The 56,731-nt window shown below is 53.3% G+C and carries 49 protein-coding genes and 1 rRNA gene; 36 read left to right on the plus strand and 14 right to left on the minus strand.

Annotated features, from left to right (window positions below):
• Positions 1 to 31 precede the first annotated feature (31 nt).
• Positions 32 to 147 (plus strand): 5S ribosomal RNA (rrf, locus tag ELY38_RS15045).
• 161 nt (positions 148 to 308) lie between these two features.
• On the opposite strand, the gene guaD is transcribed toward rrf, so the two are convergent.
• The 4 genes from guaD to xdhA are packed head-to-tail and all read right to left on the minus strand — an operon-like array spanning position 309 to position 6,354.
• The gene (guaD, locus tag ELY38_RS15050; protein WP_127063057.1) at positions 309 to 1,628 is read right to left on the minus strand and encodes a guanine deaminase; all 1,320 of its coding nucleotides are present in this window, start codon (positions 1,626 to 1,628) and stop codon (positions 309 to 311) included.
• A gap of 1 nt (position 1,629) precedes the next feature.
• Positions 1,630 to 2,496, minus strand: a complete 867-nt coding sequence (gene xdhC / locus ELY38_RS15055) for a xanthine dehydrogenase accessory protein XdhC (RefSeq protein ID WP_127063058.1) — start codon at positions 2,494 to 2,496, stop codon at positions 1,630 to 1,632.
• Positions 2,493 to 4,916, minus strand: coding sequence for a xanthine dehydrogenase molybdopterin binding subunit (gene xdhB, locus ELY38_RS15060; protein ID WP_127063059.1), 2,424 nt, complete (start codon positions 4,914 to 4,916; stop codon positions 2,493 to 2,495). Before xdhB ends, xdhC begins: the two co-directional genes overlap by 4 nt.
• Positions 4,900 to 6,354, minus strand: a complete 1,455-nt coding sequence (gene xdhA, locus ELY38_RS15065; RefSeq protein WP_127063060.1) for a xanthine dehydrogenase small subunit — start codon at positions 6,352 to 6,354, stop codon at positions 4,900 to 4,902. The genes xdhB and xdhA overlap by 17 nt, the downstream gene beginning before the upstream one ends.
• 194 nt (positions 6,355 to 6,548) lie before the next feature.
• Here xdhA and ELY38_RS15070 point away from each other — a divergent pair, with 194 nt between their 5' ends.
• Positions 6,549 to 7,217 carry a TetR family transcriptional regulator C-terminal domain-containing protein gene (locus ELY38_RS15070; RefSeq protein ID WP_127063061.1) on the plus strand — a complete coding sequence of 223 codons (669 nt, stop codon included), beginning with the start codon at positions 6,549 to 6,551 and terminating at the stop codon, positions 7,215 to 7,217.
• Positions 7,214 to 9,646, plus strand: a complete 2,433-nt coding sequence (gene hrpB / locus ELY38_RS15075) for an ATP-dependent helicase HrpB (RefSeq protein WP_127063062.1) — start codon at positions 7,214 to 7,216, stop codon at positions 9,644 to 9,646. The genes ELY38_RS15070 and hrpB overlap by 4 nt, the downstream gene beginning before the upstream one ends.
• Here the strand turns inward: hrpB and ELY38_RS15080 are convergent.
• Positions 9,643 to 9,858, minus strand: coding sequence for a hypothetical protein (locus ELY38_RS15080; protein WP_127063063.1), 216 nt, complete (start codon positions 9,856 to 9,858; stop codon positions 9,643 to 9,645). The two genes, hrpB and ELY38_RS15080, sit on opposite strands and share 4 nt — an antisense overlap.
• A 339-nt stretch (positions 9,859 to 10,197) precedes the next feature.
• On the opposite strand from ELY38_RS15080, the gene ELY38_RS15085 reads away from it, so the two are divergent.
• The 18 genes from ELY38_RS15085 to ELY38_RS15170 all read left to right on the plus strand — a co-directional run bounded on the left by ELY38_RS15085 (position 10,198) and on the right by ELY38_RS15170 (position 30,024).
• Positions 10,198 to 11,250, plus strand: coding sequence for a COX15/CtaA family protein (locus ELY38_RS15085; protein WP_127063064.1), 1,053 nt, complete (start codon positions 10,198 to 10,200; stop codon positions 11,248 to 11,250).
• Between the two features lie 119 nt (positions 11,251 to 11,369).
• A complete protein-coding gene (locus ELY38_RS15090; protein WP_127063065.1) occupies positions 11,370 to 11,837 on the plus strand; it encodes a DUF2489 domain-containing protein in 468 nt (155 codons plus the stop codon).
• 293 nt (positions 11,838 to 12,130) lie between these two features.
• Positions 12,131 to 13,003 (plus strand): OmpA family protein, encoded by an 873-nt coding sequence (locus tag ELY38_RS15095; RefSeq protein WP_127063066.1) that lies wholly within the window; start codon positions 12,131 to 12,133, stop codon positions 13,001 to 13,003.
• Between the two features lie 214 nt (positions 13,004 to 13,217).
• Positions 13,218 to 15,140 carry a threonine--tRNA ligase gene (gene thrS, locus ELY38_RS15100; RefSeq protein WP_127063067.1) on the plus strand — a complete coding sequence of 641 codons (1,923 nt, stop codon included), beginning with the start codon at positions 13,218 to 13,220 and terminating at the stop codon, positions 15,138 to 15,140.
• 60 nt (positions 15,141 to 15,200) lie between these two features.
• Positions 15,201 to 15,692 (plus strand): translation initiation factor IF-3, encoded by a 492-nt coding sequence (gene infC, locus ELY38_RS15105; protein WP_127063068.1) that lies wholly within the window; start codon positions 15,201 to 15,203, stop codon positions 15,690 to 15,692.
• 81 nt (positions 15,693 to 15,773) lie between these two features.
• Entirely contained in the window at positions 15,774 to 15,968 is a 195-nt protein-coding gene (rpmI, locus tag ELY38_RS15110) for a 50S ribosomal protein L35 (protein WP_009724291.1), read from the plus strand.
• Positions 15,969 to 16,023: 55 nt separating this feature from the next.
• Positions 16,024 to 16,377 carry a 50S ribosomal protein L20 gene (rplT, locus tag ELY38_RS15115; protein ID WP_009097607.1) on the plus strand — a complete coding sequence of 118 codons (354 nt, stop codon included), beginning with the start codon at positions 16,024 to 16,026 and terminating at the stop codon, positions 16,375 to 16,377.
• Positions 16,378 to 16,533: 156 nt separating this feature from the next.
• Positions 16,534 to 17,553: a phenylalanine--tRNA ligase subunit alpha gene (gene pheS, locus ELY38_RS15120; protein WP_127063069.1), complete on the plus strand. Its 1,020-nt coding sequence runs from the start codon at positions 16,534 to 16,536 to the stop codon at positions 17,551 to 17,553.
• A 26-nt stretch (positions 17,554 to 17,579) separates the two neighbouring features.
• Positions 17,580 to 19,961 carry a phenylalanine--tRNA ligase subunit beta gene (gene pheT, locus ELY38_RS15125; RefSeq protein ID WP_127063070.1) on the plus strand — a complete coding sequence of 794 codons (2,382 nt, stop codon included), beginning with the start codon at positions 17,580 to 17,582 and terminating at the stop codon, positions 19,959 to 19,961.
• A gap of 49 nt (positions 19,962 to 20,010) precedes the next feature.
• On the plus strand, positions 20,011 to 20,325 hold the full coding sequence (locus tag ELY38_RS15130; protein WP_281274352.1) for an integration host factor subunit alpha: 315 nt from the start codon (positions 20,011 to 20,013) through the stop codon (positions 20,323 to 20,325).
• 245 nt (positions 20,326 to 20,570) lie between these two features.
• On the plus strand, positions 20,571 to 21,032 hold the full coding sequence (locus ELY38_RS15135) for a flavodoxin (RefSeq protein WP_127063071.1): 462 nt from the start codon (positions 20,571 to 20,573) through the stop codon (positions 21,030 to 21,032).
• 3 nt (positions 21,033 to 21,035) lie between these two features.
• Positions 21,036 to 21,404 (plus strand): hypothetical protein, encoded by a 369-nt coding sequence (locus ELY38_RS15140; protein WP_127063072.1) that lies wholly within the window; start codon positions 21,036 to 21,038, stop codon positions 21,402 to 21,404.
• A gap of 201 nt (positions 21,405 to 21,605) precedes the next feature.
• Positions 21,606 to 22,958 (plus strand): trigger factor, encoded by a 1,353-nt coding sequence (tig, locus tag ELY38_RS15145; protein WP_127063073.1) that lies wholly within the window; start codon positions 21,606 to 21,608, stop codon positions 22,956 to 22,958.
• A gap of 68 nt (positions 22,959 to 23,026) precedes the next feature.
• A complete protein-coding gene (clpP, locus tag ELY38_RS15150; RefSeq protein ID WP_106373911.1) occupies positions 23,027 to 23,644 on the plus strand; it encodes an ATP-dependent Clp endopeptidase proteolytic subunit ClpP in 618 nt (205 codons plus the stop codon).
• Between the two features lie 74 nt (positions 23,645 to 23,718).
• Positions 23,719 to 24,999, plus strand: a complete 1,281-nt coding sequence (gene clpX / locus ELY38_RS15155) for an ATP-dependent Clp protease ATP-binding subunit ClpX (protein WP_127063074.1) — start codon at positions 23,719 to 23,721, stop codon at positions 24,997 to 24,999.
• Between the two features lie 191 nt (positions 25,000 to 25,190).
• Positions 25,191 to 27,593 (plus strand): endopeptidase La, encoded by a 2,403-nt coding sequence (lon, locus tag ELY38_RS15160; protein ID WP_127063075.1) that lies wholly within the window; start codon positions 25,191 to 25,193, stop codon positions 27,591 to 27,593.
• Between the two features lie 190 nt (positions 27,594 to 27,783).
• Entirely contained in the window at positions 27,784 to 28,056 is a 273-nt protein-coding gene (locus ELY38_RS15165) for an HU family DNA-binding protein (RefSeq protein ID WP_087111465.1), read from the plus strand.
• A 150-nt stretch (positions 28,057 to 28,206) separates the two neighbouring features.
• Entirely contained in the window at positions 28,207 to 30,024 is a 1,818-nt protein-coding gene (locus ELY38_RS15170) for a SurA N-terminal domain-containing protein (protein ID WP_127063076.1), read from the plus strand.
• A 123-nt stretch (positions 30,025 to 30,147) separates the two neighbouring features.
• On the opposite strand, the gene ELY38_RS15175 is transcribed toward ELY38_RS15170, so the two are convergent.
• Both ELY38_RS15175 and ELY38_RS15180 read right to left on the minus strand, forming a co-directional pair.
• Positions 30,148 to 30,921 carry a UDP-2,3-diacylglucosamine diphosphatase gene (locus ELY38_RS15175; RefSeq protein ID WP_127063077.1) on the minus strand — a complete coding sequence of 258 codons (774 nt, stop codon included), beginning with the start codon at positions 30,919 to 30,921 and terminating at the stop codon, positions 30,148 to 30,150.
• 13 nt (positions 30,922 to 30,934) lie between these two features.
• Entirely contained in the window at positions 30,935 to 31,435 is a 501-nt protein-coding gene (locus ELY38_RS15180) for a peptidylprolyl isomerase (protein WP_127063078.1), read from the minus strand.
• Between the two features lie 153 nt (positions 31,436 to 31,588).
• Here ELY38_RS15180 and ELY38_RS15185 point away from each other — a divergent pair, with 153 nt between their 5' ends.
• The 10 genes from ELY38_RS15185 to ELY38_RS15230 all read left to right on the plus strand — a co-directional run bounded on the left by ELY38_RS15185 (position 31,589) and on the right by ELY38_RS15230 (position 44,194).
• A complete protein-coding gene (locus tag ELY38_RS15185; protein WP_127063079.1) occupies positions 31,589 to 33,268 on the plus strand; it encodes a glutamine--tRNA ligase/YqeY domain fusion protein in 1,680 nt (559 codons plus the stop codon).
• An 11-nt stretch (positions 33,269 to 33,279) separates the two neighbouring features.
• On the plus strand, positions 33,280 to 34,683 hold the full coding sequence (cysS, locus tag ELY38_RS15190) for a cysteine--tRNA ligase (RefSeq protein WP_127063080.1): 1,404 nt from the start codon (positions 33,280 to 33,282) through the stop codon (positions 34,681 to 34,683).
• A 105-nt stretch (positions 34,684 to 34,788) separates the two neighbouring features.
• On the plus strand, positions 34,789 to 35,700 hold the full coding sequence (gene osmF / locus ELY38_RS15195; protein ID WP_127063081.1) for a glycine betaine ABC transporter substrate-binding protein OsmF: 912 nt from the start codon (positions 34,789 to 34,791) through the stop codon (positions 35,698 to 35,700).
• A 3-nt stretch (positions 35,701 to 35,703) separates the two neighbouring features.
• Entirely contained in the window at positions 35,704 to 36,900 is a 1,197-nt protein-coding gene (locus ELY38_RS15200; RefSeq protein ID WP_127063082.1) for an ABC transporter permease, read from the plus strand.
• Positions 36,897 to 37,862: an ABC transporter ATP-binding protein gene (locus ELY38_RS15205; RefSeq protein ID WP_127063083.1), complete on the plus strand. Its 966-nt coding sequence runs from the start codon at positions 36,897 to 36,899 to the stop codon at positions 37,860 to 37,862. The genes ELY38_RS15200 and ELY38_RS15205 overlap by 4 nt, the downstream gene beginning before the upstream one ends.
• A complete protein-coding gene (locus tag ELY38_RS15210; RefSeq protein WP_246009160.1) occupies positions 37,852 to 38,625 on the plus strand; it encodes an ABC transporter permease in 774 nt (257 codons plus the stop codon). The genes ELY38_RS15205 and ELY38_RS15210 overlap by 11 nt, the downstream gene beginning before the upstream one ends.
• Positions 38,626 to 38,874: 249 nt before the next feature.
• Complete coding sequence (locus ELY38_RS15215) at positions 38,875 to 40,077, plus strand: thiamine pyrophosphate-dependent dehydrogenase E1 component subunit alpha (RefSeq protein WP_127063085.1); 1,203 nt, start codon at positions 38,875 to 38,877, stop codon at positions 40,075 to 40,077.
• 1 nt (position 40,078) lies between these two features.
• Complete coding sequence (locus ELY38_RS15220) at positions 40,079 to 41,056, plus strand: alpha-ketoacid dehydrogenase subunit beta (RefSeq protein ID WP_127063086.1); 978 nt, start codon at positions 40,079 to 40,081, stop codon at positions 41,054 to 41,056.
• Between the two features lie 16 nt (positions 41,057 to 41,072).
• Entirely contained in the window at positions 41,073 to 42,329 is a 1,257-nt protein-coding gene (locus ELY38_RS15225; RefSeq protein WP_127063087.1) for a 2-oxo acid dehydrogenase subunit E2, read from the plus strand.
• Between the two features lie 5 nt (positions 42,330 to 42,334).
• On the plus strand, positions 42,335 to 44,194 hold the full coding sequence (locus tag ELY38_RS15230) for a protein kinase domain-containing protein (protein WP_127063088.1): 1,860 nt from the start codon (positions 42,335 to 42,337) through the stop codon (positions 44,192 to 44,194).
• Here the strand turns inward: ELY38_RS15230 and ELY38_RS15235 are convergent.
• The 7 genes from ELY38_RS15235 to ELY38_RS15265 all read right to left on the minus strand — a co-directional run bounded on the left by ELY38_RS15235 (position 44,181) and on the right by ELY38_RS15265 (position 51,496).
• Positions 44,181 to 44,828, minus strand: coding sequence for an ABC-type transport auxiliary lipoprotein family protein (locus tag ELY38_RS15235; RefSeq protein ID WP_127063089.1), 648 nt, complete (start codon positions 44,826 to 44,828; stop codon positions 44,181 to 44,183). The genes ELY38_RS15230 and ELY38_RS15235 overlap by 14 nt on opposite strands.
• Entirely contained in the window at positions 44,825 to 45,766 is a 942-nt protein-coding gene (locus ELY38_RS15240) for an MlaD family protein (protein WP_127063090.1), read from the minus strand. Before ELY38_RS15240 ends, ELY38_RS15235 begins: the two co-directional genes overlap by 4 nt.
• A gap of 7 nt (positions 45,767 to 45,773) precedes the next feature.
• Complete coding sequence (locus tag ELY38_RS15245) at positions 45,774 to 46,610, minus strand: ABC transporter ATP-binding protein (protein ID WP_185859000.1); 837 nt, start codon at positions 46,608 to 46,610, stop codon at positions 45,774 to 45,776.
• Entirely contained in the window at positions 46,607 to 47,719 is a 1,113-nt protein-coding gene (locus tag ELY38_RS15250) for an MlaE family ABC transporter permease (RefSeq protein WP_127063092.1), read from the minus strand. The genes ELY38_RS15245 and ELY38_RS15250 overlap by 4 nt, the downstream gene beginning before the upstream one ends.
• An 80-nt stretch (positions 47,720 to 47,799) precedes the next feature.
• The gene (locus ELY38_RS15255) at positions 47,800 to 48,621 is read right to left on the minus strand and encodes an IclR family transcriptional regulator (RefSeq protein WP_127063093.1); all 822 of its coding nucleotides are present in this window, start codon (positions 48,619 to 48,621) and stop codon (positions 47,800 to 47,802) included.
• Positions 48,622 to 48,706: 85 nt separating this feature from the next.
• On the minus strand, positions 48,707 to 49,915 hold the full coding sequence (locus tag ELY38_RS15260) for a 3-oxoadipyl-CoA thiolase (RefSeq protein WP_127063094.1): 1,209 nt from the start codon (positions 49,913 to 49,915) through the stop codon (positions 48,707 to 48,709).
• Between the two features lie 57 nt (positions 49,916 to 49,972).
• Positions 49,973 to 51,496 (minus strand): 3-hydroxyacyl-CoA dehydrogenase, encoded by a 1,524-nt coding sequence (locus ELY38_RS15265; protein ID WP_127063095.1) that lies wholly within the window; start codon positions 51,494 to 51,496, stop codon positions 49,973 to 49,975.
• 236 nt (positions 51,497 to 51,732) lie between these two features.
• Between ELY38_RS15265 and ELY38_RS15270 the strand changes: the two genes are divergently transcribed.
• From ELY38_RS15270 to ELY38_RS15290, 5 genes are all read left to right on the plus strand, one after another.
• On the plus strand, positions 51,733 to 52,884 hold the full coding sequence (locus ELY38_RS15270; protein ID WP_127063096.1) for an acyl-CoA dehydrogenase family protein: 1,152 nt from the start codon (positions 51,733 to 51,735) through the stop codon (positions 52,882 to 52,884).
• The gene (locus ELY38_RS15275) at positions 52,884 to 54,485 is read left to right on the plus strand and encodes a class I adenylate-forming enzyme family protein (protein ID WP_127063097.1); all 1,602 of its coding nucleotides are present in this window, start codon (positions 52,884 to 52,886) and stop codon (positions 54,483 to 54,485) included. Before ELY38_RS15270 ends, ELY38_RS15275 begins: the two co-directional genes overlap by 1 nt.
• The gene (locus ELY38_RS15280) at positions 54,482 to 54,934 is read left to right on the plus strand and encodes a PaaI family thioesterase (RefSeq protein WP_127063098.1); all 453 of its coding nucleotides are present in this window, start codon (positions 54,482 to 54,484) and stop codon (positions 54,932 to 54,934) included. Before ELY38_RS15275 ends, ELY38_RS15280 begins: the two co-directional genes overlap by 4 nt.
• Positions 54,931 to 56,331, plus strand: coding sequence for a hypothetical protein (locus ELY38_RS15285; RefSeq protein ID WP_127063099.1), 1,401 nt, complete (start codon positions 54,931 to 54,933; stop codon positions 56,329 to 56,331). Before ELY38_RS15280 ends, ELY38_RS15285 begins: the two co-directional genes overlap by 4 nt.
• Before the next feature lie 176 nt (positions 56,332 to 56,507).
• Positions 56,508 to 56,731 (plus strand): electron transfer flavoprotein subunit beta/FixA family protein (locus tag ELY38_RS15290; RefSeq protein ID WP_422822340.1); only part of this gene is annotated, 224 nt, incomplete at its 3' end.

Below are 56,731 nucleotides of genomic sequence, written 5' to 3' on the forward strand. Positions count from 1 at the left end.
CACGTCAGCATGATGTACATTGCCCGTTACGCCTGACGACCATAGCGAGCGTGAACCACCTGATCCCTTGCCGAACTCAGTAGTGAAACCGCTTAGCGCCGATGGTAGTGTGGGGTCTCCCCATGCGAGAGTAGGTCATCGTCAGGCACTTATTCAACGAAGAACCCAGCCAACCGGCTGGGTTTTTTGTGTGCGCGAAAGAAAAATGGCTGACAAAAAAGGCGGCTTTCGCCGCCTTGGTTACTGTTAGTTAGTCGTGATGCTTAAATAAGTGCTTCTATACCATCGCGAGCCATGGGGGTGCTCGGTTAAGTGGTATCTCGTTGGTGCTGACACTGCCCAGCGGCCCAGGTTTCATAAATGGCGCGATCATCAGCCAGTATCATTAATGCAAAAAGCCGCTCGCCCAACGTTTTACAATGGCTTATGCGCCGAGATAAGAGCGGTGTGGCGTTAGGGTCTATTACTACGAAGTCAGCTTCAAGAGCAGGCGCTAACTGCCCAATGTGGCTATCCAGTGAAAGTGCTTTTGCATTGCCCATGGTTAAACCATAAAAACCTTGCCAGGCAGTAAGTGGTTGGCCACTTAGTTGGCCTACCTGATAAGCTGCCTTGAGCGTTGCAAAGCCCGATAAATCGGTTCCCGCGCCAATATCGCTAGCCAATGTAAACGCCATGCCTGTTTCATAGGCTGCTTGGCGATCAAAAAGGCCGCTGCCAAGGAAGAGATTAGAGCTGGGACAAAAGGCAATATTCGCGCCTCGATCTGCCAAACGCTTACGCATGTCATTATCAATATGAATACCATGTGCGAAGGTACTACGGGGGCCAACTAAGCCTGCCTCTTCGTAAACCGCTAGGTAATCGCGGCTGCCCGGGAATAATTCTGTCACCCAGTCTAATTCACTGTTATTTTCGGCTAAATGAGTTTGTAACCAAAGCGTTGAGTCATTACGTAGAAGAGCACCCGCAGCATCCATTTGGGCCATAGTGGATGTCGGAGCGAAGCGAGGCGTTACGCTGTAGCCTAATCGGTCCTTGCCATGCCAGTCTTCGATCAGTCTTTCGGTATCGGTAATGCCTGAGCCTTCATCCAGCAGTGCATTAGGCGCATTACGATCCATCAATACCTTGCCGGCCATCATGCGCAAGCGACGTTTTTTACAGGCAGTGAAGAAGGCATCTACGGAGCCAGGGTGGCTAGAGCCAAAGACCTGAGCGGTAGTGGTGCCTGCGCGCAGCATTTCATCCAGAAAGACGTTTGATAGGGTTTCTGCATGAGCATGGCTAGTAAAGCGGCACTCCTCCGGAAAGGTGTAATCGTTTAACCAGTCAAGCAGCTGACGGCCATACGAGGCCATGATGTCTAGCTGAACATAGTGCACGTGGGCATCAATAAACCCCGGCATAATGAGCTTGTCCCGGTAGTCCAGTACTGCACATCCTTCAGGTAAGGAAGGCGCTAATTCACTGAAGTGGCCAACAGCATGAATATGCTGCCCTTTTAGCCAAAGTAACCCATCGCCATAGTGTTCTACACTGCCAGGTTGGGGTGTATTATCATCTCCTGGGTCGCGTGTGAAATTAATCAACTCGGCACGAATAAGCGTATCGGTAGAAGAATTCATATTAGCTCGTGGTTGTCGTCGGGTCGGTCATCAGTGTTTGTAGTACGCGGGAATCAAGCCCACGATTTTCCTGAGAAGAGGGCGTATTCGTCAGCCAAAGCAGTTCCGTGACTACCGTTAGCGCGATAGCATAGGGTGTTTTATTAGTAAGCTTGGCGCCATGAACGAGTCCAATCGGGCTTCGTACTTGAGCCGTTTGTTGGTCTGAGTAACCCTCACGCTTCAATCGCCCTTCAAAGCTTGCCCATTTGCTTGCAGAGCCAATCAGTCCAATTGATGCCAAATCATCTCGTTTAATAAGCGCTGCGATAAGGGCATAGTCTTCATCATGATTGTGGGTCAATACCAGCACATGGGTGTGGGGAGGCAGGGTTGCTACACTTGACTGTGACTCGTAAGGTGAGTGGCAGGTAAGGCGTGCCTGATGTTTGAAATGTTCGGCAAACACATCGGCTCGGTTGTCATGCCACTTCAAACTCCAAGGAAGCGGTGCGCACAGAGAAATAATTTCACGGCCTATATGACCTGCCCCAAATACCGCGATGTGCGCGCTGCTGCCGGGAAAAGCCTCGAGTAGAACATTTAAATATCCGCCGCAGCACTGTCCGCTGCGCCCGCCCAAAGAGAAAGCTTCTACATGAAAACCATACTGGTGCGCTTGTAAAAGACTGCGAGCAGCTGCAATGGTTTGCCATTCGAAAGTACCCCCGCCAAGGGTATCGAAGCATTCATTTAGGGTTATTACCATCCGGGCGCCGGGGTCGCGAGGCGTTGAACCCAGGCTGGTTACCTGTGTCGCTAGCACATGCGCCTCGCCTTCATTCTGTAGGCGATGCAAGGCGCCATGCCATGTTTCGAATGTGCTCACAATGCTTTCTCTCTTAACGCTTGAGCGGCGAGTAAAACTCGTTCAGATGTCGCAGGCGTATCCAGGCGAGGTGAAAGCTGATACTGCGTTAAGCTTGAAAGCGCATCCCGCAATGCGGACCATACGCTGATACTCAGCATGAAGGGTGGCTCGCCTACTGCCTTTGAGCGATAGAGGCTAGCCATGGAGTTGGGATGTCCTTCAAGTAACGCTACGTTGAAAGTGGCGGGCAGGTCGCCGAACGTGGGAATTTTGTATGTTGCCGGACTGTCACTTACGAGTACGCCTTTATCATTCCATTTTAGCTCTTCGGTGGTTAGCCATCCCATGCCTTGAATGAAACCGCCTTCTACCTGGCCGATATCAATGGCAGGATTAAGTGAATTGCCCACATCATGGAGGATATCAACTCGATCCACCTGATACTCACCACTTAAAGTATCAACGCTGACTTCAGCGACAGCGGCCCCAAACGCATAGTAATAAAAAGGGCGGCCTTGTCCGGTCGCGCGGTTGTAATGAATCAACGGGGTGGCATAAAAGCCTTTTTCAGATAAAGAGATACGGTTCAGGTAGGCTGTTTGAACCAGTTCCCCCCAGGGTATCCGGCGCTCGCTTTCGCCCAGACCAGCGACCAGCATGCCATTTTCCAGGCGCATTTCTTCACGGTCCAGCCCCCAAGCAGAATGCGAGGCAGCAAAATCAAAAAGGCGCTCCCTTAGTTTATGGGCTGCATTTCGGGCAGCCATACCGTTAAGATCAGCACCGCTGGAGGCAGCTGTGGGGGAAGTGTTGGGGACCTTATCAGTTCTTGTTGCAGTAATGCGCACCTGTTCAAGGTCAAGGCCCAGCTCACGGGCCACCACCTGACAGATTTTAGTATGCAAGCCCTGACCCATTTCCGTACCGCCATGATTGATCATCACGCTGCCATCGGTATATACGTGAAGCAGGGCGCCGGCTTGATTTAAATGCTGCGCAGTAAAAGAAATACCAAACTTGACAGGCGTTAGAGCGAGGCCTTTTTTGATCACTGGGCTTGCCATGTTGAACTCGCCGATGGATTGACGACGCGCCCAGTACTCACTATCCATTTCCAGCTTTTCGACAAGACCATGCAGCAGCTTAAGTTGATCAACATGCTGACCATAATGGGTTATGTCATACCCATTACGATAGAAGTTGCGCTTACGGATAACCAGGGGATCGACGCCAATTTTACGGGCAATATCATCCATAGCCGCTTCAATAATCATCATTCCCTGCGGGCCGCCAAAACCCCGAAACGCCGTGTTGGAGGCTGTGTGTGTCTTGGCGCGATAGCCAGTAACGCGAGCCTTGCCCAGCGAGTAAGCGTTATCGGCGTGAAACATGGCACGGTCCACAATTGCATCCGAAAGGTCAGGTGAGTAGCCGCAATCGCCGATCAGCGTGATGTCTCCTGCTTCGATAACGCCGTTGGCATCAATGGCCAACCTGTAATGGCTGTGAAAAGGATGACGCTTTCCGGTGGCGCGCATATCTTCACTGCGTGGCAAACGAAGGCGAGTGGCCTTGCCTGTACGCCGAGTGATAATGGCGGCGATGCACGCCCATGGCGAGGCCTGAGTCTCTTTGCCACCAAATCCGCCCCCCATACGACGAACCTCAACCGTTACGGCGTGAAAAGGGATACCCAGTACTTCAGCGACCAGTTTCTGGGTTTCACTGGGGTGTTGGTTAGAAGTATGAACGATCACGCCTTCATCTTCGGTCGGCAGAACCACACAAGCTTGACCTTCAAGATAAAAGTGTTCTTGCCCACCAATGAAAAGCTCGTTTTCAATTACCTGGCTGGCTTGCTGCAAGGCTTGTTGCCAATCACCACGCTCTTGCACGTGGGTAGGTCTTACAAGCTCTTTACGTTGAGCAGCAGCCACGGGATCAAGGCTGGCGGGCTGCTCGTCAATGGCAATCACAGCAAGCTTTACTGCACGCCTAGCGGCTTGCAGGGTGGTAGCTGCTACTGCAAATAGACACTGTCCGGCATAGCTGATGTCATTTTCGACAAACAGGGGGTCTCCTGGAAACACAGGACCAATATCCGTATGGCCAGGCACATCATGAAAGGTAATGACATCTATCACGCCTGGAGCCTGCTTAACAGCATCGAGTTCCAGGCGGGTCAGCAGGCCATGAGCTACTGGCGATAAGCCTAACGCCACGTGAAGCGTATCTGGTGGCGTTTTTAAATCGTCAATGTAGGCCGCCTTTCCAGTAACGTGCTTTGCAGCGCTTTCATGAAAACTGGCGTGCCCGGCATGGCGCTGCCCTGTGCTTTTCACTGTGTGGCGCGCCAGTGGGCCATCGCCTTGAATATGACCATCCAGCTCCCGGCGGGCGCGACGGCTATCGGTATCCAGCCTAGTGAGCGTACGCATGAAGCATCACCTCCTGATTCGGTGTTGAAAGCGTCAAATAGAGCCGCTCGATCAGGTTAGCCGCTGCCTGCTGACGATAACTCTTACTACCGCGAACGTCATCCATTGGCGAAAAGTCGGTTCTCAAAGCGGCTTGAGCCAGGTGAAAGCTTTCTGGTGTGATCAATTGATTCTCTAGCGCTTTTTCGGCTGCCAGGGCGCGCTTGGGTATGGCAGCCATGCCGCCGAAAGCCATGCGTACATCACGTAATCTGCCATCTTCTACTCGGTAGCTGAAGGCACCCAGTATGACTGAGATGTCGTCCTCCCGACGTTTGGAAAGTTTCCAAATGTGTAGCTTATGAGAGCTGGGTAGACGGGGGATAAAAATTCGGGATAACACCTCGTCAACATCCAGTGCGGTTTTCTTATAATCAACAAAAAAGTTATCCAGTGATAAGTGGCGAGTTGCGTTAGCGTTTGCTATTTCTACCCAGGCGTCTAGCACCAGCAGTGCCGGCGGGGTATCGCCAATGGGGGAGGCGTTAGCGATATTTCCCCCAAGCGTGCCACGGTTACGAATTTGTTGAGAGCCTAAACGGTTTAGCAAATGGGCAAAGGCCGGAAAGTTGGCCTTTAAAAGAGGTTCAAGCTGAGTATAGGTAACGCCAGCACCCACCCACCAGCCGGCCTGGTTGTTAAGCTCTGCGGCTTCAATCGTTAACAACTCTTCTACGCGGCTAACATCAATTAATTGATTTAGCGGCATTAAGCGCTGCGTGGTTTCCAGCCATAAATCTGTTCCGCCAGCCACTAGGCGAGCGTTGGGAAAGCGCGCTCGGGCTTTGGTTAAGTCGGCAAGCGAGGTGGGCTGCTTAAAAAAGCTTTCTGCCTCAACCTGCGGCTGTGCTGAAGATTCAGTACAGTAACTGGAGGAACAGAAATGGTACAAATTGGGGAGGGTGTGGCCATGGTGCTGCATATGTAAAGCCGCATCCCGAATAGGGCGATACCCAGTACAGCGGCACAGATTTCCTCCCAGGGTTGCTTCCAGCTGCTGGTTGGTTAAAGGTGGTGTATCAGCTGCTAGCGATTCGTAGAGAGTAAATAACGACATGACAATGCCCGGGGTGCAAAAACCACACTGGCTTCCATGGCATTCAATCATGGCGGTTTGGGCTGGGTGCAACTGTCCATCCACTGCAAGCCCTTCAACGGTAACCAGTGATTTGCCCTGTAGCTGATGAGCTGGAGTAATACAGGCATTGACGCTCTGATACTTAGGCGTACTGCCTGTGGCGCCAATCGCTACGGTGCATGCACCGCAATCACCTGAGGCGCAGCCTTCTTTTGTCCCGGTGGCCCCCAAATGCTCGCGCAATAGCGTTAAAATACTGGTGTCCGGAGATGCATGGCACTGTTGCGGAGCGCCATTGAAAAGGAACTCAATACTAGCCATACCCGACTCCATTATAATTGTTCTGACCGAACGGTCAGCATTGTTTGAGCTTGAGACAAAAAATCAGGTCATGCAAGTATTTACTAAGCGCGCCGAGGTGGGGCAAACGCGGGTAAAATGCTAAATTTTGGCGCAAAAAGTACGATCTGACACTTTATAGTGGGCCTATATAACGAGTGATCCAGGAAAATTGTATGTCATTGGAAGCTGCGCCAAGCGAAAGCGCCCATCGCGAGCGAATCGAACAGCGTATTTTGAATGCCGCAGAGCAGGTGTTCTCACAGCACGGTTACCGTGGCGCGAGTCTTCAATCTATTGCAGATCAGGCAGTTTTGCCAAAAGCCAACATCCTTTACTACATGGGAAGTAAACAGGAGCTCTATATACGGCTGCTCAATCGTATGATGCGGCGCTGGAATGCGGTGCTTGAAGATATCACTCCGGCTAGCGATCCAGGCAGGGTACTCAGCGAATTTATTCGCACTAAAATGGTGCTTGGGCAACGCTATCCGGAAGGCTCAAAGCTATTTGCTGCTGAAATATTAGCGGGTGCTCCGTTTCTAAATGAGTATCTGGCGGTTGAACTACGTGAATGGGTCGATTCTCGCGCCGCTATCATTCGCCAGTGGTCAGCACAAGGCAAGATGGATGATGTCGATCCCCGCTGGCTGATTTTTTTAATTTGGTCCGCAACTCAACATTACACGGAATACAGTACTCAAGTGACGAGAGTCATTGGCAAGGATGAACTCGATGATAAAGACCTGGCATCCATCACTCAGTTTCTTGAACACGTCATTTTAAAGGGATGCGGAGTCGCTTCTCAGTCAGTACCAAGTCTTGAGAAAACGGCTGATTTATGAGTTTTCTTCCTATTGACGAGCACCTTGAGGCTATTCAGGCGGGGCTTAACGGTCATAATCGTCTGATTCTGATGGCTCAGCCGGGAGCGGGTAAAACAACCCGCGTGCCGCTAGCGCTATTAAAAAGCGATTGGGTGGCTGGCCAAAAGCTTTTGCTGCTTGAGCCTCGCCGGGTAGCTGCCCGTTTGGCTGCAAGTTTTATGGCCGAACAGTTGGGTGAGCCGGTAGGGCATACCGTCGGTTACAGAATGCGTGGCGATAGCTGCGCAGGCAAGCATACCCGGCTAGAAGTCATTACCCAAGGTGTGCTGCTGCGGATGTTGCAGGAGGATCCGCTCCTGGAAGGGGTTGCAGGGATTATTTTCGATGAATTTCACGAACGTAGCCTGGAAGCAGATGTTGGGCTGGCGTTTGCCTTAGATGTGCAAACCAGCGTACGCGATGATTTACGCTTGGTGGTAATGTCGGCAACGCTGGATATTAAGGCATTAGCGCAGGTGCTGGGTAGTAAAACGCCAGTGGTTGTCAGTGAAGGGCGCCAATTTCCCGTTGCTACCTATTACCGGCCGATTTTGCCAAATGAGGCCGATGAGTTGGCAGCACTTCGGGTGATTCAGGAGGCTCTTGGTGAAGAAACTACCCAGGATATATTGGTTATTCTCCCGGGCATCGCCGAGATAGAGCGGCTGATACAAGCCGTATGTAAGGCGCTGCCCGAGGTAGCTCCCAGGGCGTTGCATGGACGCATGACCCTTGCTGAACAGAGGGCAGCGTTAGCGGCGGATACATCACAGCGGCGGATTATTGTTTCAACGGCCATTGCCGAGTCAAGCGTAACGGTGGATGGCGTTAACGTTATTATTGATGCAGGCCTTGAACGTGTGCCAGTTTTTCAACCGCGAACAGGGCTTACGCGACTGACGACCAGACGCGTTAACCGCGCCAGTGCCGATCAACGTCGTGGGCGAGCAGGACGCCAGCGGCCCGGGACCTGTTTTCGCCTGTGGTCTCAAGAACAGCCCTTGATTGCCTATCGCGAGCCCGAAATTCAGCAGGCGGATTTATCGGGTGTGGTACTAGAGCTGGCGCGGTGGGGCGTAGACTCTCCGGATAAGCTACATTGGATAACGCCGCCTCCCCATGGCGCTTGGCAGAGCGCCAAAGCACTGCTTGTACAACTGGGCATACTGGATAATCAGCACAAGCTGACCCGGCTAGGCCATAAGTGTGCTCGCTGGCCCCTTGAACCACGCATGGCGGTGATGCTGGAACGGGCAGAGGAGCTTCAGGCGGTGCCGCTTGCTTGCGCGGTTGCCGCGCTGTTGGAAAGCCGTGAAAATACCGAGCGCTCTTTGCTAAAAGCGCTGTCTCAGCGGCTTGCTACTCCTAGGCAGTTTCCATCTTGGTCGCGAGATGCCAACCGGCTCGCCAGATACGCCGGCGTGACACTAAAACAAGTTGATCTGACGCCACTGGGTAAGCTCTTGGCCTTAGCGTATCCTGATCGAATTGGCCAGCAAATAAGCCCTGGGCGTTTCCAGTTAGCGTCCGGTAAAACAGCCGTTATGTCTTTGAATGACCCGCTGGCCCATCAACCTTTTCTAGTGGCTATCGGTTTGCAGAGCGCCTCAAGCGAAGCCAAAATCTTTGGAGCTGAACCTCTTACCTTGGAAGTGTTAACGCTGTTATATGCGCGTCGTTTGCAGTGGCAGTCCAGAGTCACCTGGTCCGATGAGCTGGGCAAATTAGTCGGTGAGAAGGTTCAGGCGTTCGGGGCGTTAACAATCGCTAGACACCCCATAATCACGCTGCCCCAAGAAGCTGTCATTAAGGCGCTATTGAGCACTATACGCCAGCGGCCAACGTTGTTGATAAGCCATCAGCTACAGCAGTTGCAGGGACGTATGATATTGCTGCGAGAAACGTTAGGCACTCAATGGCCTGACTGGTCGACACCAGCGCTCATGAATTCTCTTGAGGTATGGCTTGAGCCTTACTTGGCCGATATTACGCGGCTGGCTCAGGTAGAAAAACTACCGCTTCACCGTTATCTATTCAATACCCTGCCATGGGAGCAGCAAAATGAGATGGAGCGGCTAGCGCCCCAAACTCAGCTAGTCCCAAGTGGTAAACAGATAGCCCTAGATTATATTCCATGTCTGGAGCAACGGCCTCCTGTGCTGGCATTGAAATTACAAGAGGCGTTTGGGTGGCTTGATACCCCCGCTGTTGCCGAGGGGCGTACTGCTTTGATGGTGCATCTGCTTTCACCTGCGCGTCGGCCCCTTCAAGTCACACAGGATCTACGCAGTTTTTGGCTGAATGGGTACCCACAAGTACGTAAGGAAATGCGTGGCCGTTATCCAAAGCACCCGTGGCCCGAGGATCCCTTGACTGCTGTGGCAACGGCCTTTACAAAAAAGCGCTAGTTCTGTTGTTCTGGAATTTCACCAGGAGTGCGATACCGAACGCCTTCGGCTTGCGGCTCTTCGTAGCGCTTGTTTTCATCCTCAGGGGCAACGCCCAATACAGTTTTCTTGGATCCATCTGGCCACGTATAGGTAGTACAACCCGCAAGCGAGCCCAGCGTAATCAACGCCAGAAATACTATCATTCCTGCCCGGAGGCGGTGCGTCTGCATATATTACTCCCTGCTTGCATGGTCTTTTCGAAAACGGCCAGAATCGTTATTAAGGGACTATAGGGCGCCAACTGGCAAGTTGTAAATCGTCAATCGCCATGGGGAGTTTATTTTAAAAAATAATTGCTCAATTGGCGTAAAAGCGTAACGAATGCTCAATAGTTTCTATACTTACTGCTATGTGAAAAAGGCTTCGTTGTCTAGCGCTCGCAGCCCTTGGCAACAGGCCAGTGATTTCGTTTGGTGCTAATATAATATTTGGAAAACCGCTGGGCGACATGTCCACGTTTTTATAGTGAAACCAAGGATATGGCTAGCGAAAAAATGTAAGGAAACATCATGCAAAAATCGAAAGATCGACGTTTAAAATGGCTTTTACATTTAACGTTGCTAGGAACGCTACTGACTATTGTCGTTATATTGGTGGGCGCGTGGACAAGGTTAGTTGATGCAGGGCTGGGCTGTCCTGATTGGCCCGGTTGCTATGGACGTCTACTCGTACCGGACAGTGAGCATGCTGCTCTACGCCATCCCGATGTGCCTCTGGATGCCTCAAAAGCCTGGGTCGAAATGATCCATCGCTATATTGCTAGCCTGCTTGGGGTGTTGGTCATTAGCACCGTGGTTCTCGGTTGGCCGCTGAGAAAGACTGACCAATACCCTTGGCGTATAAGTGTGTTGCTGCTAGCTACTATTGTAGTGCAGGGTGCCTTCGGTGCTTTCACCGTTACTTTAAAGCTTTGGCCGCAGGTTGTTACGCTGCATTTGCTTGGCGGGATAAGCGTACTGCTGTTATTTTTCTGGCTGCACTTAAGATTAAAGTGTGTTGTCAGGCAAAAAAAGCTTAGCACCAAGCGTTCCTCTATCTGGTGGGGGCTGGCCGCTGGGCTGTTGGTTATACAGCTTGGCCTGGGTGGTTGGGTGACCAGCAATTATGCAGGTATTGCTTGCCAGGGGATTCCTGCCTGTAATGGACAGTGGTGGCCAAACATGGATATCAGCGAAGGATTTCATCTTACCCAAACGGTAGGGCCTAATTACCTTCATGGGCAGTTACACGCTGAGGCGCGTACGGCTATTCATTTCATACATCGCCTGGGAGCAGTCGTACTTGGCTTATCGTTAGTAATTCTCTGGTGTCGATATCGCCATCATCCAGCTTTATTTCGGGCGCTTAATATAGTTATCGCACTTTTCTTTTTACAAGTCGTGCTCGGCGCTGCAAATGTACTGTTATGGCTGCCACTATGGCTTGCACTTATACATACCGCAGGCGCTGTCTTGTTAACGGTCAGTATGCTATGGGCATGGTGGCAGTGGCGGTTACGTCATGAAAATGTTGTTGTAGCCCAGTCTGATAGTTATTTAACACATCACGCTCAGTCTATGTAAGTTGCTTTCTGGGGGTATGGAGCATGAAAGGCAAATAGAGTTTTTGAAGAAATTGACAGTAAAAGGGTAAATGGGTGTACAATTTCTGTTAAGCTATTTTTCATGCTTCGAGGGGCCTTATGAATTCGACTGTCGCACTTATATCTCTTGTAGTGGCTATAGCCATTATTGTTGGTTTGTCGATTTATGCGATCAAACTACGCAAAGAGGTAAAGCGACGTGAAGCGTTTCGTATTGATGAGGATTGCAGAGCTCAACAGAACTGTTTGGAAAACCTGGATTATGTAACAAGTGCATTGATACAGGAGCAGGTTGATATTACGGAAGGTTCCTGGCGCTGCAAGGTGCTGCTTGAAATCATAGATCCAAGTCTTTCAGAGCGGGCTGAATTTCAAGCATTTGCTCAAGTTTATGAACGCACGCGGCATTTAAAGACACATTCCGCACGTGCCGCATTAACGCCACGAGAGCGCATGGCAGAAGATAAACAGCGTCTAGCCGTAGAAAATGAGATGCGAACCGCTGTTCTGGCTGCTGCAGAAGCGGTGATTAAATGGCGTGCGCAAGGCGCTTCTGCGCTACATTAATGATGTGGGGAAGTAGCAAATAATAAGCAAAGTGATACGTTGGTATGTTTTTTTAGTGCCGATTGTGGCAGTTTTGCTATGCTTAGGATGTCGATATTGCCAACAAATTGATATCTCGGCATTGTTGCCTTCAAGCGTCTAAGCGTAAATGAAGGCAAACCGTTCAATGCCAAGCAGGGGAACGCCCGCGAGGTGATATTGAACAGGCGAAAAATGGATGCTCTCGCAATAAGAAGCATTGGATAGGCGTGGTCATATGACCATGTCAGCATTGGATCAAGAAGGAGTCTTGCATGAAAAAAACTACGACTGGCTTACTCATCGGTTCTGCCTTGGTTGTTGGGCTTTCTGGCTGTGCCAGCTCTGCTTCACAATCATCTGGTCAGGCGAGTGCTAGCAACAGCGAACGTAGCTGGTATCAGCACCCGTTCGTCTGTGGTTTGGCAGGCAGCGTTATTGGTGGGAGCATCGGTTACGCTACTAGCGGCTCATCTGATGAAGAAAGCGGTGCGGCAACTGGCGCTGTTGCCGGTGCAGCTATCGGTGGTCTGCTGTGTGCGGATCGTACGCCGGAGCCTGTTGCACCTCAGTGCCCGAGCTATGGCGAAGTGCCTGCTGGTGTTGCAGTAGATGCTCAAGGCTGCCCGCTGGATTCCGATGGGGACGGCGTTCCTGATTACCGCGATCAGTGCCCAGGTACCCCTGCAGGCGTTGAAGTAGATGCAGTTGGCTGCCCGCTGGACTCCGATAATGACGGCGTGCCGGACTACCGTGATCAGTGCCCCAATACACCCGCTGGTACCGAAGTGAACGCGCTGGGTTGCCCGGATAGCGTTGTACTTAATGACGTAAACTTCGAATTTGATTCAGCTGAGCTGACAGCTAATGCCCGTAACATTCTGAACGGCGTTGCTGAGCGTCTGGTCAATAACCCGGACGTGCGTGTTAGCATTGAAGGTCACACCGATTCACGCGGTTCTGCTGAGTACAACAAAGACTTGTCTCAGCGTCGCGCCGAATCTGTTACTACTTACCTTGCCCAGCGTGGCGTAGGTGCGAACCGCATGCGTGCAGTTGGCTTCGGTGAAGAGCGTCCGATCGCCTCTAATGAGACTGATCAAGGCCGTGCGCAGAACCGTCGTGTTGAACTGGACGAGTGGAACTAATTCGTAGTCTCTTCATGGCGTTGATATCAAAACGTTATTGAAAACTTCGAAATAGATGCTGACGGGAGGCTTAGGCCTCCCGTTTTTATTTTCCACGGGGAGCAAGTCTGCTAGGCTACGCGCGTATTTTAATTTTGTTTTACGTATACCACGATCATTGATAGCGAAATGTGATCCTTGGTATGGATCACCACTGCGCTCAAGGAATATCTGAATGCCGATTGTCACACTACCTGACGGTAGCCAAAGAACGTTTGAAGCGCCGCTTTCCATCATGCAACTTGCTGAGTCCATTGGCCCTGGTTTGGCTAAGGCTTGCATAGCAGGGCGAATCGATGGCGTTTTAGTTGATGCAGCAGACCTTATCAAGCAGGACGCAAACGTCGAAATTATTACCGCACGTGATCCAGAGGGAGTGGAGATCATTCGTCACTCCTGCGCGCATTTGATTGGTCATGCGGTCAAGCAATTATATCCCGATGCTAAGATGGCCATTGGTCCGGTTATCGACAACGGCTTCTATTATGATATCGATTTTGGCCGCTCAATCACGCCAGAAGATCTCGAAGCTATCGAAAAGCGCATGCAGGCGCTGATTGAACGTGAGTATGATGTGGTTCGTGAGTACGTTGATCGCGATCAGGCAATGCTGACCTTTCAGCAGCGTGACGAAGCGTACAAGCAGGAAATTATTCGTGATATACCTGAAGGTGCAGAGATTCGTCTCTATCACCATGAAGAGTACACGGACATGTGCCGTGGCCCTCACGTGCCTAATACCCGCCACCTCAAGGCATTCAAGCTAACCAAGCTGGCGGGTGCGTACTGGCGCGCAGATGCATCTAATGCCATGTTAACCCGTATTTACGGAACGGCCTGGGGCGATAAAAAGCAGCTTAAGGCTTATCTAAAGCGCCTGGAAGAAGCAGAAAAACGCGACCACCGTAAGCTTGCTCGCCGCCTGGATCTTTTCCATATGCAGGAAGAGGCGCCGGGAATGGTGTTCTGGCATCCCAATGGCTGGGCGCTGTGGCAGCAGGTTGAGCAGTATATGCGAGGCGTTTATAAAGAGGGAGGCTACCAGGAAATTCGCTGCCCGCAGGTTATGGATGTCTCGCTTTGGAAAAAATCAGGTCATTGGGATAACTACGCAGACGGTATGTTTTTTACCGAGTCTGAAAAGCGCGAGTATGCACTTAAGCCAATGAACTGCCCAGGTCACGTACAGGTGTTCAATTCCGGGCTGCGCAGCTATCGTGAGCTGCCTGTTCGTTTTGGCGAGTTTGGCGGATGCCATCGAAACGAGCCGTCGGGTGCGTTGCATGGTATCATGCGGGTACGAGCCTTTACGCAAGATGATGGCCATGTTTTCTGTACGGAAGCCCAGGTTGAGCCTGAGGTAACCAGCTTTCATCGCCAGGCTCTGAAGGTATATAACGATTTTGGCTTTGAAGATATTGCTATCAAGATTGCTCTTCGCCCTGAAAAGCGGATTGGCAGTGATGAGGTATGGGATCGTGCAGAAGATGCGTTGCGCGGTGCTCTAAAGGCCTGTGACGTTGAGTGGCAGGAACTTCCTGGCGAAGGTGCTTTCTATGGTCCCAAGATTGAATACCATATGAAAGACTGTCTGGGGCGTGAATGGCAGGTTGGCACTATGCAGGTCGACTTCATGATGCCAGAGCGTCTTGGCGCGCAGTATGTAACTGAAGAAGGCGAACGCAAGCCGCCAGTAATGCTGCATCGTGCTATTGTGGGCTCCATGGAGCGCTTCATCGGTATCTTGATTGAACATTATGCGGGTGCTATGCCATTATGGTTGGCACCTCAGCAGGCGGTAGTCATGACGATCACCGATGCACAGCGTGATTATGCGCTTGAATTGGAGCAACGCCTGCAAAAAAGTGGCTTGCGAGCTAAAGCGGACTTGAGGAACGAGAAGATCGGCTTTAAAATCCGTGAGCATACGTTACAGAAAATTCCCTATCTCCTTGTGGTGGGAGATAAGGAAGTCGAAGCTGACTCGGTGGCCGTGCGAACACGCAGCGGCGAAAATCTCGGCACAATGACGATCAACGAACTTATTGAGCGTCTAACTGCGGAGCGAGCAGCCCTGGCGACATCGTCAATTGCCTAAGGAGACGGAGCAATCAAGCGAAGCAACCAGCGCGGGCGTCCAGCAGACAAACGCCCACCAATGAACGAGCGGATTACCGAAGAAGAAGTGCGTCTAATTGATGCTGAAGGTGAGCAGTTGGGTGTTGTGCCCACCACCGAAGCGCTAGAGCGTGCAGAAGCTGCCGGTTTGGACCTCGTGCAAATTTCGAATGCCGATCCCATCGTCTGTAAGATTATGGATTACGGCAAATTCGTTTTTGAGACGAAGAAACAAAAAGCGGCTCAAAAGAAGAAGCAAAAGCAAATCCAGGTGAAGGAAGTTAAATTCCGTCCTGGCACCGATGAAGGCGATTATCAGGTAAAATTGAAAAACCTGACGCGCTTTCTGGAAGGTGGTGACAAGGGTAAGGTCACATTGCGCTTCCGTGGTCGTGAAATGGCGCACCAGGATATCGGCCGTAAGCTGATGGAACGGATCGCGGCAGACCTGGAAGAGATCGGAGCGGTGGAGTCTTTCCCGAAAATGGAAGGCCGCCAGATGATCATGATCCTTGCCCCGAAAAAGAAGTGATCCAACGGCGAAGTTAACGGGCCATCGCGCAAGCGATGGCTGGCCCTGGGTTTTCTAAAAAATATCGAGCGGAGTTTTCTCATGCCGAAAATCAAAAGCAACAGTGGCGCTGCCAAGCGCTTTAAAAAGACCGCAAATGGCTTCAAGCACAAGCAGTCTTTCCGTAGCCACATCCTGACCAAGAAGTCGACCAAGCGTAAGCGTCAGCTGCGTGGAATGAAGCAGATCCATGCTTCTGATAAAGCGCTGATTCAGCGCATGCTGCCGAACCTGTAAGGTCGAATTTTTTTCTGAGTGCCATTGGCCTCAGCCATAAAGTCAGGAGTGTGTTATGACTCGTGTTAAGCGTGGCGTAGTCGCCCGTCGTCGCCATAAAAAAGTATTGAAGCAGGCTAAAGGTTACTACGGTGCCCGTTCGCGTGTTTTCCGCGTAGCTAAACAGGCCGTTATCAAAGCCGGCCAGTATGCTTACCGTGACCGCCGTAACCGCAAGCGTCAGTTCCGTGCGCTGTGGATTCAGCGTATCAATGCGGGTGCGCGCATCAACGGTATGTCTTACAGCCGTTTTGTCGGCGGTCTGAAGAAAGCCGGTATTGAAATTGACCGTAAAGTATTGGCTGATCTGGCAGTACACGAAAAAGCAGCATTTGCTGCTATCGTGGAAAAAGCCAAGGCTGCCCAATAAGGTCATTATGCTGAGCGCTATGCCAGCATAAGATGACCAAGGTCATTTCAGTGTGACCCTGCAGGGGAAGAGCAGCCGCTCTTCCCCTGTTTTTTTGTCACCTTCAACATGCCACACCCTCATGAAGAGGGAATCGCTTAATTCGGAGTGAAACGGATGGACCACCTTCCTACTCTGGTATCTGAAGCTCGTGATGCCATTCAGGCTGCGCATGATGTTCCTGCGCTAGAAGAATTGCGAGTTCGCTACCTGGGCAAAAAGGGCGAAGTGACCGCTTTGCTGAAAGGCCTGGGCAAACTGTCAGCAGAGGAGCGCCCAGCCGCTGGCGAACGAATCAACCAAGCCAAGCAAACGCTTGCCAGTGAAATTGATGCCAGGCGACAGCAGCTTGAAAACGCCGCTCTAAATGAGCGTCTGGCCGCTGAGCGGATCGACGTTACCTTGCCAGGCCGCAGTCGAGCTGAAGGCGGCTTGCATCCGGTAACGCGTACCCTTGAGCGCATTGAAGGCTTATTTACGCGTATTGGCTATGATGTGGCGGTAGGTCCTGAGATTGAAGATGACTACCACAATTTCGAAGCGCTAAATATTCCTGCCCACCACCCGGCGCGGGGCATGGCCGATACGTTCTATTTTGACGCTACTCGCCTGCTCAGAACCCATACATCGCCGGTGCAGGTGCGCACCATGAAAAACAGTGAGCTGCCGCTGCGCATCGTGTGCCCCGGGCGCGTTTATCGCAGTGATTCCGACTTGACCCATACGCCCATGTTTCACCAAGTGGAAGGGCTATTGGTTGACGAAGGAGTCAGCTTTGCCGACTTGAAAGGCACCATTGAAGACTTTCTTCAGGCATTTTTTGAGCGTGACGATCTTTCCGTGCGCTTTCGGCCTTCTTACTTTCCGTTTACCGAGCCATCTGCAGAAGTCGATATTCAGTGCGTAATGTGCAGTGGAAAAGGGTGCCGGGTTTGTTCGCACAGCGGCTGGCTTGAAGTAATGGGTTGCGGCATGGTGCACCCAGAAGTATTCCGCCACTCAGGTATCGATACCGAGCGCTACACCGGGTTTGCCTTCGGCATGGGAGCAGAGCGTTTGGCCATGCTGCGCTACGGGGTCAATGATTTGCGCTTGTTCTTTGAAAACGACCTGCGCTTCTTGCGCCAATTCGCCTAACACCGCTGCCGAATACAGGAACGATCATGAAATTTTCAGAACAGTGGCTGCGCGAATGGGTATCACCGCAGCTTAGCACCCAGGCAATGGCTGATCAGATCACCATGGCCGGATTGGAAGTTGATGCGGTCGAAGCGGTTGCCGCCTCGTTTAGTGGTGTTGTGGTGGCTGAAGTGCTTACCAAAGAAAAACACCCGGATGCCGATAAGTTAAACGTCTGTACTGTTAATGATGGCTCCGATGAGCCGGTGCAGGTGGTTTGCGGCGCGGCGAACGTGGATATTGGCCAGAAGATTCCTTTTGCTCAGGTGGGCGGGGTGCTGCCGGGCGATTTCAAGATTAAGAAAGCCAAACTGCGTGGTGTTGAGTCTCGTGGGATGATCTGTTCGGCGTCAGAGCTTGGGCTTGAGGAAGAGACCTCGCCTGGTATTCTGGTGCTGCCTGAGTCTGCGCCAGTTGGCGTCGATTTTCGTGAGTTCATGCACCTTGATGACATGACCATCGAGGTGGACCTGACGCCTAACCGCGGTGACTGCTTGAGCATCAAGGGCCTTGCGCGTGAAGTAGGCGTGCTTAATCGCCTGGCCGTGATCGAGCCTGCAATCGAGCCTGTCGCAGCAGAAATTGAAGACACCCTTGCGGTGAATATTGAAGCGCCGGAAAAGTGCCCGCGTTATGTAGGTCGTGTCATCAAGGGGGTTGATGTCAAGGCCGAAACACCGCTTTGGATGGTCGAGCGCCTTCGGCGTAGCGGCGTTCGCTCAATTGATCCGGTGGTTGATATTACCAACTACGTTATGCTGGAGTTGGGGCAGCCGCTGCATGCGTTTGATCGCGATAACCTGAGCGGCAACATCATTGTACGCCTTGCTCAGAACGGTGAGCAGTTAACGCTTTTGGATGGCCAGAAAGTGGCTCTACGCCCTGAAACACTGGTAATTGCTGACCAGGCCGGGCCGCTCGCTATGGCGGGTATCATGGGCGGTGAAAATTCAGGGGTAAGCGAATCCACCGAGACGATATTCCTTGAGTCAGCCTTTTTTACACCGCTCGCGATTGCAGGGCAAGCGCGCTCCTACGGCTTGCATACCGATGCATCGCACCGTTTCGAGCGTGGGGTTGACCCAGAGCTTGCAAGCAGCGCTATAGAGCGTGCCACACGCTTGTTGATCGATATTTGCGGTGGCCAGGCTGGCCCGCTCGCCGAGTGCAAAAGCGATGCCCATATGCCCGCGCCAAGTACTATTTTGCTGCGCGAAGCGCGGCTGGAAAGTGCGCTGTCTAAGAAGCTGGCAAGCGATGATGTCACCGACATCCTCGAGCGCCTGGGTCTTGACGTTACCCAGCAGGCGGAAGGCTGGTTGATAGTAGCACCCAGCTGGAGATTTGATGTAGCCATTGAAGAAGATCTGATTGAAGAGATCGCTCGTATTCATGGTTACAACAATTTGCCCGTTCGACGTCCGGCGGCGCGGCTTGCGCTGCGCTCGGCTGATGAGGGTACTCTGACTCAGGCGCAGCTGCGTCGCCAGATGGTTGCCCGTGGGTTCCAGGAAGCGGTCACCTACAGTTTTGTCGCGCCTGAATTACAGGCGGCTCTGCTGCCTGATGCCGTGTCGCCCGTGCTTGCCAACCCTATCTCTGCTGATTTATCGGTAATGAGGGCGAGCCTGTTTCCTGGTTTGGTTCGTGCCATGGAGCATAACCTTAACCGCCAGCAGACTCGCGTTCGGCTGTTTGAAACCGGGCTGGTGTTCAATGGCGAGCTGGATCAGCTTTCACAGGTACCCATGTTGGGCGCCTTGGCGTGTGGTAGCCGAGAAACAGAAGGGTGGAGTAGTTCTAAAGAGCGTATCGACTTTTATGATCTCAAGGGGGATCTTGAAAGTCTCTTGGGGTTGGGTGGAAATCTTGAGGCATGGCGTTTTGAGCCCGCCGAGCATCCGGCGCTGCATCCCAGCCAAAGCGCGGAGATTCTGTTCAATGGGGAGCATGCTGGCTGGATTGGTACGCTACACCCCCAGGTACGTGCAACGCTTGGGCTTAAAGTGGATGCCGTTCTCTTTGAAGTGCGCCTGGATACATTAAGCCAAGGCAAGATCCCCGCCTTTGAAGCGCTGTCACGCTACCCAGAAGTTCGCCGTGACCTGGCGTTTATCGTTAAAGATGAAGTGCCTGTTCAAGCTTTGCTGGATTGTGCCCGCGAAAAAGCCGGTGATTACTTAAAAGACATTAAGCTATTTGATGTCTATGCTGGTAAAGGCGTGGCGGAAGCCCATAAGAGTATCGCGTTAGGCTTGACCTGGCAGCATCCTTCGCGCACGCTAAACGATGAAGAAATCAATCAGTTGGTAGACAACATCGTGACACAAGTGCGTGTCCAGCTTGAGGCTGAGCTACGCGGCTGATAATAATACGCGACACGACGCTTATCACGTTCTTGGCAATGCGTTTGTTATAAGGAGAGTCTTTATGGGTGCGTTGACCAAAGCAGAACTGGCGGAGCATTTGCATACCGAGCTGGCGCTGTCTAAGCGAGAAGCAAAGGCAATGGTCGAAGCTTTTTTTGAAGAGATTCGAGCCTGTTTGCGAGAAAACGAACAGGTCAAGCTGTCTGGTTTTGGCAACTTTGATCTACGTGATAAGCGTGAACGGCCTGGGCGTAACCCGAAAACCGGAGAAGAAATTCCCATTTCGGCTCGCCGCGTGGTGACCTTTCGACCAGGGCAAAAATTGAAGCAGCAGGTTGAGCACTACGTTCAAAACAAGTAGTACTTAATACGCTAACGCTTTAGCTGTACCAATGGAGTGCCTCTGGGCGCTCCATTTTTTATGCTCAATTTAGAAAAAGCCAGCGTAGATGATATGAAGTGCTCAATGTTGATAGTGCAACGTAGCGTGCTCTCGGCCACTGAAATGCGAGGTATAAACAAGTTATGTTAATATCGAGCGAATTCAATGGCCCTTAATCAGCTAACGTGTAGGCGCCGGAACATTTTTAGCAGGGGACAACAGCTATGCCTCAACTGAACATATTAGTAGGTACGATGTACGGTGGCGCACTAGATGTAGCAGAACAGGTAAAGCCACTTTTTGAAAAAGCAGGATTTGAAGTAAATATTGTTGAACAGCCCACGTTAGATGATTTAACCAGCGGCGAGAGCGTTTCTTTATTTGTGCTTTCAACGACCGGTAGCGGAGACTATCCCGGTAATTTTGTGCCTTTTATACGTAGTTTGAGCGATACAAGCCCCTCTCTTACCGAGCTGCGTTACGGGTTGATTGCCTTGGGGGATAGCTCCTACGGAGATACTTTCTGTGGCGCGGGCAGAAAGCTGGATACATTGCTAGAAGATCACGGCGCACGTCGTTTGGGTGAGCGCTTGGAAATTGACGCTATGGAAACCTTCATGGCAGATGATGCGGCGATTCCTTGGGTCGAGGCATGGATCGAAGAGCAACAGTTGAAGGCAGGCTAGCCAATGCAACCTAAGCCTTATTCGGCCGAGCGGGTCAGCGTAGCGCTTGGCCTATGCGTGGTCATGCTGGCCGCCTTGCCGCGCTTTATGGCAGGTGGCCATGGTACACGGCAAACGCTTATTTTGATGGGAGTGGTACTGGTAGCCACGGCTGCGGTGGCCCAGTGGCGTCTGCTTTCGGTTGATGAGCGCAAGCAACTGCCTCGTCTTTGCGTGCGGCTTATGCTCATGTTGATAGCTGGAGCCGCGATTATGGGCATATGGCATGCTCTTTTCACCGCCTGGATTAGTTGGCAGGTATTTATTTCCCATGCAGCTACTTGCGGCCTACTAATTCACGCCGTCAGTTTATGGTGGGGGCCTAAACGCTGAACAGAGGTCGTTTCAAAGTAATGATTTCTGTAATTCAGAACTTAAAAAGTAATAAATTAGTCACTAATTGCCTTGTAATTAATCGCAATGCCCCCATCTTGCGAGCATGGCGCTTGCCACCGTGCGTCAGGGTTCTTAAAATTGCCCCTTTGATCTTATTAAACACAGTCAACATAACGCCCAGCCGCTAGAGGACAATTCATGCAAGTTTCCGTCGAGACGACCTCCCAGATCGAACGCCGTATCACTATTCAGGTACCGGCTGCCGAAATCGACGAGGCTGTCAGCACTCGCTTGAAAGACACTGCGAAAAACGTTCGCCTGAATGGTTTTCGCCAAGGCCGGGTACCGATGGCAGTAGTGCGTCAGCGCTACGGCGACAGCGTTCGCAGTGAAGTAGTCGGTGAAGTAATGCGCGAGCGTTACGTTCGTGCGATCACCGAAGAGAGCCTTAATCCTGCTGGCTACCCCCAGATCGAACCCAAGGTAGACGAGGCGGGCAAGGATCTTGAGTTCGTGGCGATCATGGAGATCTATCCGCAGATTGAGCTTGCATCTATTGAAGGTACTGAGGTTGAGCGCCCGGTCGTTAATGTTAGCGACGCTGACGTTGACGAAATGATCGAAACACTGCGCAAGCAGAACGCCGATTGGCAGGAAACCGATGCGCCAGCTGCTGATGGCGATCAAGTAACAATTGATTTTCAGGGTTTCATTGGCGACGAGTCGTTTGAAGGCGGTAGCGCTGAAGGCCATGCACTGGTTATCGGTTCAAACAGCTTTATTCCAGGTTTTGAAGCGCAGTTGATTGGCGCCAAGGCCGGTGAAGAGAAGACTATTGAAGTCACTTTCCCTGAAGATTACCAAGCCGAGCACTTGGCAGGTAAAGAAGCGAGCTTCAAGGTAACGGTTCATAAGGTCAGCACCCAGCAGCTGCCGGAAGTTGACGCTACTTTCATCGAGCGCTTCGGTGTTGAAGACGGCGATCAGGAAAAATTCCGCGCCGAAATCAAAAAGAACATGACTCGTGAAGCAACCCAGGCGGTTGATAATCGTGTCAAGCAGCAAGTGCTGGATGCGTTGAAAAAAGCCAACGATATTCCTGTGCCCAGTGCTCTGGTTCAGCAAGAAACGGATGCCATGAAGCGCCAGGCGGCACAGCAATTTGGTCTGGGCGAAGATTTCGATGTTAGCCAATTACCGAATGAGCTTTTCGAAGACCAGGCCAAAGGCCGTGTACAAGTAGGCCTGCTGCTTGCTGAAGTTATCAAGGCCAATGAACTTGATGCTGACGACGATGCGATCAAGGCGAAGGTTGAAGAGCTGGCCGAGCAGTATCAGGATCCTTCCGAGGTTGTTGAGTACTACATGAGCAACGACCAGCTGAAAACTCAGGTTAAATCTGCCATTCTTGAAGAGAAAGCGGTAGATAAGCTGCTTGAGCAAACGAACGTTAAAGACGTTGAGATGTCTTATCAGCAAGCATTGGCTGCCGCTCAGCAGCAAGCTGAGCAAGACGAGGGTGCTGAAGAAGGCGAGAAAGAAAGCGCCTAAGTACCCGATAGCGCGGCGCATCGTTTTTCGGTGCGCCTTTCCCTCACCGGACGCAAGGAATCACCTGAATGAGTGAGTTTGATATTCAAAATGCCGGCGGTTTAGTGCCTATGGTGGTTGAGCAAAGCGCCAAAGGGGAAAGAGCCTACGATATTTATTCGCGCTTGCTGAAAGAGCGTGTGATTTTTTTGGTTGGTCCTGTGGAAGATTATATGGCCAATCTCGTGGTAGCCCAGATGCTGTTCCTTGAGTCGGAAAACCCCGATAAGGATATACATCTGTATATCAATTCTCCTGGCGGCTCGGTGACGGCTGGCATGTCGATTTATGACACCATGCAGTTTATCAAGCCTGATGTGTCTACTGTATGTATTGGTCAGGCAGCCAGTATGGGGGCCTTGTTATTGACGGCAGGTGCGGCAGGCAAGCGCTACTGTCTACCTAATTCACGTGTCATGATCCATCAGCCGTTAGGCGGCTACCAAGGCCAGGCGTCTGATATCGAAATTCATACCCGCGAAATTTTAGGTATTCGCGAGAAGCTGAACCAGATTCTGGCCCATCATACTGGTCAAGACCTGGAAACGGTTGCCCGCGATACGGATCGCGACAACTTCATGAGCGCCAATAAGGCTCAAGAGTATGGCTTGATTGACGCAGTGCTGGATAAGCGGCCCACATCCTGATAGCGTGATGAGGTTTTGCTTTTCTAACGAGCTTTTATGGCGGTGTAAGCCGCCGCAGTGACAGAGGTACGCGAATGGCCGACGGCAAAGGCAAGGATGAAGGTGGCAAATTACTCTACTGCTCGTTTTGTGGAAAAAACCAAAACGAAGTGCGTAAGTTAATTGCTGGCCCATCCGTATATATCTGCGATGAGTGTGTCGACTTGTGTAATGACATCATTCGCGAGGAAGTTCTCGAAGCCGATGCCGAGAGCGATGAAGAGCGTTTACCTACGCCTCGCGAAATTCGCCATACACTTGACGATTACGTCATCGGGCAAGACCGCGCCAAGATGGTGCTGTCTGTAGCGGTCTACAACCACTACAAACGTCTGAAAACGGACGTGCGTGAAGGCGATGTTGAACTAGGTAAATCTAATATTCTGCTCATCGGTCCTACTGGTAGCGGTAAAACGCTGCTGGCGGAAACCATGGCGCGTTTATTGAACGTACCTTTTACCATTGCGGATGCAACAACGCTGACTGAAGCAGGTTATGTGGGTGAGGATGTTGAAAACATCATCCAAAAGCTGCTGCAGAAATGTGATTACGATGTAGAAAAGGCCGAGCGTGGCATTGTCTATATCGATGAAATCGATAAGATTTCTCGTAAGTCCGATAACCCATCAATTACGCGTGATGTGTCGGGTGAGGGCGTACAGCAGGCATTGCTCAAGCTGATCGAGGGGACCACTGCTTCTGTGCCGCCTCAGGGTGGCCGAAAGCACCCTCAGCAGGAATTTGTTCAGGTTAATACCGGCAATATCCTGTTTATTGTAGGTGGCGCTTTCGCAGGGCTTGATAAAGTTATTCGTGACCGCGCCGAAAAAGGCGGAATCGGCTTTAATGCAAGCGTAAAAAGCAAAGAATCATCGCGTGGCGTGGGTGAATTGTTAGCCGACGTTGAGCCTGAAGATCTTGTGAAATTCGGTTTGATCCCAGAGTTTGTGGGACGCTTACCGGTTATCGCAACGCTGACCGAGCTTAACGAAGATGCACTGATTCAGATTCTGACAGAGCCGAAAAACTCGCTGATCAAGCAGTATGCCAAGCTCTTTGAAATGGAAGGCGTAACACTTGAGTTCAGAGATGACGCGCTGCGTGCTGTTGCATCAAAGGCAATGGAGCGTAAAACAGGTGCTCGTGGCCTGCGCTCGATACTTGAATCGGTGCTGCTCGACACTATGTATGAGATTCCATCATTGGAAAATGTCAGCAAGGTGGTGATTGATGGTTCAGTCATTGCCGGTGAAAGCGCGCCGCTCTTGATGTATTCCAACCAGGAAGAGGCACGTGTTGATGGGACTGATGGCTAGTGACGGATTGATAGCAACGGCCTAGCTTCAACCGCCTGCGCCAAATCAAGGGGTCGCCTATGCGACCCCTTGTTGTTCATAAGGTGTCACTGCGTAGCATGCCCTACACTGCGTAGTACTTTTCATACAGTGATGTGCTTGGTCAGGTATCTGCATCAAGTGCTCATCCGATTTGTTGAGGAACGTCTGCGATGCAGCAGAACGCCGAACAGACTCAATGTCTACCTTTATTGCCGTTGCGGGATGTCGTGGTTTACCCGCAAATGGTCATTCCGCTGTTTGTTGGACGCGAAAAGTCTATCCAAGCGCTCGAAGCAGCGATGGAGGCGGATAAGCGTGTATTACTAGTGGCTCAACGTGAGGCCTCTCAAGACGAGCCGGATAACGCTGACCTCTACGCTATGGGAACCGTGGCGGATATCATGCAGCTGCTCAAGCTTCCTGACGGCACTGTTAAAGTGCTAATTGAAGGGAGCTTCCGTGCTGATGTGCTTGAAATTGAAGAAAATGAGGCGGGTTATACTCAGGCGTACCTCTCTCCGCGTGAGAGTGAGCCGCTGACTAGTCGTGAGCAGGAGGCGTTAGTGCGCGTACTGCTCAATCAGTTCGAGCAGTACGTTAAGCTATCCAAAAAGGTACCCAATGAGGTACTTAACTCGCTTTCGGGTATCGAAGACCCGAGCCGGCTGGTGGATACCATTTGCGCTCACTTGTCGCTCAAGATTGGCGATAAGCAGGAGCTGCTGGAAATGGATCGAGTACGCGATCGCATCGAGCACCTGATGGCGCTTATCGAGTCTGAGATTGATCTGCTGCAGGTTGAAAAGCGCATCCGTTCGCGTGTTAAAGAGCAGATGGAAAAAACTCAGCGCGAGTACTATTTGAATGAGCAGATGAAAGCCATCCAGAAAGAGATGGGTGAGCTTGATAATGTGCCTAATGAAGCGGAAAAGTACGCACAAGCGATCAAAGAGTCGGGTATGCCTCAGGAGGCATCCGATAAGGCCAACCAAGAGCTTAACAAGCTCAAGATGATGGCGTCCAATTCCGCTGAAGCAACGGTGGTGCGCTCTTATCTTGATTGGCTGATAGCTATTCCCTGGAAAAAACGTACCCGCGTCAAGCACGATCTGGTTAAAGCCCAGGAAGTACTCGATGAAGACCATTACGGTCTGGAAGAAGTCAAAGCCCGGATTCTTGAGTACCTGGCTGTACAAAAGCGCGTACGCAAGATGAAAGGCCCAGTGCTATGCCTGGTGGGGCCGCCTGGAGTGGGTAAAACCTCGCTGGGGCAGTCGATAGCCAAGGCGACCAACCGTAAGTATGTCCGTCTGGCTTTGGGCGGCGTGCGAGATGAGTCTGAAATTCGTGGTCATCGGCGCACCTATATCGGTTCGCTGCCGGGCAAGCTGATGCAGCGCATGAGTCGGGCAGGCGTGAAGAATCCGCTATTCCTGCTCGATGAAGTGGATAAACTAGGCATGGATCATCGGGGCGATCCTGCATCAGCGCTTCTTGAAGTGCTGGATCCTGAGCAGAATAGCAGTTTTAGCGACCATTATCTGGAGCTTGATTACGATCTCTCCGAGACGCTATTTATCTGTACTGCCAACTCGATGAATATTCCTGGCCCGCTTTTGGACCGTATGGAGATTATACGTCTGCCGGGGTATACGGAAGACGAGAAACTGGCAATTGCCAAACGTTACCTGTTGCCTAAGCAGCTGGCTGCAAATGGTTTGAAGGACAATGAGCTGGCGCTTAAAGATGACGCGTTACTTGAGCTCATTCGCTACTACACGCGTGAAGCCGGTGTTCGTGAACTAGAGCGTCAGATAGCCAAAGTAAGTCGCAAAGTGCTGCGTGAGCGTCTTGAGAAAAAGCAGCTTGAGAAGACTCAGACGCTATCGGCTGAACAGATTGAGGCTTATGCCGGTGTTAGGCGTTATAGCTATGGGCTGGCCGAGCAGGACGACCAGGTGGGCCGTGTAACGGGGCTTGCTTGGACATCGGTAGGCGGTGAGCTTCTAAATATTGAGTCGGTGGTTACGCCGGGTAAGGGGCGTATCAACAAGACAGGCTCGCTTGGCGAAGTCATGAAGGAGTCGGTGAGCGCCGCGCAGACGGTGGTTAAGGCGCGTGCTAAAGGTCTGGGTATCGATTCTGCGCGTTTTGAGACCGAAGACCTGCATATTCACGTGCCAGAAGGGGCGACGCCCAAGGATGGCCCGAGCGCGGGTATTGCGATGGTAACGGCCATGGTGTCGGCTTATACCCAGCGTGCAGTGCGCTGTGATGTTGCCATGACGGGTGAAGTCAACCTTCGCGGCGAAGTCTTGCCGATCGGTGGGTTAAAGGAGAAATTGCTGGCAGCCCGCCGTGGTGGTATAAAGACCGTCTTGATTCCTGAAGAAAACCGCCGTGATCTCAAGGAAGTACCGGAAAATATCAAAGGACCTCTAGATATTCGCCCGGTACGCTGGATAGATGATGTATTGGCGGTAGCTCTGGTAAGTGATGAAAGCGATGATGGTGCCGCGCTGAAAGGCACTGATACATCGTTGAACGCTACCACGGTCGCCAATACCCATTAATGTTAAAGCCATCGGTCTTTAATTTTACATAGTGAATTTGCCCAATGCCTTGTGCAACGGGCATTTCACGGTGTGGTTGCTTGACAGAGGTTTCAGGGCATTGCTATAAAACGCAGCTATGCTTTGAGGTTGTACCTTCTGGTGGCCATGCCGTTCAGAGCCATTTTTTGAAACATTTAAGGGGTGAAGTGTGAATAAGTCCGAGCTGATTGAAGCCATTGCTGCGTCTGCCGATATTCCTAAAGCAGCGGCAACCCGCGCATTGGATGCCATGGTGGAGTCTGTCACCGATAGCCTCAAGAAAGGTGAAAGCGTTTCACTGGTAGGTTTTGGTACCTTCGCAATTAAAGAGCGTGCTGCACGTACTGGCCGTAACCCGCAGACGGGCCAACCGATCGAGATCAAAGCTGCAAAAGTACCTGGCTTCAAAGCAGGCAAGGCATTGAAAGACGCCGTCAACTAATTGACCTGCGTTTACGGTAAACTAATGGGCGCATCGCATCCGCGATGCGCCCATGTTATTTTCTGGCCTGGTGTTTAAGGGGTTATCCGAAAACAACTTTTCGGACAACGTTAGGGTTTATTTGTATGGCTGTGTTGATCTGAGGCTAGCATGCTGCAAAGTATTCGAGATGGCTCCAGAAGCTGGGGCGCCAAAATTATTATCGGTCTCATGGTAGCTGCCATGGCGCTGTTTGGAGTGGAATCCCTGTTCAGTATCTTTGGCAGTGATCCTAATGAAGTCGCAAGCGTTAACGGTGAGCCCATCATGCGTCAGCAGGTTGAGCTTGAAGTACAAAGAGCGCTGCGCTCGGGTCAGGTGCCTCCTGAGCAAGAGCGTGCGTTGCGCAATGACATGCTTGACCAACTGATCACTCAGCAGTTGCTGACTCAATATGCAGACGATGGCGGTTTTTACGTCTCTGACGCCCAGTTAGACCAAATCATTGTCAGCCTCCCCGAGTTCCATGATCAGAACGGCCGTTTTTCTGCCGATATTTTCCGCAACCGTCTAGCGGGTGCGGGTTATTCACCGGTTTCATTCCGCCAAGACCTGCGGATAGATATCATGCGCCAGCAACTACAGCAGGGCCTGGCGTTCAGCGATTTCAGTCTGCCAAGCGAGCAGGCTCGTCTGGCCGAGCTTCAGCGCCAAGCGCGCAGCTTCCGCTACGTGCTTCTGGATAACGACAATGCCGATGTCGATATCAATGTTACCAACGAACAGGTGCAGGCGTACTACGATGCCAACCAGGAGCGTTTTGAGCGTCCTGAACAGGTGCGCGTCGAGTATGTGCTGATTGATCGTCAGGCCATGGCGGCAGAAAGCGATGTTGATGAAGATACCCTGCGTAGCGCCTGGCGTGAGCAGAACCGGGATGCTGATCGACGTGTGTCGCACATCATGGTGACGTTTGGCGATGAGCGTACTCGTGAACAAGCGCGCGATATTGCCGATACTGCCCGCGAGGCGCTCGATGAAGGGGAGTCCTTTGCCGATACAGCTCTGCGTTATTCTGATGATACGGCAAGCGCTGAAGAGGGTGGCGACCTTGGGGTTATCTCACGCGGTATTTTCGGCGGTGAATTTGATAATACCGCTTTCGCGCTTGAAGAGGGTCAGACATCTGGGGTCGTTGAAATTGACGGTGCTTTCCACATTCTTCATGTATCGGAAATTGATGCGCCTTCCTTTGAAGATCAGCGGGATGTATTGCGCCAGAATGTTGCCTTGAGTGACATCAACGATGCGTTTAATGCTAAGGTACAGCAGCTCATTGATGAAAGCTTTGCTGCTGACGACCTGCAAAGCGTGGCTGATGACCTGGATTTAACGCTTAACCAAACCGACTGGCTTGCCCGCGGTGAAGGTGAAGGCGTGCTTTCAGAGCCTGGCGTTCTGGAAGAAGCGTTCAGTGAAGAAGTGCTGAAAGATGGTTACAACAGTGAAGTGATTGAGCTGGACGACGACCGTCGACTGGTATTGCGGGTTGCCGAGCATCGTGACGCAACACTGATCAGTCTGGATGAGGTGCGCGAAGAAGTAGAGCAGGCCGTGGCCTCACAGCAGCGTCAGGAAGCGTTACTTGAGCAGGCCCAGGCGATGGCCGCCGAGCTTGCCTCCGGCATCTCCGTAGACGTCGACTGGCAAGAGGCAACCAACGTTAGCCGTCAGTCTGACACTGCTTTATCCCAGGCATTGGTGCAAGAAGTCTTCCGTATGCCGCACCCTGAAGAAGGCGAAAGCCGCTATCGTGCCATTGCCTTGCCCCAGGGCGTTGCCGTGGTTGCGCTGGATGAAGTCTCGGATGGTGAAGCGGATGAGCAGATGCAAGGTTTTATTGCTCAAATGGCCGAGCAACTGCGAGCTCAATTCGTGATCCAGGGGCTGATTGATGACTTGTATCGCGATGCTGATATCGAACGCTAGAATCAAGCCACAACGCTAATACAAAAAAGCCGATCATTTGATCGGCTTTTTTGGTGGGTACTGATTTCGACAATTATTGCTAGAACAAACGCTGGCACAATAAGTGAGCCGTAATGCTACAGCTTAGGCTGCCGGTGGCGTCGCCAAGGAAAACTGGCGAAGCCGTGGCGTGGTATTGCGCTCCGTGCGTTCGATAATGATGTCCCAGCCATGCTGGGCATCCCAATCACCCAGCACAAATCGTTTGGCGGGCACGTCTTCAACCGTAAGGTCATGAACCTTGGGGCGATGCGTATGGCCGTGAATCATAGTGATAACGCCATAGTGCTCCATCAGTTTTACTACCTCCTGATGGGTTACATCCATGATGGCTTCCGCCTTGCCAGCGTTCGCATCTCCCGACTGCATTCGCAGGCTTTTGGCGAGTTCAAGACGCTGCTCGAGGGGGAGCGCCAGAATCTGCGCCTGCCATTCAGGATTACGCGACTGCTGGCGAAAGGCCATGTAAGCGTCATCTTTTGTGCATAGGCTGTCGCCGTGTAGCAAAACAACAGGCACGCCTTCAAGTTCTACTTCCTGAACATCCGCAATCAGCGTCGCCTGGCAGGCATTGATAAACCGCTCGCCTAAGAGAAAATCCCGATTACCGTGGCTTAAGTATATAGCGGTGCCGCTATCGCTTAGCTTTCGTAAATGCTGAATCACCTCTAGGGCTACTGCGCTGAGTGGGTGGGAAGTATCGAGCAGGTCGTCCCCAATCCACGCATCAAACAGGTCACCCAATATATAGAGGGCATTCGCTCCCTGTGCGGTTTGATCCAAATAGCGATAAAACCCCTGATTAATCTCAGGGGTGTCGCTGCTCAGATGGATATCAGCTACAAGCAGAGTGCGCATAAGGCTCCCGGGGTTATTCCGCGTCCTTGATATAAGCGCGCTCGATAATGACATCCTCGGCGGGTACGTCGGCATGCATGCCGCGACGTGTGGTGCTTACGCCTTTAATGGTATTGACGACATCCATGCCTTCAACCACTTCACCAAATACCGCGTAACCCCAGCCCTGCAGGCTTTTGCCGCTGTGATCCAGAAAGCTGTTGTCACCCACGTTGATGAAGAACTGAGCGGTGGCTGAGTTGGGGTCTTGGGTGCGTGCCATGGCAAGCGTGCCCACCGTATTTTTCAAACCGTTATCAGCCTCATTTTCAATCGGGTCGCGGGTCGGCTTCTGGTTGAAGTCCTGATCAAAACCGCCGCCTTGAACCATGAACCCGTCAATGACCCGGTGGAACAGAGTGCCATCGTAGAATCCTTCCTGCACATACTGCTCAAAATTGGCCGCTGTGATGGGCGCTTTTTCATGGTTGAGCGCGATAGTGATGTCACCAAAGTTCGTCTGTAATACGATCATAGATAAATTCCTGTTCAATAAAGGCGTTCGCCTTGGCGCTGTGCATCGGCGTCACGCTATAATAGCGGTTTTGCCCGGCATCGCGAAGCGCTAACCTCAGAGTAGGCGTTGGTTGCCTGGCACGCCATCCACCACGAGGTTTTTAACACCACCATGACCAACGAGACCACCCCAGCGCCGAACTTCATTCGTAACCAAGTACGCGACGAAATCGAGGGCGGCCAGGTCACAAAAATCGTGACGCGCTTTCCCCCTGAGCCCAACGGCTTTCTGCACATCGGCCATGCAAAGTCGATCTGCCTGAACTTCGGGTTGGCGGAGCAAATGGGTGGTGAGTGTCATCTGCGCTTTGACGACACCAACCCGGCAAAGGAAGAGCAGGCGTATATTGATGCGATTAAGGAAGACGTCAGCTGGCTGGGCTTTCACTGGGCAGGCCCGGTTCGCTTTGCGTCTGACTACTTTGACCAGCTCTATGCTTGGGCGCAGCATTTGATTCGCGAAGACAAGGCCTATGTAGATGACCTCTCGCCTGACGAGATCCGCGAATATCGCGGCACACTGACCGCACCTGGCAAGCCAAGCCCCTACCGCGAGCGCAGCGTCGAGGAAAATCTGGATTTGCTGGAACGTATGCGTAACGGCGAATTTGGTGAAGGTGAAAAAGTGCTGCGTGCCAAGATCGATATGGCCTCGCCCAATATCAACCTGCGCGACCCGATTCTTTATCGCATCCGGCACGCAAGCCACCATCAAACAGGTGACAAGTGGAAGATTTATCCTTCCTACGACTTCACCCATGGCCAGTCAGATGCTATTGAGGGAATTACACATTCGATCTGCACGCTGGAGTTTGAAGACCACCGCCCGCTTTATGAGTGGTTCCTCAACAATCTGCCAGTGCCCAGCAAACCGCGCCAGATCGAGTTTGCACGCCTGAATCTCGACTACACTCTGACTTCCAAACGTAAGCTGAAGCTGTTGGTAGACGAGCAGATTGTGGACGGGTGGGATGACCCACGTATGCCGACCATTTCCGGTATGCGTCGCCGCGGCTATACGCCAGCTTCCATTCGCAAGTTCTGTGAAATGATCGGTGTGACCCGGGCGGATGGCGGATTGGTGGATATCGCCATGCTGACCCACGCGATTCGCTCAGATCTTGAAGATAACGCGCCACGCGCCATGTGCGTATTGAAACCACTCAAGGTGGTGCTGACTAATGTGGCCGAAGATTACGAGGAAGTGTACGAAGTGCCGGGGCACCCCGCACGTGACGACATGCCGATGCGCAAAGTGCCGTTTGGCCGCGAACTGTACATTGACCAGGATGACTTCATGGAGGATGCGCCCAAGAAGTTCTTCCGCCTGGCGCCGGGCAAGGAAGTACGCCTGCGCAATAGCTATGTCATCCGCTGTGATGAGGTACTCAAGGATGATGCAGGCGAAGTGGTCGAGCTGCGCTGCTCGGTGGACTTCGATACCCTGGGCAAGAACCCGGAAGGGCGCAAGGTAAAAGGTGTGGTGCATTGGGTCAGCGCAGCTCACGGTGTACCCATGGAAGTTCGTCTGTATGACAATCTATTTATGGTCGAGCAGCCGGACCGCGACAAGGATGTCGATTTTCTTGAGCACCTGAACACGGAGTCGCTGGTAATCTGCCAGGCAATTGGTGAGCCAAGCCTTGCAGGCGCTGCCCCTGAAGATCGTTTCCAGTTTGAGCGCATGGGTTACTTCTGTGCTGACCGCCATCTCTCCGCACCCGGCAAGCTCGTGTTTAACCGAACCGTAGGATTGAAAGATAGCTGGGCGAAAATCAAACAGAAGGGTTAAGGAATCGTCATATGCAAATTTACAATACGCTGACACGTCGCAAGGAACCATTTACGCCGCTGGTCGCGGGTAAGGTAAGCATGTATGTCTGCGGCATGACGGTGTATGACTATTGTCACCTTGGCCACGCCCGCGTCATGGTGGCGTTTGATGTGATTACCCGCTATCTACGCCATCGTGGCTATGACGTGACCTATGTGCGCAACATTACGGATATTGACGACAAGATCCTCAAACGCGCTGACGAGAATGGTGAAAGCATCACCGCGCTGACTGAGCGTATGATTGATGCCATGCATGAGGACGAGGCGCGCCTGAACGTGCTGCCGCCGAGCCAGGAGCCCCGGGCAACGGGGCATATTGGCGACATCGTTGCCATGATTGAAACCTTGATCGAGAAAGGGTTTGCCTATCCGGCCGAGAACGGCGACGTGTACTACCGGGTGCGCAGGTTCGCCGACTACGGCAAGCTCAACAACCGTCAGCTTGATGATATGCGCTCAGGTGCACGCGTTGAGGTGGATGTCCATAAAGAGGACCCGCTGGATTTCGTACTCTGGAAGTCCGCCAAGCCGGGCGAGGCACACTGGCCATCGCCCTGGGGTAACGGGCGGCCCGGCTGGCACATTGAATGCTCGGCGATGTCGACCTGCTGCCTAGGTGATACCTTCGATATTCATGGCGGCGGGCCTGATCTGACCTTTCCTCATCATGAAAACGAAATTGCTCAGTCAGAGGCGGCCACGGGTAAAACCTACGTCAACACATGGATGCACGCCGGTGCGGTACGCGTAAATCAGGAGAAGATGTCCAAATCCCTGGGTAACTTCTTCACCATTCGAGATGTGCTGGCCGAGCATGACCCTGAAGTGGTGCGCTATCTGTTAGTGGCCAGCCACTATCGCAGTGCGATCAATTACTCGGTGGATTCGCTGGTTGAAGCGCGTAAATCCTTGACACGTCTCTATACGGCGCTGGAAGGCGTGGCGAGCGATAGTTCCGGTCAGACCAATGACGTGGCTGACACTTATCGCGAACGTTTTACGACCGCCATGGATGACGACTTCAACACGCCGGAAGCGCTCGCGGTACTCTTTGAATTAGCGCGGGAAGTGAACCGAGCCAAGAGCGAGGCGCCAGATAATGCCTTGCCCCTGGCGGCGGCGCTTAAACAGTTTGCTGGTGTGCTGGGCCTTCTTCAGCAGTCGCCGCAAATCTTTCTGAAAGGCTCACAACAGCAAGGTGTAGCGCTAAGCGAAGCGGTGATTGAAGAAAAAATTGCCCAGCGCCAAGCGGCAAAAGCCAATAAGGACTTTGCTCAGGCTGACGCTATTCGTGATGAGCTGGCCGCCCTGGGGATTATTCTCAAGGACTCCAGGGAAGGAACTACCTGGGTCATCGAAGCCATTCAGTAAGGGCATGACTGCCAGGCGCCTACAGGTGGCGTCTGGCAGCCCCTTAAATGCCTCTTATACTTGCAATATCCTTCCAGAAAAGACGTCTACTAAAGGATTGCCCAGATGCGCTTTACACTCAAACCTCTACTCTCTGTCGTCAGTCTGTCGCTTGTGACGTTATCGACTGCAAACGCCAATGACCCGGTGGTGGTCGCTTCCAAAATTGATACCGAAGGCGCTGTGCTGGGTGAGCTGATCATTCAGACACTTGAACGCAATGGTATCCCGACCGAAGACCGCCTCCAGTTAGGGGCAACCAATGTCGTACGGACCGCGCTAAGTGCGGGTGAAATTGATCTATATCCCGAATACACCGGCAACGGCGCTTTTTTCTTTGATATGGCCGACAGCGATGTATGGAAGAATCCTGAGCAGGCTTATCAAACGGTGCGCGAGCTCGATGCCCAAAACGGCTTGATGTGGTTAACCCCGGCCAGTGCTAACAATACCTGGGCAATGAGTATCCGCGAGGACGTGGCAAGCGAGCATGACCTGAAAACGCTGGATGACCTGGCGGCCTATATTGCCGACGGAGGGGAGTTCAAGTTTGCCGCGAGTGCCGAGTTTGTTGAATCTGCCCAGGCGCTGCCAGCGTTTCAACAGGCTTATGGGTTTAAACTGAGCGATGACCAGCTGTTAGTGCTTTCCGGTGGTAATACTGCTGCCACAATGCGTGCCGCGGCCCAGCAAACCAGTGGGGTGAATGGGGCAATGACTTACGGCACTGACGGTGGCCTGAGCGCTCTAGGCCTGGTAGTGCTTGAAGATACCAAAGGCGTGCAGCCGGTTTACCAGCCTGCGCCGGTAGTACGCGATAGCGTGCTTGAAGCCTACCCCGACATTGAACCTTTGCTTCGTGATGTCTTTTCAACTCTCGATGAGCTAACGCTGCAAGAACTCAATGCCAATGTGGCGGTTAACGGTTTATCGGCCGATCAAGTAGCCAACAACTATCTAGACAGTTTGGATAACTAATTAATGTCGCTTCTGGATGCGCTACCCACGCCTAAATTAAGGCGTGGTGGGTACCCTAATGCTGTTTTAGTCAGCATGAGTATCGTGATGCTGGCAGTACTTTGGGGGCTGGATGCCGTTAGCGTGGCGCCTAACCGCATTGTTCAAGGCACGGGTGTCGGTGTGCTGGGGGCAATCGGCTTACCAGGAGCGTTCTTGGCGTCTCTTCTGATATTGGCTATCGGCGGCCTGGCTTGTCAGCCAGGCCGCACCAACTATGCAGCGGCCTTGGGCGCGGTGGTTTTGCTGCTGGCGCTTATGCCGTTTGGCCTGATGGTGGCCAGTTATTTTCTGATAGACCCGGCATTACCCCAGGCACGTTTGGGAATAGGGGCCAGCTACTGGCTAATACTGTTTATCTTACTGCTGTGCTTGATCGAGCTGCGTTTGCGGCTTGCTCTGACGCGCCTCTTGCCGGGACTGCTCCTCGCGGGAGTCGGGCTTCTATGGTGGTTGTGTGCCTCTCTTTGGCTGGACGACCTGGCATTGGTTCAGGAGTTCAAGGCGCGTGATCGGCAATTTATGCGCGCGGTGGGCCAGCATATTGTCTTGGTAGGCGTGGCCGTGGGTGTAAGTATTGTACTGGGGGGACTGCTTGCCATGCTGATGCGCCGTTTTAAACGGTTGCAAAAAAGTGCGTTTGCGGTGCTCAATTTTCTACAGACCATACCCAGCCTGGCACTATTTGGTCTGCTACTGGCGCCACTTGCCTGGCTGGCCGCCAACGTGCCGGTGCTAGCGCAAGTAGGTGTTAGTGGTATTGGCAATACACCTGCGCTGATCGCCCTGGTGGCTTACAGCCTGCTGCCCATGGTACGTAATACCTATATTGCGCTGGAACAGGTAAGCCCTGATACCCTGGAAGCAGCCACTGCCATGGGAATGCGGCGTGGCCAGCAGTTCTGGCAGGTACGCTTGCCGCTGGCGTTGCCGGTGTTACTTGAAGGGGTACGCATTACGACTGTTCAGGCAATTGGCCTGACGGCGGTGGCGGCATTGATCGGTGCCGGTGGATTGGGCACGTTTATATTTCAAGGATTGGGGCAGGCTGCTATGGATATGGTGCTACTTGGTGCACTACCTATTCTCGTACTGGCCCTATTAGTGGATGCCGCCCTGGGAGCGCTGGCAGAGGCACTGCGCCCCGGAGGCATTCAATGATTGAGCTTTCACAGGTATCCAAGCGATTTGGTGATGAAACCGCCGTAGATGCCATCAACCTCAAGGTGGCCAAGGGCAAGTTTTGCGCGCTGGTAGGCACCTCGGGCTGTGGAAAGTCAACCACATTGCGTATGATCAACCGCCTGATTGAGCGTAGCAGCGGAGATATCATCCTGGATGGCCAAGCGCTTGAAGCTTACGACCCGGTCAAGCTGCGCCGCCGTATAGGCTATGTCATACAAAGCACCGGCTTATTTCCGCATTGGACAGTAGCGCGCAATATCGGCTTGGTTCCCCGGTTGCTCAAATGGCCGGCTGACGATATACAAACGCGCGTGGAAGAGCTGATGGCGCTGCTTGGCCTGCCCATTGAGGAGTTTGCCCACAAGTATCCTCACCAGCTTTCCGGCGGACAGGCGCAACGCGTGGGTGTGGCTCGCGCCCTGGCTGCCGATCCGGATATTTTATTGATGGATGAGCCCTTCGGGGCGCTTGACCCGATTACCCGTATCAAGCTTCAGGATGAGCTGGCGAGCCTTCAGGGGCGTCTGCATAAAACAGTGGTATTTGTTACCCACGATATGGATGAAGCGCTGAAACTTGCCGATCACCTGGTGGTGATGCGTGACGGCTTGATTGTGCAGCAGGGTACGCCGCTGGCGCTTTTGCAGCATCCCAAGGATCCCTTCGTGGAATCTCTGCTGGGCGGGCTTGAACGCGGTCTGAAGCAGGCGGCATTGACGCGTGTAAAAGACCATATGTCATCTCTGGGGCCTACCTTGCCTTCGCAGTATCGTATTTCGGCCGACTTTTCTCTGCGCCAGGCACTTTCCATGATGCTGCGCGATCATACCGACCGCCTCGCCGTTGTCGATCAGCACGATGTGCCGATCGGTGAGTTGTCGCTGCGTAAAATCGTCAAGGAAGCTCAGCTGGAAAAAGGGAGCATGCGTGAAGCATAGCGATCAGCACGCGGATAGACGCCTATGGATACGCTCATTAATCTGGGGCTTGCTGCTCGTTGTCTGCGTTGTGGGTATTGCACACGCAGAAGGGCTTTTTCGCTGGCTGGAGCCGGATGCCAGACAGGTTATCTACCAGCGCGCCCAGTTTTATGAGCTGCTTGGGCGCCACCTCTTGGTGGTGGGGATAGCCGCCTTGGTCACTATTTTCTTTGGCGTAGGTGCAGGGATTGCCGTCACGCGCAAAAAAGGTCGCGACTTTTTGCCGCTGGTGGCGCAGCTGGCGTCCTTGGGCCAAACCTTTCCGCCGGTCGCCGTACTGGCGCTTGCCGTGCCGGTCCTTGGGTTCGGCACGCTGCCGATTATCATAGCGTTAATGCTTTATGGCCTGTTGCCTATTGTGCGCAATACACTGGCGGGGCTGCAGGATGTGAATGAAGAAATCAAGGTGGCTTCCCGCGCCATGGGGATGACGCCACTACAAACGCTCTATCAGGTGGAGCTGCCCCTAGCCGCGCCAGTCATACTGGCCGGTATACGTACCTCGGTGACGATCAATATTGCAACCGCAGCGCTTGGTGCCACCGTTGGTGCCAGCAACCTGGGCGACCCGATTATTGCCGGCATCATCAATGGCAACATGGCCTATGTGACGCAGGGCGCGCTGATTATTGCCTTGCTCGCCTTGACCATTGATAGTTTGTTTGATGGGCTGCAAGGGAGGTTACGCCAACGGCTGTCTTCTCCTCAGCGTTTATCTTGAGTGTACGTCTTCAAAACGTTCATTCTTAGGGCCTGATATTAAGAACTTGGGCCCAGCTATCTTGCTGGTAAGTCCTCCCAATCAGGTCTTTATCTACCTGATCTATTCGTCTTAAGTGGTATCCCTAAAGTCCTTGTGCTGCGTTATCGTCGCAGTAGTTGCGTTGACTCAAACCAGATAAATCCACTGGCATAAACGGTCATCACGAACAACACTGCCCTCAAAAGGGGTAAAACAAGGATAATAATGATGACGAACCACGTACACCAGCCGGTCTTCATGACCGGCGATGAACTTTCTATTGCTACCTTCAGTCTGCTTGACGCAGAAGGCGAGCTTTACAGCGGCGCTACAGAGCCACCGCTTGAGCGTGAACATGCGCGCAGGCTTTATCAGGCAATGCTGGCCACGCGTATTCTTGATGAGCGGATGATGGCGGCCCAGCGCCAGGGACGACTCAGTTTCTACATGCAGTGCATGGGCGAGGAAGCGGCTGTTATCGGAGCCACCGCCGCCTTGAACGATGCCGATATGATCATGGCCCAGTACCGCGAGCAAGGTGCGCTGATGTATCGCGGTTTCTCCATTGATGAGTTCATGAATCAGCTGTTTGGCAATGAGCTGGATTATGGCAAGGGGCGGCAGATGCCGGTCCATTATGGCTCGCGCAAGCTCCACTACATGACGATTTCCTCGCCTTTGGCAACTCAGATTCCTCAGGCGACGGGCTACGCCTACGGCCAGAAACTGGCAGGTGATGGCCTTTGTACGCTGACCTTCTTTGGTGAAGGAGCGGCGTCTGAGGGGGATTTCCATGCCGCGCTGAACATGGCCTCGGTACATAAGGTGCCGGTCATCTTTTTCTGCCGCAACAATGGCTATGCCATTTCCACTCCGGCAGTCGAGCAGTTTGCCGCCGACGGTATTGCGCCACGCGCATTTGGCTATCACATGCACGTTCTGCGTGTGGACGGCAACGATGTGCTGGCGGTCTATGAAGCCGTACGTCAGGCGCGCCAAATCGCGGTTGAACACAACCAGCCCGTGCTTATTGAAGCCATGACCTACCGGCTTGCCGCCCACTCGTCCTCAGACGACCCGTCGGGATACCGGCTGAAAAGCGAGGAAGAGACTTGGCGGCTTAAAGACCCCGTGCTGCGTATGCAGAAGTGGCTGTTAAAAAGAGGCTGGTGGAGCGAAGAAGAGGAAACCCAGCAGCAGGAATCGTTGCGCCGGGAAGTGCTGGATACCATGAAGCGCGCGGAGAAACGTGTCTCTCCGCCGTTGGAAAGTCTGGTGAGCGATGTCTACGCCGATGTTACCCCTGAGCTTCAGCGCCAGTTTGATCAGTTGAAAAAGCATATCCGCCGCTATCCGGATGCCTACCCGCGGGGCGCGCGATCTCTGGATCTAGACGTTGAGACCCATATTGACTCGCAGGGAGATGCGTAACATGCCCACCATGAATATGTTGCAGGCGATCAATAATGCGCTGGATATTGCCATGGCCGAAGACGAAAAAGTCATCTGCTTTGGCGAAGACGTGGGTATTTTTGGCGGAGTCTTCCGCGCTACAAGCCATCTTCAAGAAAAATATGGCAAAACACGCTGCTTCAATACGCCGCTGGTAGAGCAGGGCATTATCGGTTTCGCCAATGGCCTTGCTGCCCAAGGTTCGGTACCCGTAGCGGAAATTCAATTTGCCGACTATATCTTTCCTGCCTTTGATCAGATCGTGAATGAAACCGCCAAGTACCGTTATCGCTCGGGTGACCTGTTCAATGTAGGTGGGCTGACCATCCGCACACCCTACGGTGGGGGAATCGCCGGTGGCCTGTACCATTCCCAATCGCCTGAAGCCTACTTCACGCATACGCCTGGCTTGAAAGTGGTGGTGCCGCGTAATCCCTACCAGGCTAAAGGGTTACTTTTAGCGGCTATTCGTGACCCTGATCCGGTCCTCTTCCTGGAACCCAAGCGGCTTTATCGCGCCGCTGTAGGGGAAGTGCCCGAAGAGGATTACCAGCTTCGCTTGGGCGAGGCTGAAGTTATCAAAGAGGGCAGTGATATCACCGTCGTGGGCTGGGGGGCTCAAATGGAAGTGATCGGCAAGGCTGTGGAACTTGCCGAAGAGCAGGGTATTGCCTGCGAAGTGATTGACCTGCGCTCCCTGCTACCCTGGGATGCCGATACTGTTGTTGAGTCCGTCCTCAAGACAGGTCGTCTGGTGGTTAGCCATGAGGCACCACTGACCGGTGGCTTTGCCGGTGAAATAGCTGCGACCATTCAAGAGCGTTGTTTTCTCTACCTGGAATCGCCGATTAGGCGGGTAACCGGGCTGGATACGCCTTTTCCTCTCGCATTGGAAAAAGAGTATTTGCCCGATCACCTGAAAATTTTTGAAGCGATTCGCGAAAGCGTTAATTTTTAGCGCAAGGAGAAGAACAATGAGCGATTTTAAATTGCCGGATATTGGCGAAGGCATTGTCGAATGTGAAGTAGTGGAGTGGCGGGTTGCCCAAGGCGATGCCATTGAAGAAGACCAGCCCATTGTCGAGGTGATGACAGATAAAGCGCTGGTGGAAATCACCGCGCCTGAAGCGGGAGTCATCACCCAACTGTATGTTGCTCAAGGGCAAATTGCCAAAGTGCATGCACCGCTATACGCCTATCAGGCACAAGGCGAAGAGGGTGCGCCAGTCACCCAGGAAAAGCCCGAAACATCTCCCGTCCGGGAAGCAGAAACGCCCGTTGAGCTGAATCAAACAACGCCAGCCAGCCCGCCTTCTCATACGACGAGTGCCCATGGCAAGGTGCCGGCAAGCCCAGCCGTGCGTCGTTTGGTGCGCGAACATGGCGTGTCACTAACCGCCATCGCCGGTAGCGGCAAGAATGGCCGGGTGCTTAAAGAGGATGTGCTCGCGCATGTTGAGGCGCAGAGCATCTCTTCACCTGCTGTTACTGTATCCTCCGGCGCCGATGTCAGTGGTTCAGTATCCGCCCCCCGGGTTGAGCCCTTACGGGGCGTGCGCGCCGTCATGGCCAAGCGGATGGTTGAGTCTGCTACTACCATTCCGCACTTCCATTACGGTGAAGAGGTTGATGTCACCGAACTTTTGGCGCTGCGCGAGCGCTTGAAGCCTCAGGTTGACGCCCTAGGTGAACGGCTAACACTGATGCCGTTTTTCATGAAGGCGCTGGCATTGGCCCTTGCCGAACATCCCATCCTTAACGCCCGGTTAAACGAGGCGGGCGATGAGCTTCTTTATTACCCTCAGTGCAATATCGGGATGGCGGTAGACGGAAAAGCAGGTTTGATGGTGCCCAATATCAAAGGTGTAGAGCACCTGACGCTTTTGGAAATCGCCCGCGAGGTAGGTCGTTTAACCGCTGCCGCCCGTGAGGGGCGTGTGAACCAGGCCGACCTTACAGGCGGTACCATCAGCATCTCCAATATTGGTGCTTTAGGGGGCACTTATGCGGCACCCATTATCAATGCCCCAGAAGCCGCTATTGTCGCGCTCGGTAAAAGCCAGTGGCTGCCGCGTTTTGATGACCAAGGGGTGGTTCAGCGGCGCGCTATCATGACAATTACTTGGGCCGGGGATCACCGTTTTATTGATGGTGGGACCATTGCGCGGTTTTGTAACACTTGGAAGGGATTTCTGGAGGCCCCCGAAACCATGCTGCTTCATCTGTCCTAATCACCATGCCACAGGCGCCGTTACAGCAGTTCTATATACCCGAGGAGCAGTCGGTCTATCTGCTGAATCACCAGGACGCGCAGAAGCTCAAGGATTGGGTAGCACTTTGCCAGGCGCAGCTTGCCCAACTGGGGTATCAGGACATCGAGCTGATTGGAAAGGGCGCCTACGGTTTTGTCTTTGCCGGGAGTACCTCGGCGGGCAGTACCGCAGCTCATTATGTCTTCAAGTTCTCCCGTATTACGCTACCGACCCACTTGCAGGAGCGCCTCGAAGAAGAGGCGTTCATGCTGGATCAGGTCTCGCACCCACGCATTCCCCGTTTGATTACCTATCAGCGTGCTCGAGGGCAGTCCATTCTGGTGATGGAGCGCGCACCCGGTTGGAACTTGGAGCAGGTGTCGCTGAAAGAGGGTCGCCTTTCGCCACGCTTGATCATCTGTATTGCCCGACAGCTTGCCGAACTCCTCGTCGCTCTGCGCCAGGAAACCGGCCCTAAATCCCGGCCGGTAGTACACGGCGATATCAAACCTTCCAACTTGGTCTTTGACCCGGCAACAGAATCGGTTGCCCTGATCGACTGGGGCTCATCGGTATTTGCCCAGTTGGATGCCAGGCTTCAGTTTATCGGCGTCAATGTGATGGAACTGATGTCGGATAACCTGCAACAAACCAATGCCCGGCTAGGAGATGTGTACTTCATCGGCGAAGAGCAGCTCAATGGTGCGTTGTCTTCACCGCGGTTTGACGAGCAGGGCGTTGCCGGCACGCTGTATGCATTGGCTTCTGCTCAGTCCTGCCGATTTGGGCATCGGGCTATTCCTGCCAGTTCGCTGGGCTTGCCGGTGGAGTTTGCTCGTACCTTGGATGGCATGCTCGACCCCGACCCGCAGGTAAGGTGCAAAGCTGGTGATTACTTCCTGCAGGCCATGCCGCGTATGGCCCGCGCCGTCATGATTGATCTGCCAGTTGCCCCACCGGCGCCGCTGGTGCCGGTATGGGCACGCTCTGCCCGCCAAGAAATAGATACGGTCGTCTACAGCTCGCGTAAGGCCTTTTTAAGGGAAGCCGATGCTCAGGAAACCCTGAATGACGTCAACGATGTCCAGCTGGATCGCTACTACAAGCAGTTTATGCAGGGGATGGGTGAAACTGAAAAGGCGTTTCTAGCCTCGGTTAGCCGGTTGGGGAAATATCCCGTGGTGGGGGGGCTGGCTGTGCGCTGGGAGCGTGAGGGTATCTATATTGATTCATCGTTGAACCTTCACGACCCGAGTCTGAAGCCAGCCTTTATTGAGGCCGTGAACAATATGGTGCACCTGGCCCGGGCAATTCATCGCCAAGGGGTATTCAAAAGCTGCCTGTTCAATGCCCGCCAAACCCTGCATCTGGAGCGGGCCTCGCCTGAAGTATCCTTTTATCCCGATCCCACGATGAGCATTGGCTATGAGCTTAGTGCGATGCCCGAACTTGAAAATCGTACTCGTTTGCATAGCTACTTTGAGGATGGGCCAGACCCCGAGGAGCTTCTTATACTACCGGGGTCAATCATGGGGCTTTTACGGCAGCTTAATGAGATCCATCATACTGGCATGATCATTTTCGAAGCGCTTCCTCAGCATCTCAAGATTCACAGCTATTACCGACTGCTGGATCCAGCCAAGGAGAGCGAATTTCGTACTCTGCTCGACAGTATCTTGGTCCGCGTGAACCAAATCGAAGGACTTGGGGTGTCAGGCTTCATGAAGATGCCCTACAAGGACACGCGCTTTTTTACCCACCTAGAACGCCAGCCGGAGCGTTTTTACCCCCGCGACCCGCGGGAGCACATCAGAAAAGCGGCAGCGTCTACTACTGCGAAGTGAAACGTGTGTATTCGCGATTAGAGTGCGCTGCAAGCCAGGCGGTAAGTTTTTCAACCAGGGTATCGCTGGCGCGCCCGAATGCATCCACCACGGCGGGTATTTCCACATCAGAAGCTTGGCTGGTCGTCCTGAAGCTTTCTGAGGCGAGTGGGGCGCGCGAGTCGGCCTCAACCAGCTGCACATCCAGCTGAATGACCGCGCGAGGCCAGCCATTATCATACTCACTTTGAAAGTGACGCAGCTCGCTGAGCAGCAATAGATCAGACGGCAAATGATCACTGCCCACACTTTCAAAAAGTGCGCTTTGCTGTAATCCCTCTATCAGGCGCGCCTGAATAAGATCCGGCGTATCCTCATGCCAGCGAGCACCTTCATAGACGCTGACCTGTGTATTTTCGGGATATACCACTATTCGGTTGCTGCTCAACAGGTAACCGGCCTCAGGGCTAGCCACGCCTAAGCGTTTCGTTGAAGTGGTCGACATAACTCCCTGATGGGAAGCCTCGTGGGAAGAAGGCGCAGATGCAGGCAAGCGGTAAAGCGATGGCGGGTCGTTTTCAGGCAGTATCGAACACCCCGTGCTGGTTAACAGCACCAATAAGATCAATAGGATAAAAAAGGGACGCATACTCATGGACGAAACTCCTCTACCTGATCACGGCCCAGTAAAAAGTCTCTGGGGCTCTCTTCCAGCTGGCGGGTAATACGGTCTAGCGTATTCAGCGTGGAACGTAGCGCGGAAAGCGCCGGTGCTATATCGCGTGTTCCCTGCAGAGTGCTCTCGACCGCCCCTGCATTTTGATTAACCAGCTGCTCGATTCGCTGAGCGGCGCGCGCCACATCACGGCTGGCATCGGCAGTACTCTGCATGACCTGCTGACCATCCTGCTTGAGCAGTCGGGTCGCCTCCTGGCTAAGTCCATCAATACTTTTAAGTGTGGCGGTTGCCTGACGCGACGCATCACCAAACAATGCCATGTTTTCATCCAGCGCCTGCTGTTGAGAGGCAATCATCTCGGTAATCTGGGCCACATTGGTCAGGATGCTACCGGCGTTTTCACGGTTATCGTCATTAAACAGCTCGTTGACGTTTTGCATGATGGCGTTGATGTTGTCGATCAATTCCTCGCCTTCCTCAAAGAGGGTGGCGATAGGAGAAGGGTCAGCGCGAATGAACGGCGCCTCATCATTGGTCTGATCGATTAAACGCGGGCTTTCCGGTGTGCCACTGTGAAGCTGCACCGACATGCTGCCGGTAATGCTGGCAAACGCAAGCTTGGCGCGTGTATCCATCTTGACTGGCGTATCGTCCACCACCCGGATTCTGACAATCACCTGGCGTGGATCCGTCGGGTCTAGGGTGAGCTTCGTCACATCACCCACTTCAATGCCGTTATATTGCACGGTACTGCCAACCGAAAGCCCGCTGACGCTGCGCTCGAACAGGATGCGATAAGCCTGATAGTCACGCTGCCCTGCGGCTTGGCTCATCCATAGCGCAAACAGCAGGGCGGCAGCGGCGGTTAATACCGTAAATAAACCTATTAAAACGTGATGAGCGCGCGTTTCCATGTGCTACTCACTCCTTGGGCTTGGATGTTGAAAACGTGGCGGCGGACTGCTCAGCGGCACGGCCGCGAGGTCCATGAAAGTAATCCTGAATCCATTCATCATCGGTTTGGGCGACGTTGCCGATGGTATCCACCACCAGAACACGCTTTTGAGAAAGCACGGCAACCCTGTCGCAGGCAGCATAAAGCGTGTCCAGATCATGGGTTACCAGAAAGACGCTAAAACCCAGAGCATCCCGGAGCGTGACGAGCAGCTGATCAAAGGCAGCCGCGCCGATGGGGTCAAGCCCGGCGGTGGGTTCATCGAGAAACAAGATGTCCGGGTCCAGCGCCAACGCGCGGGCGAGGGCGGCGCGTTTGATCATGCCACCAGAGAGCGAATCGGGGTACTGCAAGGCCGCTTCCGGCTCAAGCCCCACCAGTGAAAGCTTTACTCGGGCAATGCGCTCAGCATCTTCCCTGGCAAGCTTGGCATGCTCAATCAGCGGTAGGGCGACGTTCTCCTGCAAGTTGAGCGAGCTGAATAGCGCGCCTTGCTGAAAGAGAACACCAAACCGGCGCTCCACCTGGCTACGCTCCTTGTCGCTGAGTTCGCTCAGGTTGGTGCCCAGCACCTCAATGCTGCCCCCATCCGGGCGTTTTAAGCCCACAATACTGCGTAACAGTACTGACTTGCCCGTACCCGAGCCACCCACCACACCGAGTATTTCGCCGCTTAGCAGATCAAGATCCAGTGATTCATGCACCACGTGCTCGCCAAAGCGGTTTTCCAGACTACGTACCTTGATAGCCGGGGCGGGCTGAGCATTATACTGAGATGAGGTTTTAGGATCTTCGTTGCTCACCAGCCCATCTCCATGAAAAAGAGCGCGGCAAGGGCGTCAATCAAGATCACCATGAAGATGGACTGCACAACGCTTGAGGTGGTATGCGTACCTACCGACTGGGCGCTGCCGCTGACCTTGAAGCCTTCCAGGCAGCCGATAACGGCAATCACAAAGGCAAACACAGGTGCTTTGCTTAGCCCTACCAGGAAATGCACCACCGACACATCTTTCTGCAAAGTGGTCATGAACTGACCAAGCGAAATATCCAGGGATAGCACCGCCACTAGAGCGCCCCCCACTAGACCACTGATCATTCCCACAAAAGCAAGTAAGGGCAGACTGACAAGCAGGGCCATGACGCGGGGCAGGACCAGAAGTTCAATGGGGTTAAGGCCCTGGGCTTGCAAGGCATCGATCTCCTCGTTAGATTTCATCGCCCCAAGCTGTGCGGTAAAGGCACTTGCTGTGCGCCCCGCCAATAAGATGGCGGCCAACAGGACGCCAAACTCGCGCAGAAATGAAAAGGCCACAAGATCGATGGTATAAACGGTAGCGCCAAAATCTTCCAGCACAGTCGCGCCCAGAAACGCGACCACCGCACCTACCATGAAGGTCAGTAGAGCAACGATAGGAACCGCATTCAGACCGCTTTGCTGGATGTGGGCAACGGTCGCGGTTAAGCGCCAGTGGCGTGGCCGTAACAGAGTGTGCGACAGGGTGGCAAGCACCAGACCGATAAAGCCTAATAGCTGGCGCTGTTGCAACCATAACCGGACCATGTATTCACCAATGTTAGCCAGCGCATTGGTTATTCGTCTTGGATTCTGCTGACCAACGTCCAAAGGCGCTTCCATGGCCTCGGCAATGCGCGTTAAAAGTGCCTGCTGCTCTTTAGGAAGCTCGCCCGCCCAGTCATTAACCGTTTGGGCTTTTTCAGGTCCGATAATATCAATCAACAATATGGCGCCTGCGGTATCCAGGCGCTCAATATCGACCAGCGATATATCGTCTGACTGAGTTTCTAAATAAGGGGCACAAGCGTCTTTAAGCTTCTGGTAATGGGTGAGTGTCCACTCACCCTTTAATACGAGTTTTTCATCCTGCCGCGTAATCCATTCGCTTGGCATCCCTGCTCCTATACGCCTGTCTCTGTATAGCGTCTATGATGCATTCAAACGAGCGTTAGGGGAAGGTTGATAAAGTAGTCTCAGCGCATTAAGCGATATTTTGGCGCTAATTCCTGCTTGATTTGGACAGCAACTTCTTTAAGCCGAGGGCCAAGATTATTAACCAGACGATCGCGATCCAGGCGTAAACTTGAGCCTCCGCAGTTAATTGCCATGACTTCAGCGCCATCTTCTAGAATAAGAGGCATCGCCACGGCACTGATATCACGTTGCCAATCCTGCTCGGATAAACAGAATCCGTAATGGGCATAATCTTCCATGCTCTGCTTGATGCCGGCTTCAAGGGCGGGCCACTCCTTGCCATGAAACTCTGCCAGCTCGTTTAATAGCTGCTGACGGCGGGAGTCGGACAAGCCGCATAGCCAGGCCCGGCCAATGGCAGAGGTCGCAATGGGTAAGCGCGAGCCAACGTCTAGACGAATAATAAGCGGGCCACTGCCATGGCAGGTTTCGAGATACACCATATCGCTGCGGTCCGCGCCGCCAAGGCTCACGTTGCAGTCGGTAGCTTCGGCAAATTTCTGCAGATGGGGACGCGCAATTTCACGAATCCCCATGTTGGCGAGAAAGCGATAGCCAAGCGCTAGTACGCCTGGCCCTAGCCGATATTTCTCCAGATGGGTGTTGTGCTGCAGATAGCCAAGCTGGGTAAGGGTATAGGTGAGGCGCGAGACCGTCGGGCGGGGAATGCTCGTACGGTTAGAGAGTTCGGCATTGCCCAGATACTCTTCACCAGCCCCAAAGGCGCGCAGCAACTCCAGACCGCGCGCCAGCGCGGTCACAAAGTTACGATCTTTTCCAGGTAGCTGCGGGTCGTCAGCTTCAGTGTCGGTGGGTTGCATTCAATATCCCAACAATAAGTGGCTTATGGCGTGCAGTATCGCATATCTACTTAGCCGCAGCTTTCAAACCATCAACGCAAAGGCATCAACTATCCAGGCGCTCGATTACTGTCGCGATACCTTGGCCAACGCCAATGCACATGGTGACCAGCGCATAGCGCCCGCCGGTGGCTTCTAACTGGCGCAGTGCGGTCAGCACCAGACGTGCCCCGGAAGCACCCAGCGGATGGCCAATGGCGATAGCGCCGCCGTTGGCATTCAAACGGGTGTCATCTTGCGAGAGGCCAAGCTGTTGGACGCAGCCAAGTACCTGCACGGCAAATGCTTCGTTGATTTCAATGACATCCATTTGTGCAAGGGAAAGGCCGGCGCGTGCCAGCGCCTTTTGCGAGGCGGGTACTGGACCTAGACCCATGACGCGCGGCGCGACGCCGGCAACGGCGCTGGCCACGATACGCGCGCGAGGGGCCACACCCGCACGTTCACCGGCGGCCTGGGTGCCCACAATCAGGGCGGCGGCGCCATCGTTCAGGCCCGAGGCATTCCCGGCGGTAACAACACCACCCTCAAACAGCGCGCCTAGCTTGGCCAGCTTGTCTTCTGTGCTCTGCGGGCGAGGATGCTCGTCTTTATCAACCAATAAAGGCGGCTGTTTACGCCCTTGAGGAACCTCAACGCCAAACATCTCACCCTCATAAAAACCGGACGCCAGTGCCTTGGCATAGCGCGTCTGAGACCGGGCTGCAAAGGCGTCGCTGGCCTCACGGCCAATGTTCAGATCGAGGGCAATGTTGTCAGCCGTTTCCGGCATGCTGTGGCTACCGTACTCTTTGGCAATCCATGGGTTGGGAAAACGTGAGCCGATAACCGTATCATACATGACTTGGTTACGGGCATAGGGGGAATCTGCCTTGCCGAGTACATAGGGCGCACGCGACATGGATTCCACGCCGCCCGCCAGGAAAAGTTCGCCTTCGCCTAACCGGGCCGCACGGGCAGCATCCATCATCGCCGCAAGGCCGCTGCCACACAGGCGATTAACGGTTTGCCCTGCTACATCAATGGGTAAACCTGCCAGTAGCGCAGCGTGACGGGCCACGTTACGCGAGTCTTCTCCTGCCTGGTTCGTGCAGCCTGCCAGCACCTCTTCATAGCTTTCTGGCGCGAAAGGATTACGCGCTACCAGCGCTTTTAACGTCAGGCCCAGCAATTCATCAGGTCGAATGGCTGCCAAACTCCCACCGTGGCGCCCAAAGGGAGTACGTAAGCCGTCGTAAATGTAGGCGTCTTGCATGTGGATTCTCCAGATTAGTGTTTGTTCTTATGCGCAGTAGATCTTGCCCGTCATATTTCAAGCCACGGTCAAGGGCATGTGCAGTGCGGCACGGCGGCGCAGCCAGGGGCTGGGGCGATAACGCGGGTCGCCAGTGGCCTCAAGCAGGTTGTTGAGGATAGTCATGATGCGCGTGGTGCCGTAATGGTCACCCATGCGCAGCGGGCCGAAGGGATAACCCAAGCCAAGCTCAACGGCCCGGTCGATAGTGGCCGGGTCAGCTACCCCTTGCTGGGCAATATCGGCACCCACGTTGACGATGCTGGCAATAACCCGCTGAAGAACAAAACCATTGCTGTCCTGTAGGCGGCTTACCGGCGTGCCGTCGTGATGAAGCAGGCTACAAGCGGCATCAACGATATGGGATTGAGTCAGCGGGGTTGCCATCAGGCTGCGGCGTTTATCAAGCCCGGCCAGCATGTCGACAGCTACGCACTGCTTGGCATCCAGCTTCTGGCGTAGTGCGCAGGTAGTGGCATCTTCACCGAAGGGGGTAAGCAGGCAAAGTGCTTGGTCAGTAGGCCTTGCGCCAGTCTCCAGAGGCCAACCCGCCGCGTTTACCAACGCAGCCAGTGCATCAGCACTTTCGGGGTCTTCCCGACTGATCCATACCGGGCAAGGAGATGCTGGGACAATGGCCGGCTCCTCCGGTATCTGCTGCTGGCCTTCAATATAGCGATAAAAGCCTTCGCCGGTTTTGCGGCCCAGCAGGCCCGCAGCCAAACGTTGGCGTGTCAAGGGGGAAGGGCGAAAGCGCGGCTCTTCATAATACTGCTGGTATACCGACTCCATTACCGCATGAGATACATCCAGGCCGGTGAGATCCAGCAAGGTAAATGGCCCCATTCGAAATCCGCCCTGATCCACCATGATCCGGTCAATGGTGGCTGGGTTTGTCACACTTTCACCTAAAATGCGCAGGGCTTCAGTGCCGAAGGCGCGACCGGCATGGTTGACCAGAAATCCCGGTGTATCGGTTGCCTGGGCCGTAAAATGCCCCATGGCCTTGCCTAGGGCATTAACTCGCTGGACAACCTCATTTGAAGTACGCAGCCCAGGAATCACTTCCGCGATTTTCATGAGCGGCACAGGGTTGAAAAAGTGAAACCCAATGACCCGTTCTGGGTATTGGCAGGCGGCAGCAATGGCAGTTACCGACAGCGATGACGTGTTGGTGGCTAACACGGCCTGCTGACTGACGATAGCTTCCAGGTCGCTGAAAAGGCCCTGCTTGGCTTCCAGCCTTTCGACAATAGCTTCAATGACGATATCGCAGGGAGCGAGTGCGCTTAGCTCATCTGCCTTTATCAGTCGCTCACTATATTGGCTGGCCTGCTGAGTAGTAATGCGCTGCTTGTCAGCGCTTCTTTGCCATAAGCCGTTAACAAAGGCTCTGGCTTCCTCCACGGCACCTTCTTTTACATCGAAGAGCATGACATCAAGGCCTGCCTGGGCCGCCAGCTGAGCGATGCCACGCCCCATGGCGCCAGTGCCGACAATACCCAGCGTGGTGAATGGGGAAGGGGTTGACGTGTTAGTCATAGGCCAAATCCTTTCTCAAAAGTAACGGTTGTTTTAGTTTATAGTTTTGCAATGCAAAATAGCATTTCGTTTATTGACTGCCATCCTAGGCTATGCAAAAGTGCCTGACAAGCAATGTGGGCGTTAATTCCGCATGGCGAAATCAATTGCTCATGCCACTGTTAACGCTACTTGGTAGCCCTTTTTATTAAGCTCTACTTCTAACGATAAGAATTTTTTTACCGCCAGGAGCCGTCATGATTCGTGATCCCGAACTGATTAATCAGCTTGTCGATACTATCGCCCGTTTTGTTCGTGAACGTCTAATTCCCAACGAGGCGCGTCTGGCTGAAGAGGATGCGGTGCCACCAGAACTGCTTGCGGAAATGAAAGAGATGGGGCTGTTCGGTCTATCGATCCCGGAAGCCTATGGTGGCCTTGGACTGACCATGGAGGAAGAGGCGCTGGTGGCGATGGAAATTGGTAAAACGTCGCCTGCTTTTCGTTCTGTATTTGGTACCAATAACGGTATTGGTGCTCAGGGCATTTTGATTGATGGCACCGAGGAGCAAAAAGCCAGATACGTCCCCCGCTTGGCGACGGGCGAGATCCTTAGCTCATTTTGTCTCACTGAGCCGGATTCAGGCTCTGATGCTGCCAGCCTGCGTACTACCGCTGTGCGCGATGGTGATCACTATATCTTGAACGGGACCAAACGCTATATTACCAACGGGCCTGAAGCCGACCTGTTTACCGTAATGGCACGCACTAACCCGGAAAACAAAGGCGCAGGCGGCATATCCGCGTTTATTGTCGAGGGGAATACGCCCGGTTTAATACGTGGCCCGGCAGACAATAAAATGGGTCAGAAGGGCGCACACACCTGCGATATCATTTTTGATAACTGTCGTGTACCTGCCGAGAATATTATTGGCGGCAAAGAGGGCCAGGGCTTCAAAACGGCCATGAAAGTGTTGGATCGAGGGCGGCTGCATATTTCGGCAGTATGCGTCGGGGTGGCCGAGCGCCTGGTAGAAGAGTCGCTGCGCTATACCATGGAACGTAAGCAGTTTGGTGCCGCGCTTGCTGAGCACCAGCTGGTTCAGGCGATGCTGGCCGATAGTAAGACCGAAGCCTATGCGGGCAGGGCCATGGTGATGGATGCCGCACGGCGCAAGGATGATGGCGAAAACGTCTCGACACTGGCTTCTTGCTGCAAGTTGTTCTGTTCTGAAATGGTAGGCCGTGTAGCTGACCGCGCCGTGCAGGTTCATGGGGGAGCAGGCTACATGTCTGAATACGCGGTGGAGCGCTTCTACCGCGATGTGCGGTTATTCCGTATCTACGAAGGTACCACGCAAATTCAACAGCTGGTGATCGCCCGTAATATGGTGCGGGAGGCATCCTGATGGCTTTGTCGGTACCTTATCAAGCGCCGGATGAGCAGATTTTTGGGCGTCTCGCCAGTGAGCTGGTGGCAGAAATTCCTGATCGACTGAGCACACGCGTGCTTGAGAACGCACAACGCTTGGCTGACCATTCAGCGATTGTGGATGGCGATGTACGCTGGAGCTACGCTGAGCTTGGGCATGAGATAAAAGCTGCCTGTCGCTGGCTTGCCGAATTGGGTATTCGCCCAGGCGACCGCATCATGACCGTAGGTGAAAACTGTCGGGCTTTAGTGGTTTTGCTGCTCGCGGCCAGCGAAATGGACGTATGGGTGGCTATCGTCAACTCGCGGTTATCGGCACAAGAAGTCGACCTTATCCAAAACAATTGCCTGCCAAAGCGCGTTTTTTATACCTGTGAAGCCTCCCCCGAGTCATGTCAGCATGCCGAACGACACGCTGCTGATCGCTATCAGCATCCTCAGCTGGGTGGGCTTGCGATTTCACCGCTGTATGACAGCGATCCAGAGCCGGTTTGTGCAAGCGGTGCCGAGCAAGTAGCGGCGATGATCTATACCTCGGGGACAACCGGCACGCCCAAGGGCGTCATGCTGACCCATCGGGGTATTCTTTATATCGCATCTATCTCAGGCGGTATGCGCCATTTGAGCGAGGGGCAGCGTGTTTACGGAGTACTGCCCATGTCCCACGTGTTTGGTCTTTCATCGGTGTGTATGGGGTCGCTGTATAACGGTGCCTGCCTTTATACCGTGCCGCGTTTTGATGCCGCCCATTTGCTTACCACCTTAAAACAAGAACGAATTACCGTTCTTCAAGGGGTGCCCGCGATGTATGCCCGTGCGCTGGAATTTTTGAAACGCGAGCGGTGCCCGCTGGAGGCGCCCGAGCTGATTTATATCTCGGCAGGCGGCTCGCCCTTGGATAGTGACACCAAAACGCGGGTAGAAGCCGCTTTTGGTTTAACACTGCATAATGGCTACGGCTTGACCGAAGCTAGTCCTACCATCAGCCAAACGCGCATTGATGATCGTCATACCAGCAGCACCGTAGGCCGGGTGCTTCCATTACTGGAGTACCGCCTGGAGCCTCTTGGCGATAGCGGAGCACCGGAGAAGCCCGGTGATGAAGTGGGCGAGCTGTGGGTGCGCGGGCCTAATATCATGAAAGGTTACTTTCGCCAGCCTGATGCTACCCGAGCCACGCTCACCGATGATGGTTGGCTCAACACGGGGGATATCGCCAGGCTCGATCATGAAGACCAGCTGTATATTGTCGGGCGTAGCAAGGAGCTGATTATCCGTTCAGGGTTCAATATCTATCCACCTGACGTTGAAGCGGTCATTAACGAGCACCCCGCGGTCACGCTAACCGCTGTGGTGGGGCGTCAGGTTGCCGGTAATGAGGAAGTCGTGGCGTTTGTTCAGTGTGAGCCGGGAGTGGAATTGGACATGGCAGAGTTAAAGGCGTTTATTGCCGAACGGCTAGCGCCCTACAAAAGGCCTACCCAAATCGTATTGATGGACGCGTTACCTTCCACCGCCAGCGGCAAAATACTTAAGGGGCGGCTGCGGGATTTAGCTCAGCAGGAGAAGGCCTTATGAGCCAGGCTGAAAACATAGATGTGTTAATGGGTTATCACGACTTGCTGGGTATGCGGGTTGTTGAATGGCAGCCGGACCGCGCCGTTATCGAATTGACGATCGAGCCCAAACACCTTAATCGTAGTGACAATGTTCACGGTGGGGTCTTGGCCTCCATGTTGGATAGCGCTCTAAGCTTGGCAGGCTTGCACTGCAGCGTCCCTGACAATATCCGTAAGGGAATGACGCTGTCGTTAACCACCACGTTTGTAGGCCCCGCCCGCAAGGGCGTATTGACGGCCACGGGAACATTACGTGGCGGTGGGCAGAAAACGTATATGTCCAGTGGCGAAATAAGAGATGCCCAAGGGAATCTAGTCGCTATTGGAGAAGGTTCATTTCGGCGTCGCAGCGGTAGCGAATCACCTGAAGGAGTACCTGAGGAAACATCAGGGGAGCCCGGCGAGTGAGATTAGCCCGCCTGCGGGTCTCTTTACTGCTGGTCGTTACATGTTCAACGCTTGCCCACCTGGTGATAGGCAGTAATCTGGGCCAAGCCATTGGCGTAGGCGCGTTACTGCTTTATCTGCTGACACTTGGCGGGCAGCTGACGACAATGGCCAAAGGCCTACTGTTTGCAGCCGGGGCGCTAAGCCTGATCGCCCTGTGGCGTGCCCCAATGCCCGCTTTACTGTTATTTGAAGCAGGAAGTCGTTTTGCATTCTTTGCCACCTTTGTCGTGGCGCTCAGCATGTTGCGTTTACCGGCTTATCGTTCACGCCTGGTGCGCCGCTGTGGGCAATGTATGCTATTGCAGCCTCCAAGCCGCCGCTATCCTATTTTGTCGCTGGGCTCGGCGCTATTTGGCATCATTCTCAATATCGGCGTGCTTAACCTGTTTGCTGGCATGATCGAAAAGAGTAATACCCTAGAAGCTGCGCAAGGGCGCACCTGGGTCCGTGAGGCTCGCCAGCGGCGTATGATGCTAGGACTTTTACGAGGCTTTTCGCTGGCGCCGCTGATCTCGCCAATGGGTATCGGTGTCGCTGTGGTACTCTCAAGCCTTCCTCAGATTACCTGGCTTGAACTGGCCCCCTATATTCTGGGAGCAGCCGTATTAATTTTTTTGACAGGCTGGGTCGTTGATTTCCTGACGGGACCACACCCCGCTGCCGGTAGGCGCAGGGCGTTATCTCTTTCCCCTTTTCCATCACTGCAGCCGTTGGCACAGTTCAGTGGGCTGCTGTTTGGCATCGTCACACTGGTCTTTTTCATTGCTTGGTTATTAACGTTGCGCTTGCCTATCGCAGCGCTATTAGGCGCGCCCCTAGGGGCACTTATCTGGCTTGCCTGGCAGCGACGTCGGCTTGGTTATGCAGGGGTGCCTGCTGCCATTAGCGCCGTGCACCGTCAGTTACCATGGCTGCTTTCTCCAAGTGCCAATGAAATTGTGGTGCTGGGAGCGGCAGGTTACCTCGGGCATTTATGTGTCGGCCTGATGGATGTTCATCAGTTGGCACCTTTATTGAGCATTCTGAATCAGTGGGGGGCATTCAACGCTGTTATCGCCATGCTTATGGTCGTGGGGCTGGCCCAGCTAGGCATTAATCCCATCGTCACGGTTACCTTGCTCGTGGGCTTGCTGCCTTCTTTAGCTATTGAAGGGCTTTCGCCGCCAATGATCGGTGCTTCATTAATGGTGGGATGGGCGCTGGCGTTAATGTCATCGCCGATGACGGCTTCCATGCTGATCCTTTCGCGGTTTACAGGCGTGTCGGCTACACACATAGGCTATCGCTGGAACGGAAAATTTCTAACGGCCGCCATTCCCATATTAGCCATGTGGTTTATTTGGTCACCTTTTTAGTTTGCGGCAAGACTGAGCAAACACTTGATTTACACTGAACAATTTTTTAAGGTGTTTATATATTGAAATGAAGTTTCGCTATGCAAAATAAATATTATTTTGCAGCATAAACTATGCAGCGTAAGCCGAACCAGCCGCTTGCATAACATGCGGCTGTGAAAAAGGAGTATGTCTCTATGAAAATTCTTGTCGCGGTTAAACGCGTCATCGATTACAACGTCAAGATTCGCGTCAAGGCGGATCACTCCGACGTTGACCTGACCAACGTCAAAATGGCCATGAACCCCTTCTGCGAAATCGCCGTGGAAGAAGCCGTGCGCCTGAAAGAGAAGGGCGTGGCCACCGAAGTCGTTGCGGTCACCATTGGCCCTAAAGCGGCCCAGGAACAGCTGCGTACCGC

The sequence above is a fragment of the Vreelandella nanhaiensis genome (genome assembly GCF_003990185.1).
GTDB classification, from domain to species: Bacteria; Pseudomonadota; Gammaproteobacteria; order Pseudomonadales; family Halomonadaceae; genus Vreelandella; species Vreelandella nanhaiensis.

Coding starts and splice junctions, on each gene's coding strand:
- guaD (WP_127063057.1), bottom strand. CDS start 1,628: ATGAATTCTTCTACCGATACGCTTATTCGTGCCGAGTTGATTAATTTC.
- xdhB (WP_127063059.1), bottom strand. CDS start 4,916: ATGCGTACGCTCACTAGGCTGGATACCGATAGCCGTCGCGCCCGCCGG.
- xdhA (WP_127063060.1), bottom strand. CDS start 6,354: ATGGCTAGTATTGAGTTCCTTTTCAATGGCGCTCCGCAACAGTGCCAT.
- ELY38_RS15070 (WP_127063061.1), top strand. CDS start 6,549: ATGTCATTGGAAGCTGCGCCAAGCGAAAGCGCCCATCGCGAGCGAATC.
- hrpB (WP_127063062.1), top strand. CDS start 7,214: ATGAGTTTTCTTCCTATTGACGAGCACCTTGAGGCTATTCAGGCGGGG.
- ELY38_RS15080 (WP_127063063.1), bottom strand. CDS start 9,858: ATGCAGACGCACCGCCTCCGGGCAGGAATGATAGTATTTCTGGCGTTG.
- ELY38_RS15085 (WP_127063064.1), top strand. CDS start 10,198: ATGCAAAAATCGAAAGATCGACGTTTAAAATGGCTTTTACATTTAACG.
- ELY38_RS15090 (WP_127063065.1), top strand. CDS start 11,370: ATGAATTCGACTGTCGCACTTATATCTCTTGTAGTGGCTATAGCCATT.
- ELY38_RS15095 (WP_127063066.1), top strand. CDS start 12,131: ATGAAAAAAACTACGACTGGCTTACTCATCGGTTCTGCCTTGGTTGTT.
- thrS (WP_127063067.1), top strand. CDS start 13,218: ATGCCGATTGTCACACTACCTGACGGTAGCCAAAGAACGTTTGAAGCG.
- infC (WP_127063068.1), top strand. CDS start 15,201: ATGAACGAGCGGATTACCGAAGAAGAAGTGCGTCTAATTGATGCTGAA.
- rpmI (WP_009724291.1), top strand. CDS start 15,774: ATGCCGAAAATCAAAAGCAACAGTGGCGCTGCCAAGCGCTTTAAAAAG.
- rplT (WP_009097607.1), top strand. CDS start 16,024: ATGACTCGTGTTAAGCGTGGCGTAGTCGCCCGTCGTCGCCATAAAAAA.
- pheS (WP_127063069.1), top strand. CDS start 16,534: ATGGACCACCTTCCTACTCTGGTATCTGAAGCTCGTGATGCCATTCAG.
- pheT (WP_127063070.1), top strand. CDS start 17,580: ATGAAATTTTCAGAACAGTGGCTGCGCGAATGGGTATCACCGCAGCTT.
- ELY38_RS15135 (WP_127063071.1), top strand. CDS start 20,571: ATGCCTCAACTGAACATATTAGTAGGTACGATGTACGGTGGCGCACTA.
- ELY38_RS15140 (WP_127063072.1), top strand. CDS start 21,036: ATGCAACCTAAGCCTTATTCGGCCGAGCGGGTCAGCGTAGCGCTTGGC.
- tig (WP_127063073.1), top strand. CDS start 21,606: ATGCAAGTTTCCGTCGAGACGACCTCCCAGATCGAACGCCGTATCACT.
- clpP (WP_106373911.1), top strand. CDS start 23,027: ATGAGTGAGTTTGATATTCAAAATGCCGGCGGTTTAGTGCCTATGGTG.
- clpX (WP_127063074.1), top strand. CDS start 23,719: ATGGCCGACGGCAAAGGCAAGGATGAAGGTGGCAAATTACTCTACTGC.
- lon (WP_127063075.1), top strand. CDS start 25,191: ATGCAGCAGAACGCCGAACAGACTCAATGTCTACCTTTATTGCCGTTG.
- ELY38_RS15170 (WP_127063076.1), top strand. CDS start 28,207: ATGCTGCAAAGTATTCGAGATGGCTCCAGAAGCTGGGGCGCCAAAATT.
- ELY38_RS15175 (WP_127063077.1), bottom strand. CDS start 30,921: ATGCGCACTCTGCTTGTAGCTGATATCCATCTGAGCAGCGACACCCCT.
- ELY38_RS15180 (WP_127063078.1), bottom strand. CDS start 31,435: ATGATCGTATTACAGACGAACTTTGGTGACATCACTATCGCGCTCAAC.
- ELY38_RS15185 (WP_127063079.1), top strand. CDS start 31,589: ATGACCAACGAGACCACCCCAGCGCCGAACTTCATTCGTAACCAAGTA.
- cysS (WP_127063080.1), top strand. CDS start 33,280: ATGCAAATTTACAATACGCTGACACGTCGCAAGGAACCATTTACGCCG.
- osmF (WP_127063081.1), top strand. CDS start 34,789: ATGCGCTTTACACTCAAACCTCTACTCTCTGTCGTCAGTCTGTCGCTT.
- ELY38_RS15200 (WP_127063082.1), top strand. CDS start 35,704: ATGTCGCTTCTGGATGCGCTACCCACGCCTAAATTAAGGCGTGGTGGG.
- ELY38_RS15205 (WP_127063083.1), top strand. CDS start 36,897: ATGATTGAGCTTTCACAGGTATCCAAGCGATTTGGTGATGAAACCGCC.
- ELY38_RS15215 (WP_127063085.1), top strand. CDS start 38,875: ATGACGAACCACGTACACCAGCCGGTCTTCATGACCGGCGATGAACTT.
- ELY38_RS15220 (WP_127063086.1), top strand. CDS start 40,079: ATGCCCACCATGAATATGTTGCAGGCGATCAATAATGCGCTGGATATT.
- ELY38_RS15225 (WP_127063087.1), top strand. CDS start 41,073: ATGAGCGATTTTAAATTGCCGGATATTGGCGAAGGCATTGTCGAATGT.
- ELY38_RS15230 (WP_127063088.1), top strand. CDS start 42,335: ATGCCACAGGCGCCGTTACAGCAGTTCTATATACCCGAGGAGCAGTCG.
- ELY38_RS15235 (WP_127063089.1), bottom strand. CDS start 44,828: ATGAGTATGCGTCCCTTTTTTATCCTATTGATCTTATTGGTGCTGTTA.
- ELY38_RS15240 (WP_127063090.1), bottom strand. CDS start 45,766: ATGGAAACGCGCGCTCATCACGTTTTAATAGGTTTATTTACGGTATTA.
- ELY38_RS15250 (WP_127063092.1), bottom strand. CDS start 47,719: ATGCCAAGCGAATGGATTACGCGGCAGGATGAAAAACTCGTATTAAAG.
- ELY38_RS15255 (WP_127063093.1), bottom strand. CDS start 48,621: ATGCAACCCACCGACACTGAAGCTGACGACCCGCAGCTACCTGGAAAA.
- ELY38_RS15260 (WP_127063094.1), bottom strand. CDS start 49,915: ATGCAAGACGCCTACATTTACGACGGCTTACGTACTCCCTTTGGGCGC.
- ELY38_RS15265 (WP_127063095.1), bottom strand. CDS start 51,496: ATGACTAACACGTCAACCCCTTCCCCATTCACCACGCTGGGTATTGTC.
- ELY38_RS15270 (WP_127063096.1), top strand. CDS start 51,733: ATGATTCGTGATCCCGAACTGATTAATCAGCTTGTCGATACTATCGCC.
- ELY38_RS15275 (WP_127063097.1), top strand. CDS start 52,884: ATGGCTTTGTCGGTACCTTATCAAGCGCCGGATGAGCAGATTTTTGGG.
- ELY38_RS15280 (WP_127063098.1), top strand. CDS start 54,482: ATGAGCCAGGCTGAAAACATAGATGTGTTAATGGGTTATCACGACTTG.